Genomic DNA, 46,850 nt, shown 5'->3' on the forward strand with positions numbered 1-46,850 from the left:
CCCTCCGCCAGTTCGGCGATTAACCAGCCAACTCATTCATCCGCTGAAGCACGGCATTGAGGCCATTGCTGCGCGACGACGACAGTTGCCGCGAAAGCCCGAGCTGATTGAACCACTCCGGCAAATCCACCTGCCGCAACTCAGTCGCCGACAACCCGTTGACCCGCGCCAGCAGCAACGCCACCAACCCGCGAATCAAACGCGCATCGCTAGTCGCCGCAAACTGCCAATGGCCATCTTGCAGCGAGCCCACCAACCAGACCTGGCTTTCACAGCCATGCACGCGGTTGGCATCAACTTTATCCACATCACTCAACACAGGCAGGCGGTCACCCCATTGCATCAACAACCGCGCCCGCTGTTCCCAGCCAGCCGCGTTTTGAAACGTATCCAGCACCGTCACCGCGTCGACAGGCAGGCTCATCGCAACAACTCCAGCGCATGGTCCAGCGCTTCAAAGAACCGCTCCAGGTCTTCGGAATCGTTATACAGCGCCAACGACACCCGAATCGCCCCGGCCAACTCGAAGCTTTTGAGCAACGGCATGGCGCAGTGATGTCCTGCTCGAACCGCAATCCCCTGCTCGGTCAGCAAATGCGCCAGATCAGAGTTATGCACACCCTCGACGACAAAACTGGCCAGTGCCAGTTGCGGCGTGCCCAACAGCCGAATGCCATTGCGTGCTTCAAGACCTTTCACCAAATAATCATGCAGTGCTGCTTCATGCTCAGACACCGCGTCCTGATCGAGGGCCGCCAGATAATCCAGCGTCGCCCCCAAACCAATCACACTGGCAATCGCCGGCGTTCCGGCTTCAAAACCGAGCGGAGCGGGGCGAAAGCGAGCGCTTTGGTAGTCCGCATCCAGCACCATTTCGCCGCCAAATTGCCAGTGGCGCAGGTGTTTCAGCGCTTCATTGCGCCCGTACAACACACCGAGTCCATCAGGACCGTAGAGCTTGTGACTGGAAAATACATAAAAATCGCAACCCAGCGCCTGCACGTCATGCCGACCATGCACCACGCCTTGCGCGCCATCGACCACCGTCAATGCGCCGTGCGCTTGCGCCATCGTCAGCAGCGCGGGTAACGGTTGCCAGGCGCCAAGCACATTGGACAGCTGACTGATCGCGAGCAAGCGGGTTCGTGGGTTGATCAACTGCGCGGCGGCATCCAGGTCGATCAAACCGTCGGCATTCAGCGGCAGGATCACCAGTTTCAGCTCGCGCCGCTGGGCCAGTTGCTGCCATGGCAGCAGGTTGGCGTGATGCTCCAGGGCGCTGATGACAATCTCATCGCCCGGATTGAAAAGAGGTTCCAGGCCATATGCCAGGAGGTTCAGCGCAGAAGTCGCGCCGTGGGTAAAAATGATCTGCCCGCCATCGCCGGCATTCAGCCATTGGGCGACCTTGCTGCGGCTGGCCTCGAACGCCTGGGTGGCATGGGCGCCGGGCAGGTGTTGCGCTCGATGCACATTGGCTGTGCCGTTGGCGTAGTAATGCGTCAGGGCATCCAGCAGGGCTTGAGGTTTTTGCGTGGTGGCGGCGTTGTCCAGATAGGTCTGGTCTTGCCGTTGCAGAGCGGCGATGGCCGGAAAATCGGCGCGCCAGGGAGAGGGGATCATCATGTTATTCGGCCCTGGTAAACATGGGCGGGTGTACGCCAGACCCTGTGGGAGTGAGCCTCCCACAGGTAAGCATTCGACGCTTAGTTGTGAGCGTGCAGCGCTTCGTTCAGTTCGATGGCCGATTTGTGGGTTTTGCACTCCACGGCACCGGTCTCCGAATTGCGTCGGAACAACAGATCCGGTTGACCGGCCAGTTCACGCGCCTTGACGACCTTGACCAGCTTGTTGTGCTCGTCCAGCAACGCCACTTTGGTGCCAGCGGTCACGTACAGGCCCGACTCAACGGTGTTGCGGTCGCCCAACGGGATACCGATACCGGCGTTCGCGCCGATCAGGCAGCCTTCGCCGACCTTGATCACGATGTTGCCGCCGCCCGACAGGGTACCCATGGTCGAGCAACCGCCGCCCAGGTCCGAACCTTTGCCGACGAACACACCTGCCGATACACGACCTTCGATCATGCCCGGACCTTCGGTGCCGGCGTTGAAGTTAATGAAACCTTCGTGCATCACGGTGGTGCCTTCGCCCACATAAGCGCCCAGACGGATACGCGCCGCGTCAGCGATACGCACGCCGGCCGGAACCACGTAGTCGGTCATTTTCGGGAACTTGTCCACCGAGAACACTTCCAGCAACTCGCCACGCAGGCGGGCTTCCAGTTGATGTTCGGCCAGTTCGGACAGGTCGATGGCGCCCTGGCTGGTCCAGGCCACGTTCGGCAGCAACGGGAACACGCCGGCCAGGTTCAGGCCGTGCGGCTTGACCAGGCGGTGGGACAGCAGGTGCAGCTTGAGGTACGCCTCAGGCGTGGACGTCAGCTGAGCGTCTTCAGCCAGAATGGTCGCGACCAATGGCTTGTGGCTTTCGGCCAGGCGGGTCAGCAGCGCCGCCTGGGCCGCGTCAACGCCTTTCAGGGCTTCAGCCAGTTGCGACGCCTGAGCGGTGCTGAACGCGATGGCCTGATTGCCTTCGGTGTAGCCCAGAGCCGGCGCGATGGCCGCGACCAGTTCGGCCGACGGGTTGAGCAGTGGCTGTGCGTAAAACACTTCCAGCCACGCGCCTTGACGGTTTTGAGTACCAACACCAAAGGCCAGACTGAACAGGGTAGTGGACATGTGAATACCTCTAACAAAATTGAACGGGCTGGCTTACTTGAGCGCTGCCGCGTAGATATCTGGCTTGAAGCCAATCAGGGTTCGGTCACCGAGATCGAGCACCGGGCGCTTGATCATCGAGGGTTGTGCGAGCATCAGTTCGATGGCTTTCGGCTGGTCGAGATCGGCTTTGCGTTCGTCGTCGAGCTTGCGAAAGGTCGTGCCTGCACGGTTCAACACCACTTGCCAGCCGTGCTCGTCGCACCATTGGGTCAGGTGTTCACGGTCTATACCGGCCGTTTTGTAATCATGAAAGTCATAGCTGACAGCGTGTTCATCGAGCCAGGTGCGCGCCTTTTTCATGGTGTCGCAGGCTTTGATGCCGAAAAGGTGCAACGTTTTGCTTGAAACGGTCAAGGAATTGCCCCCTTTGCAGGTGCTGAAAAAAAATGGTGACGGATTATGCCATGGAAGCGCAAAACCTGTGGGAGTGAGCCCGCTCGCGATTGCGCAGGATCAATCAACCTCCATGGTGGATGTTACATCGCAATCGGGAACAGGCTCGCTCCCACAGGGTTCTCGGGCAGTTCCAAGGTCCTTCATGCAGTCTAAACGCCTAATATGGCACTTCGAATCTGTCGATTACCTTAGCCCTTGCGGCAGAAGGCGCTGCGGGCACAGCGCCTGGCGTTGTATAGCCGGAATACGCATCACCCGATGGGGGTGATGTTGGCCCGTGGTTACTTGTGACGCTGAATAAAGTCGCGAATCCGCTCGGCAGCCTCGACGCATTCTGCCAGTGGCGCTACCAGTGCCATGCGCACTCGACCGGCGCCTGGATTGGCCCCGTCAACATTGCGCGACAGATACGATCCCGGTACCACCGTCACGTGTTCCTCAACAAACAGATCACGGCAGAACGCTTCATCATCGCCGTCCACATTGGGCCACAAGTAAAAACCGCCGTCCGGACGCTGCACGTCCATCACCGGGCCGAGGATTTCCAGCACGGCATCGTACTTCTCGCGGTACAGCACGCGGTTGGCGCGCACATGCACTTCGTCGTTCCACGCGGCAACGCTGGCCAGTTGGGTCTGAACCGGCATCGCGCAACCGTGGTAGGTGCGGTACAGCAGGAAGCCTTTGAGAATGTCGGCGTCTCCCGCCACGAAACCCGAACGCAGGCCTGGCAGGTTGGAACGTTTGGACAGGCTGTGGAACACCACGCAACGCTTGAAGTCTTTGCGGCCCAATTCCACGCAGGCGCTGAGCAGGCCGCCGGGCGGAGTTTGTTCGTCGAAATACAGTTCGCTGTAGCACTCGTCGGCGGCGATCACGAAGTCGTATTCGTCGGCCAGGGCGATCAGCTTCTTCAGGGTGTCGACCGGAATCAGTGCGCCGGTCGGATTGCCTGGCGAGCACAGGAACAGGATCTGGCAACGCTTCCAGATGTCCGGCGAAACCGTGTCGAAGTCCGGGTTGAAGCCGTTTTCATCCAGGCATGGCAGGTAGTGCGGCTTGGCGCCGGCGAGAAATGCCGCGCCTTCGTAGATCTGATAGAACGGGTTCGGGCTGACCACCAACGCGTCTTCGCCACGGTTGACCACGGTCTGGGTGAAGGCAAACAACGCTTCGCGAGTGCCGTTTACCGGCAGTACGTTGCGCGCCGGGTCGAGCCAGCCGTTCGGGACGCTGAAGCGGCGTTCGCACCAGGCGGCGATGGCTTCACGTAGCGCCGGGATGCCGAGGGTGGTCGGGTACACAGCCATCTGATCCAGGTTGCTGGCCAGGGCTTCGGCCACAAAGCTCGGCGAGCGGTGCTTTGGCTCACCGATGGACAGCGCGATAGGGCGTTTGTCCGGGTTTGGCGTGACGCTGCCGAGCAGGGCGCGGAGCTTCTCGAACGGGTAAGGCTGGAGCTGGGTCAGAGCGTTGTTCATGGGGGCCTCTTTTAATGTGGGAGCTGGCTTGTGTGGGAGCCGGCTTGCCCGCGATGCAGGCGCCTCGGTCTGTCAGATACACCGAGGTGCTGCTATCGCGGACAAGCCCGCTCCCACACAAGCGCTTCCCACAGGGAAAGTTGGTTAATTCAGATACTCAGGCGTGACAATTTGATATCGGGTTCGTGGCTGACGCTCAGCTGATCAACGATTGCATCCTGCAAGCGGCTGCACAGCAGCGGGTCGGACAGCTGATGGTTATTGGCGTCGGTAATGAAGAACACGTCCTCCACCCGCTCGCCCAGCGTGGCAATTTTGGCGTTTTTCAGCGACAGGTCGAACTCCAGGAAAATCGTGCCAATCCGCGCCAACAGTCCCGGACGATCTGGAGCTGTGAGTTCCAGTACGGTCACCGGACGCTGGGCGTCGTTGTGAATCGTCACCTGTGGCGCAAAGGCGAAATGCTTGAGCTGGCGTGGCACTCGACGCTGGATGATGGTCGGGTAGTTGTCCGGGTTGCGCAGGGCCTCGGTCAGCCCTTCGCGAATCTGTTTGACCCGCGCCGGGTTGTCGCCAATCGAGTCGCCGTCAGTGTCGAGCACAATGTAGGTGTCGAGGGTGAACTGGCTGCTGGAGGTGATCACTCGGGCGTCGTGAATGTTCAGGTTGAGCTGGTCCATCGCGGCCACGGTCACGGCGAAGAAATCGTGCTGGTCTGGTGCATAAATAAAGATCTGTGTGCCGCCCTCGAATTCTCGCTGAGTGGTTTCCTTGATCAGCACCAGTGGCCCGCCGTCGGTCGGGTGCTGGAGAATCGCGTCACTGTGCCAGGCTACGTCGCCGGCGGTGTGGCGCAGAAAGTAGTCGTCGCCCAATTGCGCCCACAGTTGCTCGATATCGTCCGGGTCGGTACCGCCACGGACGAGGATGTCCAGCGCCGCGCTCTGGGTCTGGCGGATTTGTTCTTCGCGATCGACCGGATTTTCCAGGCCGCGACGCAGGGCACGCTTGGTCTCGGTGTAGAGCTGGCGCAACAGGCTGGCGCGCCAGGAGTTCCACAGGGTCGGGTTCGTGGCGTTGATGTCGGCGACCGTCAGCACGTACAGATAATCGAGACGGGTTTCGTCGCTGACGGCCTGGGCGAAATCGTGGATCACCTGGGGGTCGGACAAGTCTTTGCGCTGGGCCGTAGTCGACATCACCAGATGGTTTTGCACCAGCCAGACGATCAGGCGAGTGTCCCAAACCGGCAGCTGATGGCGCTGGCAAAAGGCTTCTGCATCTACTGCGCCGATATCCGAATGGTCGCCGTGCCGACCCTTGCCGATGTCGTGATACAGACCGGCCAGGTAAATCAGCTCAGGCTTGGGCAGTTTGCCCATGAGCTTACTGGCCAATGCGAATTTTTCTGACGCCTGGGTGTACTGCAACTTACGCAGGTGTTTGATCAGGTTGAGGGTGTGAGCGTCGACCGTGTAAATGTGGAACAGGTCGTGTTGCATCTGGCCGACAATGAATCCGAACTCCGGCAAGTAGCGCCCGAGGATGCCGTAACGGTTCATCCGGCGCAGGTTGCGGTGGATGCCGATCTTGCACTTGAACAGCTCGATAAACAGGCTGGTGTTACGAATGTCGTTACGGAAGTCGTCATCGATAAGGTGACGGTTTTCACGCAACAGACGGATGGTGTCGGCGCGCACGCCTTTGATTTCCGGTTGCTGGGCCATGAGCACGAAGATTTCGAGCATGGCGAATGGCGTGCGGCGGAATACGTTGTCGTTACGTGCCTCGATATAGCCGTCATGCAACTGGAACCGCGAGTTGATCGGTTGCGGTGGCGCTTCATCGTCCGGGGCGAGGATGACTTCCTCGAAGTGCTGGATGATCAGGTCGCTGAGCTGGGCAATGCTCATGACCACCCGGTAGTACTGCTGCATGAAGTTTTCGATGGCTTGCTTGGCGTCATCGCCGACGAACCCCAGCAGCCCGGCGATCGAGCGCTGGTGATCGAACAGCAAGCGATCCTCGGCGCGACCGGCGAGCATGTGCAGCGCGTAACGGACTTTCCACAGAAACTCCTGGGAGGAGGCCAGCAGGGCGTTTTCGCTTTCGACCAGAAAACCTTCACCCGCTAGTGCGCGCAGGTTCAGGGTGCCGTATTCACGACGGGCCACCCACAGAATCGTCTGGATATCCCGCAGGCCTCCGGGCGAGCCTTTGACGTTGGGTTCCAGGTTGTATTCGGTGTCGTTGTATTTGTGGTGACGGGCCTTCTGCTCGGCGCGCTTGGCGAGGAAGAAGTCTTTGCTCGGCCACATGTGCGCGGTGCTGGTGACGTCCAGCATGCGCTGGCGCAGGCGTTCAGGACCGCAGATGGTGCGGCTTTCCATCAGGTTGGTGACGACCGTCAGGTCGGCGCGGGCCTCAACGGCGCATTCGTCCACCGAGCGAACGCTCTGGCCGACTTCCAGGCCGATGTCCCACAGCAACGTCAGAAAACGCTCGATGGAATCGCGGAAAATTTCGTGGTCGGCGCTGTCCAGGAGGATCAGCAAATCGATGTCGGAATACGGGTGCAATTCACCGCGACCATAGCCACCGACCGCGACCAGCGCGATGTCGGCGTCTTCGCTCCAGTTAAACTGCTCCCAGGCCTTTTGCAGGATGTTATCGACGAACCAGGCGCGATCCTCGATCAGCCGGCGAATGTCGCGGCCGTTGCGAAAGCGCCCGTCGAGCACCTCGCGGGCCTGGCGGATCGCCTTCTTGAAGGCCGCGATCGGGCTTGCCTTCAGGGCCAGTTCAGCCTGGAACTGGCCGCGGTCGAAGAGTTCTGGATCCACCTGCGGCATCGATTGGCTTTCCTGTCTATCTATAAGGCTGAGAGCTGCGCGGCTCGGATCAGGCCGAAACGCGGGCGATGGTGTCATCGCTGCGCAAGGTGAAGATCTCGTAACCGGTTTCGGTGACCAGCAGGGTGTGCTCCCACTGGGCCGACAGCTTGCGGTCCTTGGTGATCGCGGTCCAGCCATCGCCCAATACCTTGGTGTCGGCCTTGCCCTGGTTGATCATCGGCTCGATGGTGAAGGTCATGCCCGCTTTCAGTTCCATGCCGGTGCCGGCGCGGCCGTAATGCAGGATCTGCGGCTCTTCATGGAAAACCTTGCCGATGCCGTGACCGCAGAACTCGCGAACCACCGAGAAACCGTTCTTTTCCGCGTGTTTCTGGATGATTTCGCCGATGTCGCCGAGGCGGCAGCCGGGTTTGACGATTTCAATCGCCTTGTACATGCATTCCTGGGTCACTTGCGACAGGCGCTCGGCCCAGACCGGTACGGAGCCGACGTGGAACATGCGGCTGGTGTCGCCGTGGTAACCGTCCTTGATGACGGTGACGTCGATGTTCAGGGTGTCGCCATCCTTCAGCGGCTTCTCGTTCGGAATGCCGTGGCAGACCACGTGGTTGATCGAGGTACAGATCGACTTCGGGTAACCCTTGTAGTTGAGCGGGGCAGGGATGGCTTGCTGCTCGTTGACGATATAGTCGTGGCAGATGCGATCCAGCTCTTCGGTGGTGATGCCCGGTTTGACATGTTCGGCAATCATTTCCAGCACATCGGCAGCCAGTTTGCCGGCGATGCGCATTTTTGCGATGTCCTCTGGGGTTTTGAGGGTGACGGTCATACAGGCTCTCTCTGCGCTCGATGGCGCTTGTTGAAACGAAATGGGCGGTGTGCGATCTATCTACGCGGCCCTGAAAAACCTGATTCTATCAGACGATCAGCGCAAATCTGCGCCTCTGTGCGTCGCATCGCCCTATAGATTGGCGCATTCTTGAACGATTCCAAGGGACTAATTAAGACACGTGCCAGGTTTTGAGAATCCGGGTTCCGTTTTTTGCAGTCTTGTGGTATAAAATGCGCCGCTTTCCGGGGATACCCCGAAAGGCTTAAATCCACACACGTGTCGACACGATGACCTGGGTGCCTTCAGCTGAAGCTGCTGGTTGGTCATTGGGATACGTGGAGGCCAAACCCGACTTATTAAGGAACTATCATGTCCCAAGTCAACATGCGCGATATGCTGAAGGCCGGTGTGCACTTCGGTCACCAAACCCGTTACTGGAACCCGAAAATGGGTAAATACATTTTCGGCGCGCGTAACAAGATCCACATCATCAACCTTGAAAAAACCCTGCCAATGTTCAACGAAGCTCTGACTTTCGTAGAGCGTCTGGCCCAGGGCAAAAACAAGATTCTGTTCGTCGGCACCAAGCGTTCCGCTGGCAAGATCGTTGCTGAAGAAGCAGCACGTTGCGGTTCGCCGTACGTCGATCACCGCTGGTTGGGTGGCATGCTGACCAACTTCAAAACCATCCGTGCTTCCATCAAGCGTCTGCGTGACCTTGAAGTGCAAGCCGAAGACGGTACGTTCGCCAAGCTGACCAAGAAAGAAGCGCTGATGCGCTCCCGTGACCTGGAAAAGCTGGATCGTTCCCTGGGTGGTATCAAGGACATGGGCGGTCTGCCAGACGCTCTGTTCGTTATCGACGTTGATCACGAGCGCATCGCGATCACCGAAGCCAACAAGCTGGGCATCCCGGTTATCGGCGTAGTCGATACCAACAGCAGCCCGGAAGGCGTTGACTACATCATCCCAGGCAACGATGACGCAATCCGCGCTATCCAGTTGTACATGGGTTCGATGGCTGACGCTGTAATCCGCGGTCGCAACCACGTTGCTGGCGGCACCGAGCAGTTCGTTGAAGAAGCTCCGGTAGCAGCGGCTGAGTAACTGACGCCTTGGCGTTGACTCAGTAAGCAAAAAGGGGGCTTGGCCCCCTTTTTGCCACCTCGAAAACCGTTTGTCGGCCCCGCACTTGCAGAGCTGTAACGTGCAGCGGCTTACAACGGTGGTTCGGGAAGAATTGATCGCCCGTTCGATCGGGTGGAATGGTTGAAAACCTATCCAAGAGGATTTTGAAAATGGCAGCAATTACTGCAGCGTTGGTTAAAGAACTGCGTGAGCGTACCGGCGAAGGCATGATGGATTGCAAGAAGGCCCTGGAAAAGGCTGACGGCGACATCGAAAAAGCCATTGATGATATGCGTGCTTCCGGCGCAATCAAGGCTGCCAAGAAAGCAGGCAACGTGGCTGCTGAAGGCGCTATCGCTCTGAAAGAAGACGGCAAATCTGCTGTTCTGCTGGAAGTAAACTCGCAGACTGACTTCCTGGCCCTGCAGGACGACTTCAAGGCATTTGTTGCTGCTAGCGTTGAAAAAGCGTTCGCCGACAAACTGACTGACGTCGCTCCGCTGATCGCCGCTCAAGAAGCTGATCGCCTGGTATTGGTTGGCAAGGTTGGCGAAAACGTCAACATCCGTCGCCTCGTACGCGTTGAAGGTGATGTTGTTGGTGGTTACCTGCACGGCAACAAGATCGGTGTTGCAGTTGTCCTGAAAGGCGGCAACGTTGAACTGGCCAAAGACATCGCTATGCACGTAGCGGCCAGCAACCCAGAGTTCCTGCTGCCTTCGGAAGTTTCTGCCGAAGCGATCGAGCGTGAAAAAGCTGTGTTCCTGCAGCTGAACGAAGAAAAAATCAAAGGCAAGCCAGAAAACATTGTTGAAAATATGGTCAAAGGCCGTATCAGCAAGTTCCTGGCTGAAGCAAGCCTGGTTGAGCAGGCGTTCGTCAAGAACCCTGAAATCAAGGTTGGCGAACTGGCCAAGAAAGCCGGTGCTGAAATCGTTTCCTTCACCTACTTCAAAGTAGGCGAAGGCATCGAGAAGCCAGTAGACAACTTCGCTGAAGAAGTTGCCGCTCAGCTGGCCGCTGCCAAGTCGTAAGACGGTTTTTTAAACTGTCGCCCTGAAGAGGCTGCCCGCTTACGCGCGCAGCCTCTTTTCAGATGGGCCACCAGATTTTTATTGGTTTCCCTTTGGAACTGGCTTACAAAGCCATGTTCCGATGGCGCTGAAGCAGCGCCAAGCTAGAGTGAGCGCAGCTGCAAACAGCTCGCAAAGAATTTTTTTAAAATACGCCGCAGGAGAGATTCGCAATGGCTCAGCAGGGCAGTGGTTATCAGGCTCGCTATAAACGCATTCTACTCAAGCTTAGCGGCGAGGCCCTGATGGGCTCGGAAGAGTTCGGGATCGATCCGAAGGTTCTGGATCGCATGGCGCTGGAAGTCGGCCAACTGGTCGGTATCGGTGTTCAGGTCGGTCTGGTGATCGGTGGTGGTAACCTGTTCCGCGGTGCAGCGCTGAGCGCGGCCGGCATGGATCGGGTGACTGGCGATCACATGGGCATGCTGGCCACTGTGATGAACGCCCTGGCCATGCGCGATGCGCTGGAGCGTGCCAATATCTCGGCCATCGTGATGTCGGCGATTTCCATGGTGGGTGTGACCGATCACTATGATCGTCGCAAAGCCATGCGCCACCTGAACGCCAAGGAAGTGGTGATTTTCGCGGCCGGTACCGGTAATCCGTTCTTCACCACGGATTCGGCAGCCTGCTTGCGCGCAATCGAAATCGATGCCGATGTCGTGCTCAAGGCGACCAAGGTCGATGGCGTCTACACCGCTGACCCGTTCAAAGACCCGCATGCCGAGAAGTTCGATCATCTGACTTACGATGAAGTGCTGGATCGCAAGCTGGGTGTGATGGATCTGACAGCCATTTGTCTGTGCCGCGACCACAAGATGCCGTTGCGCGTCTTTAACATGAACAAGCCCGGCGCCCTGCTGAATATCGTGCATGGTGGCGCTGAAGGGACCCTGATCGAGGAAGGCCAACAATGATCAATGAAATCAAGAAAGACGCTCAAGAGCGTATGCAGAAATCCCTGGACTCTCTGAATCATGCATTTGGTCAGATTCGTACCGGCAAGGCCCACCCAAGCATTCTGGGTAGTGTGATGGTGCCGTACTACGGCACAGACACTTCCATTACCCAAGTGGCGAACATCACGGTAAAAGACTCCCGGACCCTGCAAGTCGTCGCGTTTGAGCGCAACATGCTCGCGGCTGTCGACAAGGCGATCCAGAGTGCTGGCCTGAACCTCAACCCGACCAACCTGGGTGAGTTGCTGCTGATCTCCATGCCTGCCCTGACTGAAGAAACCCGCAAGGGCTTCACCAAGCAGGCGCGTAGCGCAGCTGAAGATGCGCGTGTTGCCGTGCGCAACATTCGTCGCGATGCCCTGGGTGACCTTAAGAAACTGGTCAAAGACAAGGAAATCAGCGAAGACGAAGAGCGTCGTGCTGCTGCTGATATCCAGAAGCTGACCGACAAGGCTGAGGCTGACATCGATGCGGCCACCAAGCAGAAAGAAGCCGACCTGATGGCCGTATAAGGGTCGCGTTTTCATGGATAAGACCAAGCAGACTGTGCCGTCCGCGGTGCCGCGCCATGTCGCGATCATCATGGATGGTAATAATCGCTGGGCGAAGAAGCGCTTTATGCCGGGTGTCGCCGGGCATAAAGCGGGCGTGGATGCGGTTCGTGCCGTCATCGAGGTGTGTGCCGAGGCCAAGGTCGAGGTGTTGACCCTGTTTGCCTTCTCCAGTGAGAACTGGCAACGCCCGGCGGATGAAGTCAGTGCCTTGATGGATTTGTTCTTCAAGGCGTTGCGTCGCGAGGCCAAGCGCCTCAATGACAACAACATCAGTCTGCGCATCATCGGTGATCGTTCGCGCTTTCATCCCGAGCTTCAGGCTGCCATGCGTGAAGCTGAGGCGATGACTGCCGGTGCCAACCGCTTTGTCTTGCAGATCGCCGCCAATTACGGCGGTCAGTGGGACATCGCGCAGGCCGCTCAGCGTCTGGCGCGGGAGGTTCAGGCCGGGCATCTGCGTCCGGAAGACATCACGCCTGAATTGCTGCAAACCTGTCTGGCCACCGGCGATCTGCCGTTGCCGGACTTGTGCATCCGTACCGGTGGCGAGCACCGCATCAGCAACTTCCTGCTGTGGCAGCTGGCTTACGCCGAGTTGTACTTCTCCGACCTGTTCTGGCCGGACTTCAAACACGACGCCATGCGAAGCGCACTGGCCGATTTCGCTTCTCGCCAGCGCCGCTTCGGTAAAACGAGCGAGCAGGTCGAGAATGGAGCCCGGGTTTAATGCTTAAACAACGAATCATCACCGCGCTGATCCTGCTGCCGATCGCTTTGTGCGGGTTTTTCCTGCTTAAAGGTTCCAGCTTTGCGCTGTTCATCGGGTTTGTAGTGACGCTTGGTGCTTGGGAATGGGCGCGGCTGGCCGGCTTCACTGCTCAGCCTGTTCGCGTTGCCTATGCCGTTGTGGTCGCACTGATTCTGTTCATCATGTATATCCTGCCAGGGCTCGCGCCTTGGGTATTGGGCGCTTCGGTGCTCTGGTGGGGCGTGGCGACGTATCTGGTGCTGACGTACCCGCGCTCCAGCGAGCACTGGGCCAGCGCCGCCAGTAAGCTGGTGATCGGTCTGCTGATTCTGTTGCCGGCCTGGCAAGGCTTGGTCCAGATCAAGCAGGAGCCCTTGGGTAACTGGCTGATCATGGCGGTGATGGTGCTGGTCTGGGGGGCTGATATCGGCGCGTACTTTTCCGGGCGGGCCTTTGGCAAGCGCAAGCTGGCGCCGCAGGTCAGCCCTGGCAAAAGCTGGGAAGGCGTGTACGGCGGTTTGCTGCTGAGTCTGGTGATCACCGCGATCGTCGGCCTGGTGCGCGACTGGAGTTTCGCCCAGATGCTGATGGGGTTGATCGGTGCGGCCGTGATCGTCTTCATCTCGGTGGTAGGTGACCTCACAGAGAGCATGTTCAAGCGTCAATCGGGCATCAAGGACAGCAGTAATCTGCTGCCGGGTCATGGCGGTGTCCTGGATCGAATCGACAGCCTGACGGCTGCAATTCCGGTGTTCGCCGTGCTGTTGTGGATGGCTGCACCGTGAGCCGCCCACAGCAGATTACTGTCTTGGGGGCCACCGGTTCGATTGGTCTGAGCACCCTGGACGTGATTGCTCGTCACCCGGCGCGTTACCAGGTTTTCGCCTTGAGCGGGTTTACTCGACTGAGTGAGTTGTTGGCCTTGTGCGTGCGTCATACGCCGCGGTTTGCTGTTGTACCGCAAGCAAGCACGGCTCGAACCCTGCAGGACGATTTGCGCGCAGCTGGCCTGTCGACTCGTGTGCTGGTAGGGGAGGAGGGGTTGTGTCAGGTTGCTTCCGATCCTGAGGTCGATGCGGTCATGGCGGCCATCGTTGGCGCGGCGGGATTGCGTCCGACCCTGGCGGCGGTCGAGGCAGGCAAGAAAATTCTGCTGGCTAACAAAGAAGCGCTGGTGATGTCCGGGGCGCTGTTCATGCAGGCTGTGCGCAAAAGCGGTTCGGTCCTGCTGCCGATCGACAGTGAGCACAACGCGATTTTCCAGTGCATGCCACAGGATTTCGCTCGTGGGCTTGGTGCGGTCGGCGTGCGTCGGATTCTTCTGACCGCCTCTGGTGGCCCGTTCCGACAGACACCAATGGCCGAACTGGCGCATGTTACGCCTGACCAGGCGTGTGCTCATCCGAACTGGTCTATGGGGCGCAAAATTTCGGTCGATTCGGCCAGCATGATGAACAAGGGGCTCGAGTTGATCGAGGCCTGCTGGCTGTTCGACGCCAAACCGTCCCAGGTTGAAGTCGTGATTCACCCTCAGAGCGTGATTCATTCTCTGGTCGACTACATCGATGGTTCGGTGCTGGCCCAATTGGGCAATCCGGATATGCGCACGCCGATCGCAAACGCCCTGGCCTGGCCGGAGCGTATTGACTCGGGGGTGGCGCCGCTGGATCTGTTTGCCATTGCGCGTCTGGATTTCCAGGCCCCCGATGAAGAGCGTTTTCCTTGCCTGCGCCTTGCGCGTCAGGCTGCCGAGGCTGGCAATAGCGCACCGGCGATGCTCAATGCCGCGAATGAAGTGGCTGTTGCGGCGTTTCTCGACGGGCGGGTTCGCTACCCGGAAATCGCGAGTATCATCGAGGAAGTGTTGAGCCTCGAACCTGTCGTAGTGGTGGAGGATCTCGAGGCGGTGTTCACGGCTGACGCGAAGGCGCGAGTCCTGGCCGGACAATGGCTGAGTCGTCACGGGCGATAAGTGCTGCGATACGTTGGCCCATGCGGCACTGAATAGGATTGCGGAGAAAGTAGATGAGCGCGCTCTATATGATTGTCGGCACCCTGGTGGCATTGGGTGTGCTGGTTACCTTTCACGAATTCGGCCATTTCTGGGTCGCACGTCGCTGTGGGGTCAAAGTGCTGCGTTTCTCCGTAGGCTTCGGCATGCCGCTGCTGCGCTGGCACGACAAGCAAGGTACCGAGTTCGTGGTGGCTGCCATTCCACTGGGCGGCTACGTGAAGATGCTCGATGAGCGCGAAGGCGAAGTACCGGCCGATCAGCTCGAGCATTCCTTCAATCGCAAATCAGTCCGTCAGCGAATCGCCATTGTGGCGGCAGGCCCCATCGCCAATTTCCTGTTGGCATTGGTGTTTTTCTGGGCGTTGGCGATGCTCGGCACGGAGCAGGTGCGACCAGTCATCGGCGCAGTCGAGTCCGGCAGTATTGCCGCCAGGGCCGGTTTGAGCGCTGGTCAGGAAATCATTGCCATTGATGGCGAGCCGACTTCCGGCTGGGCAGCGGTGAATCTGCAACTGGTTCGACGTCTTGGCGAGAGTGGTTCACTTCAATTGTTGGTGCGTGAGCAGGGCTCCATGACGGACTCTCCTCGCGAGCTGGCGCTGGATAAATGGCTTAAGGGGGCTGACGAGCCGGATCCGATTCGTTCGTTGGGTATCCGTCCTTGGCGCCCGGCGTTGCCTCCTGTATTGGCCGAGATTGATCCGAAAGGGCCGGCGCAGGCCGCAGGACTGAAGACCGGTGACCGGCTGCTGGCACTCGATGGCAAGGCGCTGGATGACTGGCAGCAAGTGGTCGATACCGTCCGTATGCACCCGAATGCCAAAATCATGCTGCGCGTCGAACGCGATGGTGCTCAAATCGACGCCCCTGTTACGTTGGCCGCTCGCGGCGAGAGCAAGGCACCTACCGGTTATATGGGGGCCGGGGTGAAAGCGGTCGATTGGCCGCCAGAGATGATTCGCGAAGTCAGTTACGGCCCTGTGGCCGCGATTGGAGAGGGTGCGCGACGCACCTGGACCATGAGCGTACTGACCCTCGATTCGCTCAAGAAAATGTTGTTCGGTGAGCTCTCGGTAAAAAACTTGAGTGGACCGATAACCATTGCTAAAGTGGCGGGCGCTTCTGCCCAGTCGGGCGTTGCTGACTTCCTGAATTTCCTTGCATATCTGAGTATTAGCCTGGGGGTTCTGAATTTGTTGCCCATTCCTGTACTGGATGGGGGGCATTTGTTGTTTTATCTGATCGAGTGGGCGCGTGGTCGTCCCTTGTCGGATCGGGTGCAGGGTTGGGGGATACAGATCGGTATCAGTTTGGTGATCGGGGTGATGTTGCTCGCTCTGGTTAATGATCTGGGCCGTCTGTAACAACTTCGCTGAATTGCGAATCTGCCGCATTTTGCGGCAGTTTGTTTATTGCCAGTTGGAATAAGAAAGGACTTCATGAAACGTCTGCTGCTAACTGCGGTTCTCACCGTATTGATGATCGCCGAAGTTCACGCCGAGTCCTTCACTATCTCTGATATTCGCGTCAATGGCCTCCAGCGGGTCTCCGCGGGTAGCGTCTTTGGTGCTTTGCCGTTGAACGTCGGTGAACAGGCGGATGATCGTCGCCTGGTGGAATCCACTCGTGCTTTGTTCAAAACCGGGTTCTTTCAAGATATCCAGCTGGGCCGCGATGGCAACGTCCTGGTCATCACGGTAGTCGAGCGCCCGTCCGTTGCCAGTATCGAGATCGAGGGTAACAAGGCGATCTCCACTGAAGACCTGATGAAAGGCCTCAAACAATCCGGTCTGGCTGAAGGTGAGATCTTTCAGCGTGCCACGCTCGAAGGTGTGCGTAACGAACTGCAGCGCCAATACGTCGCCCAGGGTCGCTACTCCGCCACCGTCGACACCGAAGTGGTGCCGCAGCCGCGTAACCGCGTCGGCTTGAAGGTCAACATCAACGAAGGCACCGTCGCGGCTATCCAGCACATCAACGTGGTGGGTAACACCGTCTTCCCTGAAGAAGACCTGATCGACCTGTTCGAATTGAAGACCACCAACTGGCTGTCTTTCTTCAAGAACGACGACAAGTATGCGCGTGAAAAACTTTCCGGTGACCTGGAGCGTCTGCGCTCCTACTACCTGGACCGTGGCTATATCAACATGGATATCGCTTCGACCCAGGTGTCCATCACCCCGGACAAGAAACACGTCTACATCACTGTCAACGTCAACGAAGGCGACAAGTACACCGTTCGTGACGTCAAGCTGAGCGGTGACCTGAAAGTCCCTGAAGATCAGATCTCGTCCCTGCTTCTGGTTCAGAAAGGCCAGGTGTTCTCGCGCAAGCTGATGACCACCACATCGGAATTGATCACCCGCCGTCTGGGTAACGAGGGTTACACCTTCGCCAACGTCAACGGCGTGCCTCAGCCCCATAATGAAGACCACACCGTCGACATCACCTTCGCTGTGGACCCGGGCAAACGTGCTTACGTCAACCGTATCAATTTCCGTGGCAACACCAAGTCCGAAGACGAAGTGCTGCGCCGCGAAATGCGCCAGATGGAAGGCGGCTGGGCTTCGACCTACCTGATCGATCAGTCCAAGACGCGTCTTGAGCGCCTGGGCTTCTTCAAGGAAGTGAACGTCGAAACCCCGGCTGTGCCAGGTGTCGATGACCAGGTTGACGTGAACTACGGCGTCGAAGAGCAGGCTTCCGGTTCGATCACTGCCAGCATCGGCTTCGCACAAAGTGCCGGTCTGATCCTCGGTGGTTCGATCACTCAGAACAACTTCCTGGGTACTGGTAACAAGGTCAGCATCGGTTTGACCAAAAGCGAATACCAGAGCCGCTATAACTTCGGTTATGTCGACCCGTACTGGACGGCTGACGGTGTGAGCCTGGGCTACAACGCTTTCTATCGCACCACCGACTACGATGATCTCGATGTCGACGTAGCAAGCTATGCCGTAGACAGCCTGGGTGCTGGTGTAAGCGTCGGTTACCCGATCAGCGAAACATCGCGTCTGACCTTTGGTCTGTCTGCACAGCAAGACAAGATCAAGACCGGTCAATACACCGTCGACGAGATTTTCGACTTTGTTAACCGTGAAGGCGACGAATACCTGAACTTCAAGGCGTCGACGGGCTGGTCCGAGTCCACCCTGAACAAGGGCGTATTGGCGACCCGTGGTCATTCTCAAAGCTTGACGGCAGAAGTCACCGTGCCGGGCAGCGACCTGTCGTTCTTCAAGCTCGATTACCGTGGTCAGTTGTTCCAGCCATTGTCTGAAAACTACACCATGCGCCTGCACACTGAATTGGGGTATGGCGATGGGTACGGCTCGACCGATGGCTTGCCGTTCTATGAAAACTACTTTGCTGGTGGCTTCAATTCGGTTCGTGGCTTCAAGGACAGTACATTGGGGCCGCGCAGTACGCCGAGCCGCGGACAGCAAACCACCGGTAACGCGGGCACTCTTAATGACCCGGATCAGGATCCACTGCCGTTCGGCGGCAACGTCCTGATTCAAGGTGGTGCAGAGCTTCTGTTTCCGCTGCCGTTCGTCAAGGACCAGCGTTCCCTGCGTACCTCCGTATTCTGGGATGTGGGTAATGTGTTTGACTCCAAGTGCGAGCAGACCACCAATACCAACCCACAGTCGAAGTCCAATACGCAATGTAACGATGTCAGCTTGAGCAACATGGCCAGTTCCGTGGGTGTAGGTGTTACATGGGTCACTGCGCTGGGGCCGCTGAGTTTCGCGCTGGCCTTCCCGGTAAAAGAACCGGATAACTCTGAAACTCAAGTATTCCAATTCTCTCTTGGCCAGACGTTCTAAGCATCTGACCCAAAATAACGACAATGAATTTTGTAGGAGTGCATCGTGCGTAAGTTGACTCAATTGGTTCTCCTCGCAACCTTACTGGTAGCAGGTCCGGCTTTTGCCGACATGAAAATCGCCGTTCTGAACTATCAGATGGCACTGCTGGAATCCGACGCGGCCAAGAAATACGCGGTGGATGCCGAGAAAAAATTTGGCCCGCAACTGACCAAGCTCAAGACGCTGGAAAGCAGCGCCAAAGGCATTCAGGATCGTTTGATGGCCGGCGGCGACAAGATGCAGCAAGGCGAGCGTGAGCGCCTTGAACTCGAGTTCAAGCAAAAGGCCCGTGACTTCCAGTTCCAATCCAAGGAGCTGAATGAAGCCAAAGCCGTTGCCGACCGTGAAATGCTGAAGCAGCTCAAGCCGAAACTGGACAGCGCTGTGGAAGAAGTCATCAAGAAAGGTGCTTTTGACCTGGTCTTCGAGCGTGGCGCAGTGATTGATGTCAAACCTCAGTACGACATCACTCGCCAGGTTATCGAGCGCATGAATCAGCTGAAGTAATCATGACAGCGACGATAAAACTCGGTCAGTTGGCCGAGTTCCTTGGCGCCACGCTACGTGGCGACCCGGAGAAAGAAATTACTGGGCTGGCCACTTTGCAAGAGGCTGGCCCAGCTCAGTTGAGCTTTCTCGCAAATCCTCAGTACCGTAAATACCTGGCGGACAGCCGGGCCGCAGCACTGTTGCTGAAGGCCACTGATGCCGAAGGTTTTTCCGGTGATGCACTGCTGGTGCCTGATCCGTATCTGGCCTACGCGCGAATTTCCCATTTGTTCGATCCCAAGCCCAAGGCGCCCGCCGGCATTCACGCAACAGCGGTAGTGGCAGCGGACGCAGTGGTTGATCCTGCGGCGAGTATCGGTGCCTTTGCCGTGATCGAAAGCTGTGCGCGTATCGCCGCGGGTGTGACCATTGGGGCTCATTGCTTCATCGGTGCCCGTTGCGAGATTGGTGAGGGTGGCTGGCTGGCCCCGCGGGTCACGCTGTACCACGACGTACGCATCGGCAAACGAGTGGTCATTCAGTCAGGTGCCGTGCTCGGTGGCGAAGGTTTCGGTTTTGCCAACGAGAAAGGTGTCTGGCAGAAAATCGCCCAGATCGGTGGTGTGCTGGTTGGTGACGATGTGGAAATTGGCGTGAATACCGCTATTGATCGCGGTGCATTGGCCGATACCGTTCTTGGCAATGGTGTGAAGCTCGACAACCAGATCCAGATCGCCCACAACGTTCAGGTCGGTGATCACACCGCCATGGCCGCCTGTGTAGGGATCTCCGGCAGTACCAAAATCGGCAAGCATTGCATGCTCGCTGGCGGTGTAGGGCTGGTGGGACATATCGAAATTTGCGACAACGTTTTCATCACCGGGATGACCATGGTGACCCACTCGATTACCGAAAAGGGTTCCTATTCTTCCGGTACGGCAATGCAGCCAGCAGCCGAATGGCGCAAAAGCGCGGCTCGCATCCGTCAGCTCGATGACATCGCGCGGCGTCTGCGACAGCTGGAAAAGCGTGTAGGGGAAGTGACCCCTGACGGTAATGCTTCATCAGATGGCTGATACCATTTCCATATCAAGTGTGCACAGCCGTTAGACTGCTTGCTTGATTTGCTAGAGGAGCGTGTGTCAGTCGCGCGCTCCCAATCTTTACATAGGCTTCCCCCCGAAATGATGGACATCAACGAGATTCGCGAATACCTGCCTCACCGTTACCCGTTCCTGCTGGTGGACCGGGTCGTGGATCTGGATGTGGAAGGCAAGCGCATTCGCGCCTACAAGAATGTCAGCATCAACGAACCGTTCTTCAATGGTCACTTCCCTGCGCATCCAATCATGCCGGGTGTACTGATCATCGAGGCGATGGCTCAGGCTGCCGGGATCCTTGGTTTCAAAATGCTCGACGTGAAACCGGCGGACGGCACCCTTTACTACTTCGTAGGCTCTGACAAGCTGCGCTTCCGTCAGCCAGTGCTGCCGGGCGATCAGTTGATCCTCGAAGCCAAGTTCCTGAGCTGCAAGCGTCAGATCTGGAAGTTCGAATGCCAGGCTTCGGTCGACGGCAAACCAGTCTGCTCCGCCGAAATCATCTGTGCGGAACGCAAGCTATGAGTTTGATTGACCCTCGCGCAATCATCGATCCGACGGCCGTTCTGGCCGACGACGTCGAGGTCGGCCCATGGTCGATCGTCGGCGCAGGTGTGGAAATCGGCGAGGGAACAGTGATCGGGCCGCACGTGATTCTAAAAGGCCCGACCCGAATCGGTAAGCACAACCGTATCTACCAGTTTTCGTCGGTTGGTGAGGACACGCCCGATCTTAAATACAAAGGCGAAGAAACCCGTCTGGTCATCGGTGACCACAACGTCATCCGTGAAGGCGTGACGATTCATCGCGGGACGGTTCAGGACCGTTCGGAAACGACCCTGGGTGATCACAACCTGATCATGGCCTATGCCCATATCGGCCATGACAGCGTTATCGGCAATCACTGCATTCTGGTTAATAACACTGCGCTGGCCGGCCATGTGCACGTTGAAGACTGGGCGATCCTGTCCGGCTTCACCCTGGTCCACCAGTATTGCCACATTGGTGCCCACAGCTTTTCCGGCATGGGGACGGCCATCGGCAAGGACGTTCCAGCGTACGTCACGGTGTTCGGCAACCCTGCCGAAGCCCGCAGCATGAACTTCGAGGGCATGCGTCGCCGTGGTTTCAGCGAAGACGCGATCCACGCACTGCGTCGTGCCTATAAGGTGGTTTATCGCCAGGGGCTGACGATCGAGCAAGCGCTCATTGAACTCGCCGAACCCTCGGACCAGTTCCCGGAAGTCGCGGTTTTCCGTGACTCCATCCAGTCTTCGACTCGCGGCATCACCCGTTAATCATGGCTAATCTGCGTATTGCGCTGGTAGCGGGTGAGGCTTCCGGCGACATTCTGGGCGCGGGCCTCATGCGCGCACTCAAGGCTCAGCATCCGGCGGTGGAATTCATCGGTGTCGGTGGCCCGTTGATGCAAGCCGAAGGGTTGACCTCGTACTTCCCCATGGAACGGCTATCGGTCATGGGCCTGGTGGAAGTGTTGGGGCGCCTGCGTGAACTGCTGGCGCGTCGCAAAAAGTTGATCGCCGACCTGATCGCCGAAAAACCGGACGTGTTCATCGGTATCGATGCCCCGGACTTCAATCTCAATATCGAGCTCAAGTTGCGTCAGGCCGGGATCAAGACCGTGCATTACGTCAGCCCGTCGGTATGGGCGTGGCGCCAGAAGCGTGTGCTGAAGATTCGCGAAGGCTGCGACCTGATGCTGACGCTGTTCCCGTTCGAAGCGAAATTCTACGAAGAGAAGGGCGTGCCGGTGCGGTTTGTCGGGCATTCCCTGGCCGATGCTATTCCGCTGGAGGCTGATCGAGCTGCCGCGCGGGCTGAGCTTGATTTGCCGGACGGTCCGCTGGTTGCACTGATGCCCGGCAGTCGTGGGGGCGAAGTGGGCCGGCTCGGCGCGTTGTTCCTCGACACCGCCCAGCGCCTGCGCGCCCTGCGCCCGGGCGTGCGATTTGTCATGCCGTGCGCCAGCCCTGAACGCCGTGCACAGCTTGAAGCGCTGCTGGCCGGTCGCGATCTGCCGCTGACCTTGCTCGATGGTAAATCCCATCTGGCATTGGCAGCCTGCGACGCGGTGCTGATCGCTTCGGGTACGGCTACCCTTGAAGCGTTGCTGTACAAGCGGCCCATGGTGGTTGCGTATCGACTGGCGCCACTGACGTTCTGGATTCTCAAACGGATGGTGAAAAGTCCTTACGTTTCCTTGCCTAACCTGCTGGCCCAGCGTTTGTTGGTGCCCGAGTTGCTCCAGGACGACGCGACGGTAGAAGCCCTTGCACAAACACTTTCACCCTTGATTGAAGATGGCGAGGAACAGACTCGCGGCTTTGACGAAATTCACCGTACCTTGCGTCTGGACGCCTCCAATCAGGCGGCAGATGCAGTTCTGAAGCTGATCGGCCAAGTACAATGAGTAAAACAAGCATGCAAATGGGGCTGGATTTCACCTTGGTCGCTGAAGTTGAAGAGTTGGTTGCCGGTGTTGATGAAGTCGGTCGCGGTCCACTCTGCGGCGCCGTGGTGACGGCTGCGGTGATCCTTGATCCGAATCGCCCGATCCTCGGTCTCAACGATTCGAAGAAACTCACCGAAGCCCGCCGCGAAAAGCTCTACGACGAAATCTGTGAAAAAGCCCTGAGCTGGTGCATCGCTCGGGCCGAAGTCGAAGAAATCGATGAGCTGAACATCCTGCACGCCACCATGCTGGCAATGCAGCGCGCGGTCGAGGGCCTGCACATCCAGCCGAAACTGGCGATGATCGACGGCAATCGTTGCCCGAAACTGTCCATGCGTGCTGAAGCGGTAGTACAGGGCGACGGCAAGGTCCCGGCCATTGCGGCGGCATCGATTCTGGCCAAGGTCAGCCGTGATCGCGAAATGGCGGCATTTGAACTGATTTACCCGGGTTACGGCATCGGCGGGCACAAAGGCTACCCGACGCCCGTTCATCTGGAAGCGTTGGCCCGCCTGGGGCCCACGCCGATTCATCGTCGCTCGTTCGCCCCGGTGCGCCTGGCGTACGAGGCGCGTGAAAGTCTGATCGAGAGTTAGTCGCAAGGCTGATGTTTTTGCCAAGGCCCGGTACAATCCGGGCCTTGTTGTTTTCATGACATAACGCAGGATCACTATGCCGGCTTCATTCGTTCATCTACGCCTGCACACTGAATATTCCCTGGTCGACGGTCTGGTGCGGATCAAACCGCTGGTCAAGACCCTGGTCGGCATGAACATGCCTGCCGTAGCGGTCACTGATCAGAACAACATGTGTTCCCTGGTCAAATTCTATAAAGCCTCCATGGGTGCCGGGATCAAGCCGATCTGCGGTGCCGATTTGTGGCTGTCGAACAAGGATCCGGACAACGCCCTGAGCCGGATCAGCCTGCTGGCCATGAACGCTGTCGGCTATCGCAACCTGACCGAACTGATCTCCCGTGGTTTCATTGACGGCCAGCGCAATGGCTCGGTGATCATTGAGCGCGAATGGGTGGCCGAGGCCAGCGAAGGCTTGATCATGCTGTCGGCGGCGAAAGAGGGTGAAATCGGCCTGGCCATGCTCAGTGGCAACCCGGTCGAGGCGGAAAACCTCGCACGCGAATGGATGGCGGTGTTCCCGGATCGCTTCTACCTGGAAATCCAGCGCACCAATCGCCCCAACGATGAAGAGCAATTGCACGGTGCCGTGGCCCTGGCCGAGAAAATCGGCGCGCCATTGGTCGCGACCAACGACGTGCGCTTCATCAAGCAGGAAGACTTCGCCGCTCATGAAACCCGCGTTTGCATCGGTGAGGGCCGCGCCCTCGACGATCCGCGGCGTTCGAAGAATTACAGCGACCAGCAATACCTCAAAAGCGCCGAGGAAATGGCCGAGCTGTTCAGCGACCTGCCCGAGGCGTTGGAAAACACCGTCGAGATCGCCAAGCGATGCAACATCGAAGTGAAGCTGGGCAAGCACTTCCTGCCCAACTTCCCGATTCCCGATGGCATGACCATCGACGAGTATTTCCGCAAGGTGTCCTTCGATGGCCTTGAGGATCGACTGACCGTTCTGTTGCCCAAGGACACTACGGAAGACTATGAGGCCAAGCGTCAGGTCTACGTCGACCGGCTGAATTTCGAACTGGATATCATTATCCAGATGGGCTTCCCCGGTTACTTCCTGATCGTGATGGACTTTATCCAGTGGGCCAAGAGCAATGGCGTGCCGGTAGGTCCGGGCCGGGGGTCGGGTGCCGGGTCGCTGGTGGCCTATGTTCAGAAGATCACCGACCTCGATCCGCTGGAATATGACCTGCTGTTCGAACGTTTCCTTAACCCGGAACGGGTATCGATGCCCGACTTCGACGTCGACTTCTGCATGGACGGTCGTGATCGGGTAATCGAATACGTGGCCGAGAAGTACGGTCGCAACGCGGTAAGCCAGATCATCACCTTCGGTTCCATGGCGGCCAAGGCTGTGGTCCGGGACGTGGCGCGGGTGCAGGGCAAGTCCTACGGTTTGGCGGATCGTCTGTCGAAGATGATTCCGTTCGAAGTCGGCATGACCCTGGAAAAGGCGTACGAGCAGGAAGAGATCCTGCGTGACTTCATCAAGGTCGATGAAGAAGCCGCCGAAATCTGGGAGATGGCGCGCAAGCTCGAGGGCGTTGTGCGTAACGTCGGCAAACACGCCGGTGGTGTGGTCATTGCGCCGACCAAACTGACAGACTTCTCGCCGATCTACTGCGATGAGGCCGGTGACGGTCTGGTGACCCAGTTCGACAAGGATGACGTTGAAGCGGCCGGTCTGGTGAAGTTCGACTTCCTCGGCCTGCGGACTCTGACGGTCATCGACTGGGCGCTGAAAACCATCAACCGAGACCGCGCCAAGGTCGACGAGCCGCCGCTCGACATCGCGTTCATTCCGCTGGACGACAAGCCGACCTACACGCTGCTGCAAAAGGCCGAAACCACGGCGGTGTTCCAGCTTGAATCCCGTGGCATGAAGGAGCTGATCAAAAAGCTCAAGCCCGACTGCCTGGAAGACTTGATTGCACTGGTGGCGCTGTTCCGTCCGGGCCCGCTGCAATCGGGCATGGTGGACGACTTCATCAACCGTAAGCACGGTCGCGCCGAACTTGCGTACCCGCACTCGGATTACCAGTACGAAGGCCTCAAACCGGTACTGGCACCTACTTACGGCATCATCCTGTATCAGGAACAGGTGATGCAGATTGCCCAGGTCATGGCCGGTTACACCCTCGGTGGTGCGGACATGCTGCGTCGTGCCATGGGTAAGAAAAAGCCCGAAGAAATGGCCAAGCAGCGCGGCGGCTTCATTGAAGGTTGCGCGACCAACAATATCGATGCCGACCTGGCCGGTAACATCTTCGACCTGGTGGAGAAATTCGCCGGTTACGGTTTCAACAAGTCTCACTCCGCTGCGTACGGCCTGGTTTCGTACCAGACTGCCTGGCTGAAAACGCATTACCCGGCGCCATTCATGGCGGCGGTGCTGTCGGCGGACATGCACAACACCGACAAGGTCGTGACCTTGATCGAAGAAATTCGCACGATGAAGCTGCGTCTCGACGCGCCGGATGTGAATGCCTCCGAGTTCAAGTTCACGGTGAATGACGAAGGCCGGATTATCTACGGCCTCGGCGCGATCAAGGGCGTGGGTGAAGGCCCGGTGGAAGCGATCACCGAGGCGCGCCAGGACGGGCCGTTCAAGGACCTGTTCGATTTCTGCGCGCGGGTCGATCTGAAACGTATCAACAAGCGCACCCTGGACGGTTTGATCCGCAGTGGTGCGCTGGATCGTCTGGGGCCTTATTTCCATGATGAGCCGAAGGCTTATCAGGCGAGCATTGACCAGAATCGCGCGGTGCTGCTGGCCGCGATGGAAGGGGCGATCAAGGCGGCTGAACAAACCGCGCGCACCCAGGACAGTGGTCATGCCGACCTGTTTGGCGGACTGTTTGTCGAGGAAGACGCAGACGTCTACGCCAGTCATCGCAAAGCCAAGGAACTGACGCTCAAGGAACGGCTGAAAGGGGAGAAAGACACCCTGGGCCTGTACCTGACCGGTCACCCGATAGACGAGTATGAAGGTGAAATCCGTCGCTTTGCCCGTCAGCGCATCATCGATCTGAAGCCGGCACGCGATACCCAGACCGTGGCCGGCATGATCATCGCCCTGCGGGTGATGAAAAACAAAAAGGGCGACAAGATGGGGTTCATCACCCTTGATGACCGCTCCGGGCGGATCGAGGCGTCGCTGTTTGCCGAGGCATTCCATTCTGCGCAGTCGCTGTTGCAGACTGACGCGATGGTCGTGGTCGAAGGCGAGGTCAGCAATGACGACTTCTCCGGCGGCCTGAAGTTGCGGGTCAAGCGCGTGATGAGCATGGAAGATGCACGCACCAACCTGGCCGAAAGCCTGCGCCTGAAGCTGCAGACCAAGGATTTGAAGAACGATCAGCTACGCTGGCTGGGTGAATTGTTCAAGCGTCACCGCGGCGCGTGCCCGATTACCATGGAATACACGAGCCCCGATGCGAAGGCCTTGCTGCAGTTCGGCGAGACTTGGCGAATCGATCCGGCGGATGCGTTGATTCAAGCCTTGCGTGACCAGTTCGGGCGAGACAACGTCTTCCTCCAATACCGTTGACGGTCAGGTGCCATTCTTCACCTTGAGAACGTGCCCTGATCTCGACCTGAATTTTTAATCTCGACCTGAACGCGCCTCTCCCTTAAGGTAGGGCGCGAATAGACAACCGGCCGGCCCAAGCTCTCTTGGACGTCGACCCAAGACGGACGCCTATGAACCCGAATTTTCTAGATTTCGAACAGCCGATCGCCGACCTGCAAGCCAAGATCGAAGAGTTGCGCTTGGTCGGTAACGACAATTCGCTGAATATCGGCGATGAGATCTCCCGCCTGCAGGACAAAAGCAGCACGCTGACCGAAGACATCTTCGGCAAGCTGACCAGCTGGCAGATCGCCCGTCTGGCGCGTCACCCGAAACGTCCATATACCCTGGACTACATCGAACACATCTTCACCGAGTTCGACGAATTGCACGGCGACCGTCACTTCTCCGATGACGCTGCAATCGTTGGCGGTATCGCCCGTCTGGACGACCAGCCGGTGATGATCATCGGTCACCAGAAAGGCCGTGAAGTGCGCGAGAAGGTTCGCCGCAACTTTGGCATGCCGCGTCCGGAAGGCTACCGCAAGGCGTGCCGCCTGATGGAAATGGCCGAACGCTTCAAGATGCCGATCCTGACTTTCATCGACACCCCGGGCGCCTACCCTGGGATCGACGCGGAAGAGCGTAACCAGAGCGAAGCGATTGCCTGGAACCTGCGCGTCATGGCACGTCTGAAAACCCCAATCATCGCCACCGTGATCGGTGAAGGTGGTTCCGGCGGTGCTCTGGCCATCGGTGTTTGCGATCAGCTGAACATGCTGCAGTACTCGACCTACGCGGTGATCTCGCCGGAAGGTTGCGCATCGATCCTGTGGAAAACCGCCGATAAGGCGCCGGATGCCGCTGAAGCCATGGGCATCACCGCCGAGCGCCTGAAAGGCCTGGGTATTGTGGACAAGGTGATCGGCGAGCCATTGGGCGGCGCACACCGCAATCCAGCGGCCGCGGCGGCATCGATCCGTGCGGAACTGACCTCGCAATTGGCGATGTTGAAGAAGTTCGACAATGACGCGCTGCTGGCCCGTCGTTACGCGCGATTGATGAGCTACGGTCTCTGATCTGACCTCGCTTTTCCCATGTGGGAGCGAGCCTGCTCGCGATGGCGGCTTAACATTCAACTGATCTGTTGGCTGTTATACCGCTATCGCGAGCAGGCTCGCTCCCACAGTTGTTTTGTGCAAAGGGAGCGCTATGAGTCGGCCAATGACTGATCTGCCTGCCAGGCTTTTGTTGAACTTGAAACCGTGGCGCAACGCTACGGCCTGGCGCATCGCGTTCAGCGGTGGTCTCGACTCCACAGTCCTGTTGCACCTGCTCGCCCATCTCGCAAAAACCCAATCCCTGCCAGCGCTCAGCGCCCTCCATGTCCACCACGGCCTTCAGGCGGCGGCGGATGCGTGGCCGGAACATTGCCAGGCCGTCTGTGATGCCTTGGGTGTGCCCCTACAGATAGTTCACGTTCAGGTTCAAGCCGGTGCCAGCCTTGAGCGTGCGGCACGGGATGCGCGTTACGGTGCATTCGTTGCTGACACTCAGGCCAATGAGTTGTTGCTGACCGGCCAGCACCGTGACGATCAGGCGGAAACCCTGTTGTTTCGTCTGTTGCGCGGGGCAGGGGTGAGGGGCTTGTCGGGGATGCCGGGCCAGCGTCCGTTGGGCCGGGGTCACCTGCTGCGGCCTCTGCTGGACGTTAGTCGTGCCGAACTTGAGATCTATGCCGCAGAGCATCGATTGAGCTGGATCGAAGACCCTTCGAATCAGGATCGACAGTTCTCGCGCAACTACCTGCGACATCAGGTGTTCCCGGTATTGACCGAGCGCTGGCCCCAGGCAGTAGCGACCATGGCTCGTAGTGCCGCGCACTTGAGCGAAGCACAGGCATTGCTTGATGAGTTGGCGCAAATCGATCTGGCCGAAGCGACTACGGTCAGTGATTTCGACTGGCTGGGCGTGCCCTCTCTGGAGTTGGCTTCCCTGGCAAAACTTTCCGCTGCGCGTCAACGCAATGCGTTAAGCCACTGGCTCACATCGCTGACCAGGTTGCCGGACAGTGACCATTGGTCGGGTTGGGAGGATTTGCGCGATGCCACCGTTGATGCCCGTCCGGTCTGGCGCCTGGCGGAAGGCGAACTGCATCGTTCTGGGGGGCGGATTTGGTGGCTGTCGGGCTGTTGGCTAAGCAATCCGCCGCCTGCCGTCCATTGGGTTGATCCTTCGAAGTCGCTGGCGTTGCCTGAGAACGGCGTGCTCACGTTCACCGGGCAAATCCCCGATGGTCTGCTGCAAATCCGCTATCGTGAGGGCGGTGAAGTCATGCATTTTCCTGATCGCGGTCACCGCGACCTGAAGCGTTTGCTCAATGAACGCGGTGTTCCGGCCTTTGCCCGTGGCAGATTGCCGCTGGTCTATCGCGATGGGCAATTACTGGCAGTGGCCAGCGTACCGGGCTTGAATGGCAGTGGGCAAGACGGCTGGCATTTGCATTGGCTGCCACCTGGCGAAGATCAAGGTTTGAGCTGAAAGGGGCTTTCCGGTAGACTACGCTCCCTTCTTGATACAACTTCTGTGGATTCGCCTGAATTGCAGGAGTTGCCGATTACCAAGCAGTCTTTGCTGGGCGATTCCAAAAAATGTGTAGCGAGCAACGTACCGGTGTTTCATCTGCCGGTCTGTCCCAACGCGGCGGTTTTTTTGAAAGGTGCACTGTGATTAATGCAGGTGATCGGGGGCTTCGGCCTTCCTTCGCTTTCCCCGGCGGCTCGGACCGCTTTAACGCAGACTTCTAGGGTTTTTCATGACGCGCTACATATTCGTCACGGGCGGTGTTGTTTCTTCATTGGGGAAAGGCATCGCATCGGCTTCATTGGCGGCCATCCTGGAGGCGCGGGGACTTAAGGTCACCATGCTGAAGCTGGACCCGTACATCAACGTTGACCCGGGCACCATGAGCCCGTTCCAGCACGGTGAAGTGTTCGTCACCCACGACGGCGCCGAGACCGACCTGGACCTGGGCCACTACGAGCGGTTCATCCGCACGACCATGACCCAGAACAACAACTTCACCACCGGCCGTGTCTACGAGCACGTACTGCGCAAAGAGCGCCGTGGTGATTACTTGGGCGCCACCATCCAGGTGATCCCGCACATCACCGATGAAATCAAGCGCCGGATCATCAAGGGCGCCGGCGATGCCGACGTGGCGATGGTCGAGATCGGTGGCACCGTGGGTGACATCGAATCGCAACCGTTCCTGGAAGCGATCCGCCAATTGCGTTTCGAAGTCGGCGCCAAGCGCGCGATGCTGATGCACCTGACACTGGTGCCATACATCGCCACGGCCGGTGAAACCAAAACCAAGCCGACTCAGCATTCGGTCAAGGAACTGCGTTCCATTGGCCTGCAGCCAGACGTGCTGGTCTGCCGCTCCGATCACCCGATCGACATCTCGTCGCGTCGCAAGATCGCGCAGTTCACCAACGTTGAAGAACGTGCGGTGATCGCGCTGGAAGACGCCGACACCATCTACAAGATCCCGGGCATTCTGCACTCCCAGGGCCTGGATGATTTCGTTGTCGAGCGTTTCGGCCTGCAATGCGGCAGCGCCGACCTGTCCGAGTGGGAAGCCGTGGTTGATGCCAAGCTGAACCCGGAGCACGAAGTCACCATCGCGATGGTCGGCAAGTACATGGAACTGCTTGACGCCTACAAGTCGCTGATCGAAGCGATGAGTCACGCCGGCATCAGCAACCGCACCAAGGTCAACCTGCGCTACATCGATTCCGAAGACATCGAAAACCAGGGCACCGCGCTGCTGGAAGGTGTGGACGCGATTCTCGTACCGGGCGGCTTCGGTCTGCGTGGCGTGGAAGGCAAGATCACCGCCGTTCAATACGCTCGCGAAAACAAGGTTCCATACCTGGGTATCTGCCTGGGCATGCAAGTGGCCGTGATCGAGTTCGCTCGTAACGTGCTGGGCTGGAAAGACGCCAACTCCACCGAGTTCGATCGTGCCAGCGGCCATCCGGTCGTGGGTCTGATCACCGAGTGGGAAGACGCTACCGGCGCGGTCGAAACCCGTACCGAATCGTCCGACCTGGGCGGCACCATGCGCCTCGGCGCTCAGGATTGCCTGCTGGAGCCGGGTTCGCTGGTGCATGACTGCTACGCCAAGGACGTCATCGTCGAGCGTCACCGTCATCGCTATGAAGTGAACAACAACCTGCTGCCGCAAATCATGGCAGCCGGCCTGAAAATCTCCGGTCGTTCCGGTGATGGCGCGCTGGTTGAGGTGGTTGAAGCACCGGATCATCCATGGTTCGTCGCGTGCCAGTTCCACCCTGAGTTCACCTCGACACCTCGCGACGGTCACCCGTTGTTCAGCGGTTTCGTTAAAGCAGCTTTGGTTCAACACCAGAAGAAGGCGTAAATCCGATGGCGCAGAAGATCATCCGCGTAGGCGATATCGAGATTGCCAACGACAAGCCAATGGTGCTTTTCGGTGGCATGAACGTGCTGGAAAGCCGCGACATGGCGATGCAGGTCTGCGAAGAGTATGTAAAGGTCACCGAGAAACTCGGTATCCCTTATGTGTTCAAGGCCAGCTTCGACAAGGCCAACCGGTCTTCCGTGACCTCCTACCGTGGCCCCGGCCTGGAAGAGGGCATGCGGATTTTCCAGGACATCAAGCAAGCCTTCGGCGTGCCGATCATCACCGACGTCCACGAGCCTGATCAGGCTGCGGTCGTCGCGGAAGTCTGCGACATCATTCAGTTGCCGGCCTTCCTGTCGCGCCAGACCGACCTCGTGGTCGCGATGGCCAAGACCGGCGCGGTGATCAACATCAAGAAAGCCCAGTTCCTCGCACCGCACGAGATGAAACACATCCTGAGCAAGTGCGTGGAAGCGGGCAACGATCAGTTGATCCTCTGCGAGCGCGGTTCGAGCTTCGGCTACAACAACCTGGTGGTCGACATGCTCGGCTTCGGCATCATGAAGCAGTTCGAATACCCGGTGTTCTTCGACGTGACCCACGCGCTGCAAATGCCCGGTGGCCGCTCCGATTCCGCCGGTGGTCGTCGTGCCCAGGTGACTGACCTGGCCAAGGCTGGCATGAGCCAGTCGCTGGCCGGCCTGTTCCTCGAAGCCCACCCGGACCCGGACAACGCCAAATGCGACGGCCCTTGCGCCTTGCGTCTGGACAAACTGGAGCCATTTCTGGCCCAGCTCAAAGCCTTGGACGAACTGGTGAAGAGTTTTCCGACGGTAGAAACCGCGTAAACCTCAATTCTCCGGTAAAGTACCGCACGATTTAATGCTCAGGCCTTCGGGCCTGAGCTTTATCGTCCGCAAGTCTGCCTGCTGCACATCACTTGCCGACGGTAAAAGATTTCCTCTAGCTGCGTCGTTTTCGTCAACTTTGGAGTGTTTACAACAATGGCAAAAATCGTCGACATCAAAGGTCGTGAAGTTCTCGACTCCCGTGGCAATCCCACCGTCGAAGCGGACGTGCTTCTCGATAACGGCATCATCGGCAGCGCCTGCGCGCCGTCCGGTGCTTCCACTGGCTCGCGTGAAGCGCTCGAGCTGCGTGATGGCGACAAGAGCCGTTACCTGGGCAAAGGCGTGCTCAAGGCCGTCGCCAACATCAACGGTCCGATCCGCGACCTGTTGAAAGGTACCGACCCAAGCGACCAGAAAGCGCTGGATCACGCGATGATCAAGCTCGACGGTACCGAAAACAAAGGCTCCCTGGGCGCCAACGCGATCCTCGCCGTTTCCCTGGCTGCGGCCAAGGCAGCAGCACAGGACCAGGACCTGCCGCTGTACGCTCACATTGCCAACCTGAACGGCACCCCGGGTGTTTACTCGATGCCGGTTCCGATGATGAACATCATCAACGGTGGCGAGCACGCCGATAACAACGTCGACATCCAGGAGTTCATGGTTCAGCCGGTTGGCGCCAAGTCTTTCTCGGAAGGCCTGCGCATGGGCACCGAAATTTTCCATCACCTCAAAGCCGTTCTGAAGGCCCGTGGCCTGAGCACTGCCGTCGGTGACGAAGGTGGTTTCGCGCCGAACCTGGCTTCCAACGAAGACGCTTTGAAAGTGATCTCCGAGGCTGTGGCCAACGCCGGTTACAAGCTGGGCACCGACGTGACCCTGGCGCTGGACTGTGCTGCGAGCGAATTCTACGAAGACGGTCAATACAATCTGTCCGGCGAAGGTCAGGTGTTCACCGCTGAAGGTTTCGCTGACTACCTGAAAGGTCTGACCGAGCGTTATCCGATCATCTCGATCGAAGACGGCCTGGACGAGTCCGATTGGGCTGGCTGGAAAATCCTCACCGACAAAATCGGCGAGAAAACCCAGCTGGTGGGCGACGATCTGTTCGTGACCAACACCAAGATCCTGAAAGAAGGCATCGATAAAAAGATCGCCAACTCGATCCTGATCAAGTTCAACCAGATCGGCACCCTGACCGAAACCCTGGAAGCCATCCAGATGGCCAAGGCCGCTGGTTACACGGCTGTGATCTCGCACCGCTCGGGCGAAACCGAAGACTCGACCATCGCCGACCTGGCTGTGGGCACTTCGGCTGGTCAGATCAAAACCGGTTCCCTGTGCCGTTCTGACCGCGTTTCCAAGTACAACCAACTGCTGCGTATCGAAGAGCAGTTGAACGGTAAAGCCAAGTACAACGGCCGCAGCGAGTTCCGCGGTTGATTGCTAAATGATAAAAAAGACAACGGATTGTGTCGAAAAAATCGCAACAGCGGTCAATTTGCCACTAATCTGATGCCTTATCAGTACGAAGCCTGGTTCTTCCAGGCTTCGTGCTATCAGAAGCTTCAAAGTTTTTGCATGGCTGTCTTTTTTCACTGGAAACCTGATATTCGATGCGCAGTCCCAATTGGTTGTTCCTCGTCTTGCTCTTGTTGCTGGCTGGCCTGCAATACCGCCTGTGGGTGGGTAATGGCAGTCTGGCGCAAGTGGCTGAGCTGACTCAGCAGATCAAGGATCAGCAGGCTGAGAACGAAGGGTTGCTGGAGCGCAATCGGGTGATGGACGCCGAAGTCAGCGAGTTGAAAAAAGGTATGGAGACCGTTGAAGAGCGGGCTCGCCATGAGTTGGGCATGGTCAAGGACGGCGAAACCCTTTTCCAGTTGGCTCAATGAATTCCTCGTTACCGGCCTTCTGGGCCGTGATTCCTGCCGCGGGCGTCGGTGCCCGTATGGCCGCGGACCGTCCCAAGCAATACCTGCAACTGGGCGGCCGCACTATTCTCGAACACAGCCTCGGCTGTTTCCTTAATCATCCTTGCCTGAAAGGGGTGGTGGTCAGTCTTGCTGTTGATGATCCTTATTGGCCAAACCTGCTCTGTGCTGCTGATTCACGAATTCAGCGGGTCGAGGGTGGCTCTGAACGATCTGGCTCGGTGCTCAATGCGTTGCTGCATTTGCATGCGCTGGGTGCCGACGATGAAGATTGGGTGCTGGTTCACGACGCCGCGCGGCCGAATCTGAGCCGTGATGATCTGGACAAGTTGCTCCGCGAACTGGCTGATGATCCTGTCGGCGGTTTGCTGGCGGTTCCGGCGCGCGACACCCTCAAGCGGGTCGACAAGTATGGGCGGGTGATTGAAACCGTGGACCGAAGCGTGATCTGGCAAGCCTATACGCCGCAGATGTTTCGCCTTGGGGCGCTGCATCGGGCATTGGCCGACAGTCTGGTGGCGGATGCGGTCATCACTGATGAAGCATCGGCCATGGAGTGGGCTGGCATGGCGCCACGTCTGATTGAGGGTCGGGCCGACAACCTTAAGGTTACGCGTCCCGAAGATCTTGAATGGTTGCGTCAGCGCTGGTCTAACCGCCAGTAAAAGATCGCAGCCTCGTTTCACTCGACAGCTCCTACATTGTCCGCGTTCACCGCAATATCCTGTAGGAGCTGTCGAGTGAAACGAGGCTGCGATTTTTTGATCTTCAACCCCTCACACCCTGTACTCCGGCCTTAACGCCAACCCCTCCTTCAAATAATCCACCAACTTACGCACCTTGGGCGACAGGTGTCGTTGCTGTGGATAAAGCGCCCAAACAGCGGTATTCGGCGGTTGATGCGCCTCAAGCAACGAAATCAATGCGCTGCTTTTCAAATGCTCCAGCACGTAATAGTCCGGCAACTGACACAACCCCACGCCCTGTAGCGCGGCATCCAGCACCGCTTGCCCGCTGTTGCAGCGCCAGTTTCCCTGGACCCGCTGCGAAAATTCCCGCCCGTTCTGTTCCAGTTGCCACAGGTCCGAACTGCCAATGAGGCAATTGTGGCGGCTTAGTTCCGACAAGCTGTGTGGCCGACCATAACGTTCCAGGTAGGACGGTGATGCGCACAGGTACATGCGTCGAGGTGCCAGGCGAGTGGCAACCAGTCGCGAGTCTTGCAGGCGACCCAGACGGATCGCCAGGTCCAGGCCTTCATGCACCAGGTCTAGCGGGCGGTTGCTCAATTCGATGTCGACACGCAACTGCGGGTAGAGCCCCATGAAACGCGTTACCAAAGGCACGATAAATCGCTCGCCATACGCCACGGCGCAGGTCATGCGCAGCATGCCTTTCGGTTCGCTGGTCAGGTCGCCGACCGCACGCAAGGCTTCTTCTCGGCCGTCTTGCAGGCGCTGGCAATGTTGCAAGAAGGTTTGCCCGGCTTCGGTCAGCGTCACCCGGCGGGTGCTGCGGTAAAGAAGGCGGGTCTGAAGGCGCTCTTCAAGGCGTACGATTTGTCGACTGATATGAGAAGAAGAAACCCCAAGGCGTTCGGCAGCCGCCGTAAATTGGCTGCATTCGGCCACGGCGACGAACTCGTCGATCCCTTCCCAGCGGCTCTCGGACATCGGTGATTATCCCTGCATGGCAATAATGTTTTGCTTTTGTCCGGATTATTCACCGTGAGGCGCTGTATTACACTCCCTGTCTCGTTTTTAATTCACTGGAGAATCCACATGATCAAGTCGCGCGCTGCCGTTGCCTTCGAGGCCAAGAAACCTCTAGAGATCGTCGAAGTCGATGTCGCCATGCCCAAGGCCGGTGAAGTTTTGCTGCGTGTGGTGGCGTCCGGCGTTTGTCATACCGACGCGTACACGCTGTCCGGTGCTGACCCGGAAGGCATCTTTCCATCGATTCTCGGTCATGAAGGCGGCGCAGTGGTTGAGGCGATTGGCGAGGGCGTGACGTCGGTGGCTGTAGGTGATCATGTCATCCCGCTGTACACCCCGGAATGCCGTCAGTGCAAATTCTGTCTGTCGGGCAAAACCAACTTGTGTCAGGCGATTCGCGCGACTCAGGGCAAAGGCTTGATGCCGGACGGCACTTCGCGCTTTTCCTACAAGGGGCAGCCGATTTTCCACTATATGGGCACGTCGACGTTTTCCGAATACACCGTATTGCCGGAAATTTCCGTGGCCAAAATTGCTAAAGAAGCACCACTGGAAAAAGTCTGCCTGCTGGGCTGCGGTGTCACCACCGGCATCGGTGCGGTGCTCAATACCGCCAAGGTGAAACCCGGTGATACCGTGGCCATTTTCGGCCTCGGCGGCATTGGTCTGTCGGCGGTCATCGGCGCGGTAAAAGCCAAGGCTGCACGCATCATCGCCATCGACATCAACCCGGCCAAATTCGAGATCGCCAAGCAATTGGGTGCAACCGATTGTGTGAACCCGAAAGATTTCGACCGGCCGATCCAGGAAGTCATCGTCGACATGACCGATGGCGGCGTCGACTTCTCCTTCGAATGCATCGGCAACGTACAATTGATGCGCGCCGCACTTGAGTGCTGCCACAAGGGCTGGGGTGAGTCGGTCATCATCGGTGTCGCCGGTGCCGGTCAGGAAATTGCCACCCGTCCATTCCAGCTGGTCACCGGTCGCGTCTGGCGCGGTTCGGCGTTCGGCGGCGTGCGTGGCCGTACCGAGTTGCCAAGCTACGTCGAAATGGCCGCAACCGGTGAAATTCCGCTGGACACGTTCATCACCCACACCATGGGCCTGGAAGATATCAACAAGGCGTTCGACCTGATGCACGAAGGCAAGAGCATCCGTTCCGTCATCCATTTCTAAAAACAGTTACAAGTCAAAAGCCATAAGCAGCAAGTGGGTTCGCCGCCCTCGCCGCTTGAAGCTTGGGGCTTGAAGCTGGGAGGCTCCATGAACCTGGAAAATATCTCCTGCCAGAAAAGCTTCGGTGGCTGGCACAAGCGCTACCGGCACCGTTCCGACGTGCTCGGCTGCGACATGGTGTTTGCCGTGTACCTGCCGCCGCAAGCGGAGCAGGGCGGAAAACTGCCGGTGTTGTACTGGTTGTCCGGCCTGACCTGCACAGACGAGAACTTCATGCAAAAGGCCGGCGCCCTGCGCATGGCTGCCGAGCTGGGTTTGATCATCGTCGCACCGGACACCAGCCCGCGCGGTCCCGATGTGCCTGGTGATCCAGATGGCGCTTGGGATTTCGGCCTCGGTGCCGGGTTTTATCTCAATGCCACCCAGGAGCCGTGGTCGCGGCACTATCGGATGCATGACTATGTGGTGCAGGAATTGCCGGCATTGGTCGAGGCTCATTTCCCTGCATCGGACAAGCGCGGCATCAGTGGTCATTCCATGGGCGGCCATGGCGCGCTGGTTTGCGCCTTGCGCAATCCGGGGCGTTATCAGTCGGTGTCGGCGTTCTCGCCGATCAACAATCCGATGGACTGTCCGTGGGGGCAGAAGGCCTTCACCCGATACCTGGGCGAAGACCGTTCGAAGTGGCGCGAATGGGATACTTGCGCCCTGATCGCCGAGGCCGATGAGAAGCTGCCGCTGCTGGTGGATCAAGGTGACCGTGACGATTTCCTCGCCACTCAACTCAAGCCTGAAGCCTTGCAACAGGCGGCCAAACTGGCGGGTCATCCGCTGACGTTGCGCCTGCAACCAGGCTATGACCACAGCTATTTCTTCATCGCCAGCTTCATCGACGACCACCTGCAACATCATGCGCGCGTGCTAAGCGCCTAATGTCCGACAAAGCAGGTAGAATCACGCCCTGACAAAAATCGGGGCGTTTTTTTATGCGTATTGGCCACGGCTATGATGTGCACCGTTTCGCTGAAGGCGATTTCATTACTCTGGGCGGCGTGCGCATTGCACACGGCTTCGGGCTGCTCGCTCACTCCGACGGTGACGTCCTGCTACACGCCTTGAGCGATGCCTTGCTCGGCGCGGCCGCGTTGGGTGATATCGGCAAACATTTCCCGGACACCGACCCGACATTCAAGGGTGCTGACAGCCGTGGGTTGCTGCGCCACGTTGTCGCGCTGATTCACGCCAAAGGCTGGAAAGTCGGCAACGTCGATAACACCATCGTCGCCCAGGCGCCGAAAATGGCCCCGCATATCGAATCGATGCGCGCGCTGATTGCCGCGGATCTTCAAGTTGAGTTGGATCAAGTGAACGTGAAAGCTACCACCACCGAAAAGCTTGGCTTTGTCGGTCGCGAAGAAGGCATTGCCGTGCACTCCGTTGCCTTGTTGCTGCGCGCATGAACGAATTGCAATTGCTTGGCCCGCGGGCCTATGGCGAGCCGCTTGGCACCGCTGTTCTGAAAGCCACGGCAGAAGATTTTCAGGTCGATGAAGTGCTCAACATTCCCCTCAGCGGTGATGGCGAGCATTTGTGGATCTGGGTAGAAAAGCGCGGTCTCAATACCGAGGAAGCGGCACGGCGGATCGCCAAGGCGGCGGGCGTGCCGTTACGCACGGTCAGTTATGCCGGGCTCAAGGATCGTCAGGCGCTGACGCGCCAATGGTTCAGCGTGCAACTGCCGGGCAAGGCTGACCCGGATCTGTCGGCGGCGGAAAACGACACGCTGAAAATCCTCAAGACCGGTCGCCACAAGCGCAAGCTGCAACGCGGTGCTCACTCGGCCAATGGTTTCACCTTGCGCCTGACGCAATTCGCTGGTGACAAGACGGCGATCGAAGCGCGGCTTCAATTGATCGCCAAGCTAGGTATTCCCAATTATTTCGGCGTCCAGCGTTTCGGCTTTGACGGCGGTAACGTCGTCGATGCCCGTGCCTGGGCGGCGCGTAAAGCGTTGCCTGAGCAGCGCAACGTGCGTTCGCGGCTGCTCTCCACGGCGCGCAGTTTTCTGTTCAATCAGGTGTTGGCGGCGCGTGTCGCCGACGGTACCTGGCAGCAAGCCCAGGTCGGCGATCTGTTGGCCTTCACCGATAGCCGCAGTTTTTTTCCGGCCGGTGAAGCGGAGTGCAGTGACCCGCGACTGGCGATTCTCGACCTGCACCCGACAGGCCCCCAGTGGGGCGAAGGTGACTCGCCAGCGGCTGGCGTTGTCCATGTACTGGAACAGGACATCGCCGCTCGCGAAGCGGACTTGCGTGACTGGTTGATTAACGCCGGTATGAGTCACGAACGTCGCATCCTGCGACTGCCCATTGGTGGGTTGACGTGGCATTATCCCGAGCCTGACATTCTGCAACTGGAATTCGTCCTGCCGGCCGGATGCTTTGCCACCGCATTGGTGCGCGAGCTTGTTGATCTGGTGCCGGTGGGGCAGACGGACAGCCCATGCGTATTCTGATTTCTAACGACGATGGGGTAACCGCACCCGGTCTCGCCGCGCTTTTTGCTGCGCTGGCGGATTACACCGAGTGTGTGGTTATCGCCCCGGACCAGGACAAAAGCGGCGCCAGCAGCTCGCTGACGCTCGACCGTCCGTTGCACCCGCAAACCCTGGCCAATGGCTTCATCAGCCTGAACGGCACCCCCACCGACTGCGTGCATTTGGGCCTGAACGGCTTGCTGGAGCGCGAGCCGGACATGGTCGTTTCGGGGATCAACCTGGGCGCTAACCTGGGCGATGACGTGTTGTATTCCGGCACTGTGGCAGCCGCCCTCGAAGGGCGCTTCCTTGGACGTCCTTCGTTTGCCTTTTCGTTGGCCTCACGACAAGTAGAGAACCTTCCCACAGCCGCCTACTTTGCACGCAAGCTGGTCGAAGCCCATGGCGATCTCGACCTGCCGCCGCGCACGGTGCTGAATGTGAACATTCCCAACTTGCCGCTGGACCATATACGCGGTATTCAGCTGACCCGCCTCGGGCATCGAGCACGCGCTGCGGCGCCGATGAAAGTGGTCGACCCGCGCGGCAAATCCGGATACTGGATCGCCGCCGCCGGGGATGCTGAAGATGGCGGCCCGGGCACCGATTTCCACGCGGTTATGCAGGGTTATGTTTCAATCACTCCGCTGCAACTGGATCGCACCTTCAATGATGCCTTCAGAAGTCTCGATGGCTGGCTCGAGGGGCTGCGTTAATGACGCGTGAACAAGACGATATGCTGCGCCGTGGTATCGGCATGACCTCTCAACGGACCCGCGAGCGCCTTATTCAGCGACTGTATGAAGAGGGCGTTTCCAATGCCAAGGTGCTGGAAGTCATTCGCCGGACGCCACGTCATCTGTTCGTTGACGAGGCGCTGGCCCATCGCGCCTACGAAGACACGGCGTTGCCGATCGGGCACAACCAGACCATTTCCCAGCCTTACATGGTGGCTCGCATGAGCGAGTTGCTGCTGGAGGCTGGTCCCTTGGACAAGGTGATGGAGATTGGCACCGGCTCGGGTTACCAGACGGCCGTACTGTCACAGCTGGTCGAGCGGGTATTTTCCGTGGAGCGCATCAAGGTTTTGCAGGACCGGGCCAAGGAACGCCTGGTGGAGCTGAACCTGCGTAACGTGGTGTTTCGTTGGGGTGATGGTTGGGAGGGCTGGCCAGCCTTGGCGCCTTACAACGGCATCATCGTCACGGCAGTGGCCACTGATGTACCTCAGGCATTGCTCGATCAGTTGGCTCCGGGGGGGCGACTGGTGATCCCGGTCGGCTCCGGCGAGGTGCAGCAATTGATGCTGATCATCCGCGAAGAACAAGGCTTTTCCCGACGTGTGCTGGGGGCTGTGCGTTTCGTGCCCTTGCTCAACGGGCCACTGGCCTGAGCATTTGTTTTTACGCGCTGAATTCTCTTCGATCGGCCGTGTCTTACAGCGGCAGCGATTGGTTAAACGGTATTTATCGTCAGTAGGCAAACGTGTGCGCGGAGCGATTCAGCTTCATTAAAGGTAAAGCCTGTTCGGCCCGTTATACTTGCGACATCTCGAGCCGGAACTCGGCAATCCACAATTTCAGCCACCACATAGGGAGCGGCGGGTGAGTCTCACAGTCATTGCGCAGCGTATGAGTACAACGAGCTTTCAGCGCCTGGTGACTGGCCTTGTCTTGAGCACCTTGCTGGTTGGTTGCTCCAGCACCAAATCGAGTAGCACTGGCGGCGTCGATCAAAGCAAGGCTGCGCCGCAACGTCCGGCAGTGACCACAGGTCAGTATGTCGTTCGACCAAAAGACACCCTGTTCTCGATCGCTTTTCGCTACGGCTGGGACTACAAAGCCCTCGCCGCACGCAACAACATTCCTGCGCCCTATACGATCCGTCCGGGTCAGGTAATTCGCTTCGATGGCCGCACCGGATCAACGCCGACAGCGGTGTCCAATGCGTCCGGTTCGACGCCTTCGTCTTCACTGAAAACCACGGTAATCCGGCGCCAGCCCAATGGCGCAACCACGAGTACAGAGGCGGTTACACCGTCCGTCGCCAGCAAGCCGGCCCCTGCTCCATTGCCGCCTGCGGGTCCAGCCCCGACCGGCTGGGGATGGCCATCTAATGGCATTTTGATTGGAAAGTTCTCATCAAACGGTAGTTTGAATAAAGGAATTGATATCGCCGGAGATTTGGGACAGCCTGTTTTAGCTGCGTCTGATGGGACGGTGGTATACGCCGGGAGTGGCTTAAGGGGCTACGGCGAATTAGTCATCATCAAACACAGCGAAACCTACGTCAGCGCCTACGGACATAACCGCAGGCTTTTGGTTCGGGAGGGGCAGCAGGTCAAAGTCGGACAGACAATTGCCGAAATGGGGTCAACGGGTACAGACCGGGTGAAACTGCATTTTGAGATTCGCCGTCAAGGTAAACCTGTAGATCCGCTGCAATTCCTGCCACGTCGTTGATTTGTTAGCCAGCTTGTTCCGTCACGTAGAGGGAACAAGCTCCAGCGTTGCCAAGGATAAAGGCGTCGCTTGAGCTTGAGGTCGAACTCACCAAAGGACTATAACAATGGCTCTCAGTAAAGAAGTGCCGGAGTTTGACATCGACGATGAGGTTCTCCTGATGGAGGCCGGTATCGAGACGGATTCGATGTCGAATGATGAAGGGGCGGCTCCACCTTCTTCCGTTCGTGCCAAATCCAAACACTCCGCTTCGCTAAAGCAACACAAGTACATCGATTACACGCGGGCACTTGATGCCACGCAGCTGTACCTCAATGAAATCGGCTTTTCCCCACTGCTCTCCCCGGAAGAAGAAGTTCATTTTGCGCGTCTGTCGCAAAGTGGCGATCCGGCCGGGCGCAAGCGCATGATTGAAAGCAACTTGCGACTGGTGGTGAAAATCGCCCGTCGTTACGTCAATCGCGGGCTGTCGCTGCTGGACCTGATCGAAGAGGGCAACCTCGGCTTGATCCGGGCAGTAGAGAAATTCGACCCTGAACGCGGCTTCCGCTTTTCGACCTACGCAACCTGGTGGATTCGTCAGACCATCGAGCGCGCGATCATGAATCAGACCCGGACCATCCGGTTGCCGATCCATGTGGTCAAGGAGCTTAACGTGTACCTTCGGGCTGCACGGGAGCTGACGCAAAAACTCGATCACGAACCCTCCCCCGAAGAAATCGCCAACCTGCTGGAAAAACCGGTGGGAGAGGTCAAGCGCATGCTCGGCTTGAATGAGCGGGTTTCTTCGGTCGACGTCTCGCTGGGTCCGGATTCGGATAAAACCCTGCTGGACACCCTGACTGATGATCGTCCAACCGACCCCTGTGAGCTGCTTCAGGATGACGACCTGTCCCAGAGCATCGATCAATGGCTGTCGGAGTTGACGGACAAACAACGTGAAGTGGTAGTACGCCGCTTCGGCTTGCGCGGACACGAGAGCAGCACACTTGAAGACGTAGGCCTGGAAATCGGCCTGACCCGGGAACGGGTCAGACAGATTCAGGTGGAAGGCCTGAAGCGTCTTCGGGAGATTCTCGAGAAGAACGGCCTGTCGAGCGAGTCGCTGTTTCAATAAGCAACAAGCTCAACCGGTAGTAAAAGACCCCGCTTGGTTCGGGGTTTTTTATTGCCTGTAAAGTGAGTGGGGATTACCGCAGGTTTGTAGTCTTGCGTTGTAAGTCTTCGCTTACTCTTTCGTAAGTGTTCACTATTTTTCCAGGAGGCTAGTCGTACATCTTCCTACGCCGCTACATGCTATCCCTATGATTTTTATTAATATTAAAATTCATGAAAAACCAAGGACTCTTGTTTTTGACGACCCGGGCCAATTGCTCTGGGTAGGGAACAGTCTAGTATCTGAACGGTGTCGATGGACAGACACGCCCTTCAAGGACGAGGGGAGCGGACATCGCAGGAAGCGATTCATCAGGACGATGCAAAGGAACACAGGGAATAGGGAAAAAATGTGGGCGGGTCAAACCGCCCCTTTTTTTGCCTCAGGAAAAGCAAAAAGGCCCGCGAGGGGCCTTTTCGGGAACGCGCGGGAAATCAGCGTTCGAGGTCTTTGATTTTGCCTTTGACGCCATCCCACTCTTCAGCGTCCGGCATCGATTCTTTCTTCTCAGTGATGTTGGGCCAGATTTCGGCCAGTTCAACGTTCAGCTGAATGAATTCCTGCATACCTTCCGGAACTTCATCTTCGGAGAAGATGGCCACGGCAGGGCATTCTGGTTCGCACAGTGCGCAGTCGATGCACTCATCCGGGTGAATCACCAGGAAGTTCGGGCCTTCGTAAAAGCAGTCCACCGGACACACTTCTACGCAGTCGGTGTACTTGCACTTGATGCAGTTGTCGGTGACGACGAAGGTCATTTCTAATTTTCTCCTCAGGCGGCGGCAGCGGAGCCCCTTCACGTTGGGGTCGCCAGGTTTGGGAGCGATAGTCTGCTGGCCAGGCTATTAGCCAGCAGCATCCCAAACCGCGCGAGATTCTAACAGCTTGTAGGCAAGTGCGTTAGATCCGGTTCTTTAGTGTATAGAGCATTTCGAGCGCACGACGTGGCGTCATGTCGTCCAGATCCAGCCTGGCCAGGTCATCCAGTACCGGATGCGGCAGGCTGGCGAACATGTCGCTTTGCTGTGGCGCGGCCGGTTTGCCCTTGGCTGGCATCGGAACTTCATGGGGCAGGGCGGTGGCTTCCAGTCGACCGAGATGCTCACGCGCACGCACGATCACTTCGCTCGGCACACCGGCCAATTGCGCTACTGCCAGGCCGTAGCTCTGGCTGGCAGGCCCGGGCAGCACGTGGTGCAGGAACACGATGCGTTCGTTGTGCTCGGTGGCATTGAGGTGAACGTTGGCCACCAGCGGTTGCGCCTCCGGTAGCACCGTCAGCTCAAAGTAGTGGGTGGCAAACAGCGTGTAGGCGCGCAGATGTGCCAGTCGTTCGGCAGCGGCCCAAGCCAGGGACAGACCATCGAAGGTGCTGGTGCCGCGGCCGACTTCGTCCATCAGCACCAGGCTGCGTTCGGTAGCGTTGTGCAAAATGTTCGCGGTTTCGCTCATTTCAACCATGAAGGTCGAACGGCCGCCCGCCAGGTCATCGCTGGAGCCGATCCGGGTGAAAATCCGGTCCACCAGGGACAGTTCACAACTGGCCGCCGGCACGAAGCTGCCGATATGCGCGAGCAAAACGATCAATGCGGTTTGACGCATGTAGGTGGATTTACCGCCCATGTTCGGGCCGGTGATCACCAGCATCCGCGTATTGTCGTCGAGGCTAAGGTCGTTGGCCACGAACGGCGTGCTCAGCACTTGCTCGACCACCGGGTGACGGCCCTGGGTGATGCGCATGCAGGGCTCGCTGACGAAACGCGGGCAGTTCAAGTCGAGGTTCAGGGCGCGCTCGGCCAGGTTGCTCAAAACGTCCAGCTCGGCCAGCGCGGCGGCGGTGTCCTGCAGCGGAGGCAATTGGCTGATCAGGTCTTCAAGCAGCGCTTCGTAGAGCATTTTCTCGCGGGCCAACGCACGGCTCTTGGCCGACAATGCCTTGTCTTCGAACGCCTTGAGTTCCGGGGTGATGAAACGCTCGGCGCCTTTCAGCGTCTGGCGGCGGATGTAGTCTGCGGGCGCGGACTCAGCCTGTTTGCTCGGCAACTCGATGAAGTAACCGTGAATGCGGTTGTACCCGACTTTCAGGTGCGACAGACCGGTGCGCGCTTTTTCGCGAGCTTCCAGATCAATCAGGAACTGCCCGGCGTTTTCGCTGAGCGATTGCAGATCGTCGAGTTCACTGTCGTAACCGGTTTTCAATACACCGCCGTCGCGGATTACCGCTGGCGGATTGTCGATAATGGCTTTTTCCAGCAGCGCAGCCAGTTCCGGATAGGTGTTGGTGACCTTGGCCAGTTGAATGATGTGAGGTGCTTCAAGCTCAGTCATCGCCACTTGCAACTCAGGCAACGCACCCAGTGCATCGCGCAGACGAGCGAGGTCGCGAGGGCGGGCGTTGCGCAGGCCGATCCGCGCCAGAATCCGCTCGATGTCGCCGATTTCCTTGAGTTGCGGTTGCAGTTTCTCGAAGCGGTAGCCGTCGAGCAGGCACGTGATCGAAGTCTGGCGTGCCAGCAGTACGGTCAGATCCCGCAGCGGACGGTTCAACCAACGGGTCAGCAAACGGCTGCCCATGGCGGTCTGGCAGCGATCGACCACCGATTGCAGGGTATTGTCGCGACCACCGGCCAGGTTGGTGTCCAGTTCCAGGTTGCGACGGCTGGCGCCGTCCAGCACCACGGTGTCATCCAGGCGCTCATGACGCAGGCTGCGCAAGTGCGGCAGGGCGGTGCGCTGGGTTTCCTTGGCGTAGCTGAGCAGGCAACCGGCGGCGCCAATGGCCAGGGTCAGGTTCTCACAGCCAAAGCCTTTCAGGTCCTGGGTAGAAAACTGTTGGCACAGACTTTTCAGTGCCGAGTCGCGTTCGAAATCCCACGGTGCGCGGCGACGAACCCCACGACGTTTTTCCGCCGGCAGGTCCTTGGGCCAGTCATCCGGAATCATCAGCTCGACCGGGTTGACCCGCTCCAGTTCCGCCAGCAGGTTTTCCCAGCCTTTGATTTCCAGTACCGTGAAGTTGCCGCTGGTGATGTCCAGCACGGCCAGGCCGAACAGACGCTCGTCACCCAGCACTGCTGCGATCAGGTTGTCACGGCGCTCATCCAGCAGTGCTTCATCACTGACCGTGCCCGGCGTGATGATTCGCACCACCTGGCGATCCACCGGCCCTTTACTGGTCGCCGGATCACCTACCTGCTCACAAATCACCACCGACTCGCCGAGCTTGACCAGTTTCGCCAGGTAGCCTTCCGCCGCGTGGTAAGGAATCCCGCACATCGGAATCGCCTGGCCCGCCGACTGCCCACGGGCGGTCAGGGTGATGTCCAGCAACTTGGCGGCTTTCTTCGCGTCTTCATAGAAGATCTCGTAGAAATCGCCCATGCGGTAGAACATCAGCTGGTCAGGGTGCTGGTTCTTCAGGCGCCAGTACTGCTGCATCATTGGCGTGTGGGAAGACAGATCGGAGATGGCTTTATTCATCGGAAATTCAGGAAAACTCGTTGAAAGGTGTAGGGCAAAGGAGGGGCAGTGGCCCTAATGCCGATCAGTTAAGCCATTACACGACCCGTAGCAGCTGGCGAAGCCTGCGTTCGGC

At 58.4% G+C, this 46,850-nt stretch carries 41 protein-coding genes; 31 read left to right on the forward strand and 10 right to left on the reverse strand.

Annotation, left to right across the window (positions count from 1 at the left end; translation table 11 throughout):
* Positions 1 to 19: 19 nt before the first annotated feature.
* The 7 genes from PMI22_RS00995 to map all read right to left on the reverse strand — a co-directional run bounded on the left by PMI22_RS00995 (position 20) and on the right by map (position 8,344).
* Positions 20 to 424: a SufE family protein gene (locus tag PMI22_RS00995; protein ID WP_007949317.1), complete on the reverse strand. Its 405-nt coding sequence runs from the start codon at positions 422 to 424 to the stop codon at positions 20 to 22.
* Complete coding sequence (locus PMI22_RS00990) at positions 421 to 1,626, reverse strand: aminotransferase class V-fold PLP-dependent enzyme (protein ID WP_007949320.1); 1,206 nt, start codon at positions 1,624 to 1,626, stop codon at positions 421 to 423. Before PMI22_RS00990 ends, PMI22_RS00995 begins: the two co-directional genes overlap by 4 nt.
* An 80-nt stretch (positions 1,627 to 1,706) precedes the next feature.
* Positions 1,707 to 2,741, reverse strand: a complete 1,035-nt coding sequence (gene dapD / locus PMI22_RS00985) for a 2,3,4,5-tetrahydropyridine-2,6-dicarboxylate N-succinyltransferase (protein WP_007949321.1) — start codon at positions 2,739 to 2,741, stop codon at positions 1,707 to 1,709.
* Positions 2,742 to 2,774: 33 nt separating this feature from the next.
* Positions 2,775 to 3,137: an ArsC family reductase gene (locus PMI22_RS00980; RefSeq protein ID WP_007949322.1), complete on the reverse strand. Its 363-nt coding sequence runs from the start codon at positions 3,135 to 3,137 to the stop codon at positions 2,775 to 2,777.
* 323 nt (positions 3,138 to 3,460) lie between these two features.
* Positions 3,461 to 4,660 (reverse strand): succinyldiaminopimelate transaminase, encoded by a 1,200-nt coding sequence (gene dapC, locus PMI22_RS00975; RefSeq protein ID WP_007949323.1) that lies wholly within the window; start codon positions 4,658 to 4,660, stop codon positions 3,461 to 3,463.
* Between the two features lie 149 nt (positions 4,661 to 4,809).
* Positions 4,810 to 7,512 (reverse strand): [protein-PII] uridylyltransferase, encoded by a 2,703-nt coding sequence (locus PMI22_RS00970; RefSeq protein ID WP_007949325.1) that lies wholly within the window; start codon positions 7,510 to 7,512, stop codon positions 4,810 to 4,812.
* A gap of 49 nt (positions 7,513 to 7,561) precedes the next feature.
* Positions 7,562 to 8,344, reverse strand: coding sequence for a type I methionyl aminopeptidase (map, locus tag PMI22_RS00965; RefSeq protein ID WP_007949326.1), 783 nt, complete (start codon positions 8,342 to 8,344; stop codon positions 7,562 to 7,564).
* Positions 8,345 to 8,716: 372 nt separating this feature from the next.
* Here map and rpsB point away from each other — a divergent pair, with 372 nt between their 5' ends.
* From rpsB to ispD, 23 genes are all read left to right on the forward strand, one after another.
* On the forward strand, positions 8,717 to 9,454 hold the full coding sequence (gene rpsB, locus PMI22_RS00960; protein WP_003189158.1) for a 30S ribosomal protein S2: 738 nt from the start codon (positions 8,717 to 8,719) through the stop codon (positions 9,452 to 9,454).
* Between the two features lie 191 nt (positions 9,455 to 9,645).
* Positions 9,646 to 10,509 carry a translation elongation factor Ts gene (tsf, locus tag PMI22_RS00955; protein WP_007949329.1) on the forward strand — a complete coding sequence of 288 codons (864 nt, stop codon included), beginning with the start codon at positions 9,646 to 9,648 and terminating at the stop codon, positions 10,507 to 10,509.
* 212 nt (positions 10,510 to 10,721) lie between these two features.
* The gene (gene pyrH / locus PMI22_RS00950) at positions 10,722 to 11,465 is read left to right on the forward strand and encodes a UMP kinase (RefSeq protein WP_003172271.1); all 744 of its coding nucleotides are present in this window, start codon (positions 10,722 to 10,724) and stop codon (positions 11,463 to 11,465) included.
* Positions 11,462 to 12,019 (forward strand): ribosome recycling factor, encoded by a 558-nt coding sequence (gene frr, locus PMI22_RS00945; protein ID WP_007949335.1) that lies wholly within the window; start codon positions 11,462 to 11,464, stop codon positions 12,017 to 12,019. Before pyrH ends, frr begins: the two co-directional genes overlap by 4 nt.
* 13 nt (positions 12,020 to 12,032) lie before the next feature.
* Positions 12,033 to 12,788 carry a polyprenyl diphosphate synthase gene (gene uppS, locus PMI22_RS00940; RefSeq protein ID WP_007949336.1) on the forward strand — a complete coding sequence of 252 codons (756 nt, stop codon included), beginning with the start codon at positions 12,033 to 12,035 and terminating at the stop codon, positions 12,786 to 12,788.
* The gene (locus PMI22_RS00935) at positions 12,788 to 13,594 is read left to right on the forward strand and encodes a phosphatidate cytidylyltransferase (RefSeq protein ID WP_007949337.1); all 807 of its coding nucleotides are present in this window, start codon (positions 12,788 to 12,790) and stop codon (positions 13,592 to 13,594) included. The genes uppS and PMI22_RS00935 overlap by 1 nt, the downstream gene beginning before the upstream one ends.
* Positions 13,591 to 14,781, forward strand: coding sequence for a 1-deoxy-D-xylulose-5-phosphate reductoisomerase (ispC, locus tag PMI22_RS00930; protein WP_007949338.1), 1,191 nt, complete (start codon positions 13,591 to 13,593; stop codon positions 14,779 to 14,781). Before PMI22_RS00935 ends, ispC begins: the two co-directional genes overlap by 4 nt.
* 53 nt (positions 14,782 to 14,834) lie before the next feature.
* Complete coding sequence (gene rseP, locus PMI22_RS00925; RefSeq protein ID WP_007949339.1) at positions 14,835 to 16,187, forward strand: sigma E protease regulator RseP; 1,353 nt, start codon at positions 14,835 to 14,837, stop codon at positions 16,185 to 16,187.
* Positions 16,188 to 16,262: 75 nt separating this feature from the next.
* Complete coding sequence (gene bamA, locus PMI22_RS00920) at positions 16,263 to 18,653, forward strand: outer membrane protein assembly factor BamA (protein ID WP_007949340.1); 2,391 nt, start codon at positions 16,263 to 16,265, stop codon at positions 18,651 to 18,653.
* Between the two features lie 45 nt (positions 18,654 to 18,698).
* A complete protein-coding gene (locus PMI22_RS00915) occupies positions 18,699 to 19,202 on the forward strand; it encodes an OmpH family outer membrane protein (protein ID WP_007949341.1) in 504 nt (167 codons plus the stop codon).
* A gap of 2 nt (positions 19,203 to 19,204) precedes the next feature.
* Positions 19,205 to 20,260, forward strand: coding sequence for a UDP-3-O-(3-hydroxymyristoyl)glucosamine N-acyltransferase (lpxD, locus tag PMI22_RS00910; protein WP_007949342.1), 1,056 nt, complete (start codon positions 19,205 to 19,207; stop codon positions 20,258 to 20,260).
* Between the two features lie 108 nt (positions 20,261 to 20,368).
* Complete coding sequence (gene fabZ / locus PMI22_RS00905) at positions 20,369 to 20,809, forward strand: 3-hydroxyacyl-ACP dehydratase FabZ (protein WP_007907157.1); 441 nt, start codon at positions 20,369 to 20,371, stop codon at positions 20,807 to 20,809.
* The gene (gene lpxA, locus PMI22_RS00900) at positions 20,806 to 21,582 is read left to right on the forward strand and encodes an acyl-ACP--UDP-N-acetylglucosamine O-acyltransferase (protein WP_007949343.1); all 777 of its coding nucleotides are present in this window, start codon (positions 20,806 to 20,808) and stop codon (positions 21,580 to 21,582) included. The genes fabZ and lpxA overlap by 4 nt, the downstream gene beginning before the upstream one ends.
* Positions 21,583 to 21,584: 2 nt before the next feature.
* Positions 21,585 to 22,715 carry a lipid-A-disaccharide synthase gene (gene lpxB / locus PMI22_RS00895; RefSeq protein WP_007949344.1) on the forward strand — a complete coding sequence of 377 codons (1,131 nt, stop codon included), beginning with the start codon at positions 21,585 to 21,587 and terminating at the stop codon, positions 22,713 to 22,715.
* A gap of 11 nt (positions 22,716 to 22,726) precedes the next feature.
* Positions 22,727 to 23,353, forward strand: coding sequence for a ribonuclease HII (gene rnhB / locus PMI22_RS00890; RefSeq protein ID WP_007949345.1), 627 nt, complete (start codon positions 22,727 to 22,729; stop codon positions 23,351 to 23,353).
* A 76-nt stretch (positions 23,354 to 23,429) separates the two neighbouring features.
* Entirely contained in the window at positions 23,430 to 26,951 is a 3,522-nt protein-coding gene (gene dnaE / locus PMI22_RS00885; RefSeq protein ID WP_007949346.1) for a DNA polymerase III subunit alpha, read from the forward strand.
* Between the two features lie 152 nt (positions 26,952 to 27,103).
* Positions 27,104 to 28,051: an acetyl-CoA carboxylase carboxyltransferase subunit alpha gene (locus tag PMI22_RS00880; RefSeq protein ID WP_007949347.1), complete on the forward strand. Its 948-nt coding sequence runs from the start codon at positions 27,104 to 27,106 to the stop codon at positions 28,049 to 28,051.
* A 133-nt stretch (positions 28,052 to 28,184) separates the two neighbouring features.
* Positions 28,185 to 29,513, forward strand: coding sequence for a tRNA lysidine(34) synthetase TilS (tilS, locus tag PMI22_RS00875; RefSeq protein WP_033049798.1), 1,329 nt, complete (start codon positions 28,185 to 28,187; stop codon positions 29,511 to 29,513).
* Positions 29,514 to 29,787: 274 nt separating this feature from the next.
* On the forward strand, positions 29,788 to 31,419 hold the full coding sequence (locus PMI22_RS00870; RefSeq protein ID WP_007949349.1) for a CTP synthase: 1,632 nt from the start codon (positions 29,788 to 29,790) through the stop codon (positions 31,417 to 31,419).
* Between the two features lie 5 nt (positions 31,420 to 31,424).
* On the forward strand, positions 31,425 to 32,270 hold the full coding sequence (kdsA, locus tag PMI22_RS00865) for a 3-deoxy-8-phosphooctulonate synthase (RefSeq protein ID WP_007949350.1): 846 nt from the start codon (positions 31,425 to 31,427) through the stop codon (positions 32,268 to 32,270).
* 156 nt (positions 32,271 to 32,426) lie between these two features.
* The gene (eno, locus tag PMI22_RS00860; protein WP_007949351.1) at positions 32,427 to 33,716 is read left to right on the forward strand and encodes a phosphopyruvate hydratase; all 1,290 of its coding nucleotides are present in this window, start codon (positions 32,427 to 32,429) and stop codon (positions 33,714 to 33,716) included.
* A 173-nt stretch (positions 33,717 to 33,889) separates the two neighbouring features.
* Complete coding sequence (gene ftsB / locus PMI22_RS00855) at positions 33,890 to 34,168, forward strand: cell division protein FtsB (RefSeq protein ID WP_007949352.1); 279 nt, start codon at positions 33,890 to 33,892, stop codon at positions 34,166 to 34,168.
* Positions 34,165 to 34,872 carry a 2-C-methyl-D-erythritol 4-phosphate cytidylyltransferase gene (ispD, locus tag PMI22_RS00850; protein ID WP_007949353.1) on the forward strand — a complete coding sequence of 236 codons (708 nt, stop codon included), beginning with the start codon at positions 34,165 to 34,167 and terminating at the stop codon, positions 34,870 to 34,872. The genes ftsB and ispD overlap by 4 nt, the downstream gene beginning before the upstream one ends.
* Positions 34,873 to 34,983: 111 nt before the next feature.
* Here the strand turns inward: ispD and PMI22_RS00845 are convergent, their stop codons facing one another.
* A complete protein-coding gene (locus PMI22_RS00845; protein ID WP_007949354.1) occupies positions 34,984 to 35,880 on the reverse strand; it encodes a LysR substrate-binding domain-containing protein in 897 nt (298 codons plus the stop codon).
* Positions 35,881 to 35,988: 108 nt separating this feature from the next.
* Here PMI22_RS00845 and PMI22_RS00840 point away from each other — a divergent pair, with 108 nt between their 5' ends.
* From PMI22_RS00840 to rpoS, 8 genes are all read left to right on the forward strand, one after another.
* A complete protein-coding gene (locus PMI22_RS00840; protein ID WP_007949355.1) occupies positions 35,989 to 37,101 on the forward strand; it encodes an S-(hydroxymethyl)glutathione dehydrogenase/class III alcohol dehydrogenase in 1,113 nt (370 codons plus the stop codon).
* 87 nt (positions 37,102 to 37,188) lie between these two features.
* Complete coding sequence (gene fghA / locus PMI22_RS00835) at positions 37,189 to 38,034, forward strand: S-formylglutathione hydrolase (RefSeq protein WP_007949356.1); 846 nt, start codon at positions 37,189 to 37,191, stop codon at positions 38,032 to 38,034.
* 53 nt (positions 38,035 to 38,087) lie between these two features.
* Complete coding sequence (ispF, locus tag PMI22_RS00830) at positions 38,088 to 38,561, forward strand: 2-C-methyl-D-erythritol 2,4-cyclodiphosphate synthase (RefSeq protein WP_007949357.1); 474 nt, start codon at positions 38,088 to 38,090, stop codon at positions 38,559 to 38,561.
* Entirely contained in the window at positions 38,558 to 39,616 is a 1,059-nt protein-coding gene (truD, locus tag PMI22_RS00825; RefSeq protein ID WP_007949359.1) for a tRNA pseudouridine(13) synthase TruD, read from the forward strand. The genes ispF and truD overlap by 4 nt, the downstream gene beginning before the upstream one ends.
* Entirely contained in the window at positions 39,604 to 40,353 is a 750-nt protein-coding gene (gene surE, locus PMI22_RS00820; protein WP_007949360.1) for a 5'/3'-nucleotidase SurE, read from the forward strand. Before truD ends, surE begins: the two co-directional genes overlap by 13 nt.
* A gap of 41 nt (positions 40,354 to 40,394) precedes the next feature.
* Positions 40,395 to 41,030: a protein-L-isoaspartate(D-aspartate) O-methyltransferase gene (locus tag PMI22_RS00815; protein WP_172901226.1), complete on the forward strand. Its 636-nt coding sequence runs from the start codon at positions 40,395 to 40,397 to the stop codon at positions 41,028 to 41,030.
* Between the two features lie 211 nt (positions 41,031 to 41,241).
* A complete protein-coding gene (locus PMI22_RS31030) occupies positions 41,242 to 42,099 on the forward strand; it encodes a peptidoglycan DD-metalloendopeptidase family protein (RefSeq protein WP_007949362.1) in 858 nt (285 codons plus the stop codon).
* A gap of 106 nt (positions 42,100 to 42,205) precedes the next feature.
* Positions 42,206 to 43,216 carry an RNA polymerase sigma factor RpoS gene (gene rpoS, locus PMI22_RS00805; protein ID WP_007949363.1) on the forward strand — a complete coding sequence of 337 codons (1,011 nt, stop codon included), beginning with the start codon at positions 42,206 to 42,208 and terminating at the stop codon, positions 43,214 to 43,216.
* Positions 43,217 to 43,689: 473 nt separating this feature from the next.
* Here the strand turns inward: rpoS and fdxA are convergent, their stop codons facing one another.
* Both fdxA and mutS read right to left on the reverse strand, forming a co-directional pair.
* Positions 43,690 to 44,013, reverse strand: a complete 324-nt coding sequence (gene fdxA / locus PMI22_RS00800; protein WP_007949364.1) for a ferredoxin FdxA — start codon at positions 44,011 to 44,013, stop codon at positions 43,690 to 43,692.
* Between the two features lie 142 nt (positions 44,014 to 44,155).
* Positions 44,156 to 46,723, reverse strand: coding sequence for a DNA mismatch repair protein MutS (mutS, locus tag PMI22_RS00795; protein WP_177323454.1), 2,568 nt, complete (start codon positions 46,721 to 46,723; stop codon positions 44,156 to 44,158).
* Between the last annotated feature and the right edge of the window lie 127 nt (positions 46,724 to 46,850).

Origin of the sequence: Pseudomonas sp. GM21, assembly GCF_000282215.1 — a bacterium.
Lineage (GTDB): Bacteria > Pseudomonadota > Gammaproteobacteria > Pseudomonadales > Pseudomonadaceae > Aquipseudomonas.

Bases quoted from the DNA above. Each gene is read 5' to 3' on its own strand.
- fabZ (WP_007907157.1), top strand. From the start codon at position 20,369: ATGATGGACATCAACGAGATTCGCGAATACCTGCCTCACCGTTACCCG.
- rpsB (WP_003189158.1), top strand. From the start codon at position 8,717: ATGTCCCAAGTCAACATGCGCGATATGCTGAAGGCCGGTGTGCACTTC.
- PMI22_RS00970 (WP_007949325.1), bottom strand. From the start codon at position 7,512: ATGCCGCAGGTGGATCCAGAACTCTTCGACCGCGGCCAGTTCCAGGCT.
- lpxB (WP_007949344.1), top strand. From the start codon at position 21,585: ATGGCTAATCTGCGTATTGCGCTGGTAGCGGGTGAGGCTTCCGGCGAC.
- fghA (WP_007949356.1), top strand. From the start codon at position 37,189: ATGAACCTGGAAAATATCTCCTGCCAGAAAAGCTTCGGTGGCTGGCAC.
- lpxD (WP_007949342.1), top strand. From the start codon at position 19,205: ATGACAGCGACGATAAAACTCGGTCAGTTGGCCGAGTTCCTTGGCGCC.
- fdxA (WP_007949364.1), bottom strand. From the start codon at position 44,013: ATGACCTTCGTCGTCACCGACAACTGCATCAAGTGCAAGTACACCGAC.
- PMI22_RS00935 (WP_007949337.1), top strand. From the start codon at position 12,788: ATGCTTAAACAACGAATCATCACCGCGCTGATCCTGCTGCCGATCGCT.
- surE (WP_007949360.1), top strand. From the start codon at position 39,604: ATGCGTATTCTGATTTCTAACGACGATGGGGTAACCGCACCCGGTCTC.
- rseP (WP_007949339.1), top strand. From the start codon at position 14,835: ATGAGCGCGCTCTATATGATTGTCGGCACCCTGGTGGCATTGGGTGTG.
- bamA (WP_007949340.1), top strand. From the start codon at position 16,263: ATGAAACGTCTGCTGCTAACTGCGGTTCTCACCGTATTGATGATCGCC.
- pyrH (WP_003172271.1), top strand. From the start codon at position 10,722: ATGGCTCAGCAGGGCAGTGGTTATCAGGCTCGCTATAAACGCATTCTA.
- tilS (WP_033049798.1), top strand. From the start codon at position 28,185: ATGAGTCGGCCAATGACTGATCTGCCTGCCAGGCTTTTGTTGAACTTG.
- dapD (WP_007949321.1), bottom strand. From the start codon at position 2,741: ATGTCCACTACCCTGTTCAGTCTGGCCTTTGGTGTTGGTACTCAAAAC.
- ispD (WP_007949353.1), top strand. From the start codon at position 34,165: ATGAATTCCTCGTTACCGGCCTTCTGGGCCGTGATTCCTGCCGCGGGC.
- map (WP_007949326.1), bottom strand. From the start codon at position 8,344: ATGACCGTCACCCTCAAAACCCCAGAGGACATCGCAAAAATGCGCATC.
- PMI22_RS00995 (WP_007949317.1), bottom strand. From the start codon at position 424: ATGAGCCTGCCTGTCGACGCGGTGACGGTGCTGGATACGTTTCAAAAC.
- PMI22_RS00845 (WP_007949354.1), bottom strand. From the start codon at position 35,880: ATGTCCGAGAGCCGCTGGGAAGGGATCGACGAGTTCGTCGCCGTGGCC.
- PMI22_RS00880 (WP_007949347.1), top strand. From the start codon at position 27,104: ATGAACCCGAATTTTCTAGATTTCGAACAGCCGATCGCCGACCTGCAA.
- frr (WP_007949335.1), top strand. From the start codon at position 11,462: ATGATCAATGAAATCAAGAAAGACGCTCAAGAGCGTATGCAGAAATCC.
- tsf (WP_007949329.1), top strand. From the start codon at position 9,646: ATGGCAGCAATTACTGCAGCGTTGGTTAAAGAACTGCGTGAGCGTACC.
- rnhB (WP_007949345.1), top strand. From the start codon at position 22,727: ATGCAAATGGGGCTGGATTTCACCTTGGTCGCTGAAGTTGAAGAGTTG.
- kdsA (WP_007949350.1), top strand. From the start codon at position 31,425: ATGGCGCAGAAGATCATCCGCGTAGGCGATATCGAGATTGCCAACGAC.
- uppS (WP_007949336.1), top strand. From the start codon at position 12,033: ATGGATAAGACCAAGCAGACTGTGCCGTCCGCGGTGCCGCGCCATGTC.
- PMI22_RS00815 (WP_172901226.1), top strand. From the start codon at position 40,395: ATGACCTCTCAACGGACCCGCGAGCGCCTTATTCAGCGACTGTATGAA.
- PMI22_RS00840 (WP_007949355.1), top strand. From the start codon at position 35,989: ATGATCAAGTCGCGCGCTGCCGTTGCCTTCGAGGCCAAGAAACCTCTA.
- ispF (WP_007949357.1), top strand. From the start codon at position 38,088: ATGCGTATTGGCCACGGCTATGATGTGCACCGTTTCGCTGAAGGCGAT.
- truD (WP_007949359.1), top strand. From the start codon at position 38,558: ATGAACGAATTGCAATTGCTTGGCCCGCGGGCCTATGGCGAGCCGCTT.
- rpoS (WP_007949363.1), top strand. From the start codon at position 42,206: ATGGCTCTCAGTAAAGAAGTGCCGGAGTTTGACATCGACGATGAGGTT.
- ftsB (WP_007949352.1), top strand. From the start codon at position 33,890: ATGCGCAGTCCCAATTGGTTGTTCCTCGTCTTGCTCTTGTTGCTGGCT.
- lpxA (WP_007949343.1), top strand. From the start codon at position 20,806: ATGAGTTTGATTGACCCTCGCGCAATCATCGATCCGACGGCCGTTCTG.
- eno (WP_007949351.1), top strand. From the start codon at position 32,427: ATGGCAAAAATCGTCGACATCAAAGGTCGTGAAGTTCTCGACTCCCGT.
- dnaE (WP_007949346.1), top strand. From the start codon at position 23,430: ATGCCGGCTTCATTCGTTCATCTACGCCTGCACACTGAATATTCCCTG.
- PMI22_RS00870 (WP_007949349.1), top strand. From the start codon at position 29,788: ATGACGCGCTACATATTCGTCACGGGCGGTGTTGTTTCTTCATTGGGG.
- PMI22_RS00990 (WP_007949320.1), bottom strand. From the start codon at position 1,626: ATGATGATCCCCTCTCCCTGGCGCGCCGATTTTCCGGCCATCGCCGCT.
- dapC (WP_007949323.1), bottom strand. From the start codon at position 4,660: ATGAACAACGCTCTGACCCAGCTCCAGCCTTACCCGTTCGAGAAGCTC.